The sequence below is a fragment of the Kitasatospora purpeofusca genome, assembly GCF_000718025.1.
Classification (GTDB): domain Bacteria; phylum Actinomycetota; class Actinomycetes; order Streptomycetales; family Streptomycetaceae; genus Kitasatospora; species Kitasatospora purpeofusca.
In genome coordinates this window covers 1-56,818 of the sequence record NZ_JODS01000026.1, presented here as the reverse complement: position 1 = coordinate 56,818, position 56,818 = coordinate 1, and the positions used below count along the sequence as shown (strand labels likewise).

At 73.4% G+C, this 56,818-nt stretch carries 48 protein-coding genes, 5 tRNA genes and 2 pseudogenes (1 of these 55 cut by a window edge); 12 read left to right on the top strand and 43 right to left on the bottom strand.

Annotation, left to right across the window (positions count from 1 at the left end; translation table 11 throughout):
* From IF01_RS0130100 to proS, 4 genes are all read right to left on the bottom strand, one after another.
* Positions 1-5: the start of an RNA-binding protein gene (locus IF01_RS0130100; protein WP_030056773.1), read on the bottom strand. 235 nt of this gene lie to the left of the window's left edge; only the first 5 of its 240 coding nucleotides appear in the window; it begins with the start codon at positions 3-5; its stop codon lies off the left edge, out of view.
* A gap of 2 nt (positions 6-7) precedes the next feature.
* Positions 8-430, bottom strand: coding sequence for a 30S ribosomal protein S16 (rpsP, locus tag IF01_RS0130095; RefSeq protein ID WP_030396738.1), 423 nt, complete (start codon positions 428-430; stop codon positions 8-10).
* 513 nt (positions 431-943) lie between these two features.
* On the bottom strand, positions 944-1,522 hold the full coding sequence (locus tag IF01_RS0130090; RefSeq protein WP_030396737.1) for a hypothetical protein: 579 nt from the start codon (positions 1,520-1,522) through the stop codon (positions 944-946).
* Positions 1,523-2,066: 544 nt separating this feature from the next.
* A complete protein-coding gene (proS, locus tag IF01_RS0130085; protein ID WP_030396736.1) occupies positions 2,067-3,479 on the bottom strand; it encodes a proline--tRNA ligase in 1,413 nt (470 codons plus the stop codon).
* A gap of 220 nt (positions 3,480-3,699) precedes the next feature.
* Here proS and IF01_RS0130080 point away from each other — a divergent pair, with 220 nt between their 5' ends.
* Entirely contained in the window at positions 3,700-4,500 is an 801-nt protein-coding gene (locus IF01_RS0130080) for a class I SAM-dependent methyltransferase (protein ID WP_037781673.1), read from the top strand.
* 125 nt (positions 4,501-4,625) lie between these two features.
* Here the strand turns inward: IF01_RS0130080 and ftsH are convergent, their stop codons facing one another.
* The 7 genes from ftsH to nsdA form a co-directional block, all read right to left on the bottom strand.
* The gene (gene ftsH, locus IF01_RS0130075; RefSeq protein ID WP_030396734.1) at positions 4,626-6,545 is read right to left on the bottom strand and encodes an ATP-dependent zinc metalloprotease FtsH; all 1,920 of its coding nucleotides are present in this window, start codon (positions 6,543-6,545) and stop codon (positions 4,626-4,628) included.
* A gap of 133 nt (positions 6,546-6,678) precedes the next feature.
* Positions 6,679-7,218, bottom strand: coding sequence for a GNAT family N-acetyltransferase (locus IF01_RS0130070; RefSeq protein WP_037781671.1), 540 nt, complete (start codon positions 7,216-7,218; stop codon positions 6,679-6,681).
* A gap of 137 nt (positions 7,219-7,355) precedes the next feature.
* On the bottom strand, positions 7,356-8,921 hold the full coding sequence (gene ffh / locus IF01_RS0130065) for a signal recognition particle protein (RefSeq protein ID WP_030396732.1): 1,566 nt from the start codon (positions 8,919-8,921) through the stop codon (positions 7,356-7,358).
* Between the two features lie 122 nt (positions 8,922-9,043).
* Positions 9,044-11,521 (bottom strand): [protein-PII] uridylyltransferase, encoded by a 2,478-nt coding sequence (locus tag IF01_RS0130060; protein ID WP_030396731.1) that lies wholly within the window; start codon positions 11,519-11,521, stop codon positions 9,044-9,046.
* 149 nt (positions 11,522-11,670) lie between these two features.
* Positions 11,671-12,009 (bottom strand): P-II family nitrogen regulator, encoded by a 339-nt coding sequence (locus tag IF01_RS0130055; protein WP_030396730.1) that lies wholly within the window; start codon positions 12,007-12,009, stop codon positions 11,671-11,673.
* On the bottom strand, positions 12,006-13,370 hold the full coding sequence (locus IF01_RS0130050) for an ammonium transporter (RefSeq protein ID WP_037781668.1): 1,365 nt from the start codon (positions 13,368-13,370) through the stop codon (positions 12,006-12,008). Before IF01_RS0130050 ends, IF01_RS0130055 begins: the two co-directional genes overlap by 4 nt.
* A 396-nt stretch (positions 13,371-13,766) precedes the next feature.
* Positions 13,767-15,221 carry a transcriptional repressor NsdA gene (gene nsdA, locus IF01_RS0130045; protein ID WP_030396728.1) on the bottom strand — a complete coding sequence of 485 codons (1,455 nt, stop codon included), beginning with the start codon at positions 15,219-15,221 and terminating at the stop codon, positions 13,767-13,769.
* A 576-nt stretch (positions 15,222-15,797) separates the two neighbouring features.
* On the opposite strand from nsdA, the gene IF01_RS0130040 reads away from it, so the two are divergent.
* Positions 15,798-16,469, top strand: a complete 672-nt coding sequence (locus IF01_RS0130040) for a bifunctional DNA primase/polymerase (RefSeq protein ID WP_030396727.1) — start codon at positions 15,798-15,800, stop codon at positions 16,467-16,469.
* 160 nt (positions 16,470-16,629) lie between these two features.
* On the opposite strand, the gene ftsY is transcribed toward IF01_RS0130040, so the two are convergent.
* The 5 genes from ftsY to IF01_RS49085 all read right to left on the bottom strand — a co-directional run bounded on the left by ftsY (position 16,630) and on the right by IF01_RS49085 (position 24,151).
* Positions 16,630-17,823 carry a signal recognition particle-docking protein FtsY gene (gene ftsY, locus IF01_RS0130035; RefSeq protein WP_030396726.1) on the bottom strand — a complete coding sequence of 398 codons (1,194 nt, stop codon included), beginning with the start codon at positions 17,821-17,823 and terminating at the stop codon, positions 16,630-16,632.
* A 110-nt stretch (positions 17,824-17,933) separates the two neighbouring features.
* Entirely contained in the window at positions 17,934-21,545 is a 3,612-nt protein-coding gene (gene smc, locus IF01_RS0130030) for a chromosome segregation protein SMC (protein ID WP_051756494.1), read from the bottom strand.
* A 195-nt stretch (positions 21,546-21,740) separates the two neighbouring features.
* Entirely contained in the window at positions 21,741-21,944 is a 204-nt protein-coding gene (locus IF01_RS0130025; protein ID WP_030396724.1) for a hypothetical protein, read from the bottom strand.
* Between the two features lie 413 nt (positions 21,945-22,357).
* Entirely contained in the window at positions 22,358-22,657 is a 300-nt protein-coding gene (locus IF01_RS0130020) for an acylphosphatase (protein ID WP_030396723.1), read from the bottom strand.
* Between the two features lie 123 nt (positions 22,658-22,780).
* Positions 22,781-24,151, bottom strand: a complete 1,371-nt coding sequence (locus IF01_RS49085; RefSeq protein ID WP_030396722.1) for a hypothetical protein — start codon at positions 24,149-24,151, stop codon at positions 22,781-22,783.
* Positions 24,152-24,456: 305 nt separating this feature from the next.
* On the opposite strand from IF01_RS49085, the gene IF01_RS0130010 reads away from it, so the two are divergent.
* Positions 24,457-25,380 carry a DMT family protein gene (locus IF01_RS0130010; RefSeq protein ID WP_030396721.1) on the top strand — a complete coding sequence of 308 codons (924 nt, stop codon included), beginning with the start codon at positions 24,457-24,459 and terminating at the stop codon, positions 25,378-25,380.
* Positions 25,381-25,453: 73 nt separating this feature from the next.
* Here the strand turns inward: IF01_RS0130010 and mutM are convergent, their stop codons facing one another.
* From mutM to fakA, 10 genes are all read right to left on the bottom strand, one after another.
* Entirely contained in the window at positions 25,454-26,332 is an 879-nt protein-coding gene (gene mutM / locus IF01_RS0130005) for a bifunctional DNA-formamidopyrimidine glycosylase/DNA-(apurinic or apyrimidinic site) lyase (protein WP_030396720.1), read from the bottom strand.
* Between the two features lie 57 nt (positions 26,333-26,389).
* Positions 26,390-27,178, bottom strand: coding sequence for a ribonuclease III (gene rnc, locus IF01_RS0130000; RefSeq protein WP_030396719.1), 789 nt, complete (start codon positions 27,176-27,178; stop codon positions 26,390-26,392).
* A 20-nt stretch (positions 27,179-27,198) separates the two neighbouring features.
* Positions 27,199-27,372, bottom strand: a complete 174-nt coding sequence (rpmF, locus tag IF01_RS0129995; protein ID WP_030056747.1) for a 50S ribosomal protein L32 — start codon at positions 27,370-27,372, stop codon at positions 27,199-27,201.
* Between the two features lie 2 nt (positions 27,373-27,374).
* Positions 27,375-28,019, bottom strand: a complete 645-nt coding sequence (locus tag IF01_RS0129990; protein WP_030396718.1) for a YceD family protein — start codon at positions 28,017-28,019, stop codon at positions 27,375-27,377.
* Between the two features lie 171 nt (positions 28,020-28,190).
* Positions 28,191-29,408 (bottom strand): F0F1 ATP synthase subunit B family protein, encoded by a 1,218-nt coding sequence (locus IF01_RS0129985; RefSeq protein WP_030396717.1) that lies wholly within the window; start codon positions 29,406-29,408, stop codon positions 28,191-28,193.
* Between the two features lie 226 nt (positions 29,409-29,634).
* Positions 29,635-30,126 carry a pantetheine-phosphate adenylyltransferase gene (gene coaD, locus IF01_RS0129980; RefSeq protein WP_030396716.1) on the bottom strand — a complete coding sequence of 164 codons (492 nt, stop codon included), beginning with the start codon at positions 30,124-30,126 and terminating at the stop codon, positions 29,635-29,637.
* Positions 30,127-30,178: 52 nt separating this feature from the next.
* Complete coding sequence (gene rsmD, locus IF01_RS0129975) at positions 30,179-30,763, bottom strand: 16S rRNA (guanine(966)-N(2))-methyltransferase RsmD (RefSeq protein ID WP_030396715.1); 585 nt, start codon at positions 30,761-30,763, stop codon at positions 30,179-30,181.
* A 115-nt stretch (positions 30,764-30,878) separates the two neighbouring features.
* Positions 30,879-31,412 (bottom strand): hypothetical protein, encoded by a 534-nt coding sequence (locus IF01_RS0129970; RefSeq protein WP_030396714.1) that lies wholly within the window; start codon positions 31,410-31,412, stop codon positions 30,879-30,881.
* Between the two features lie 163 nt (positions 31,413-31,575).
* Positions 31,576-33,810, bottom strand: coding sequence for an ATP-dependent DNA helicase RecG (recG, locus tag IF01_RS0129965; protein ID WP_030396713.1), 2,235 nt, complete (start codon positions 33,808-33,810; stop codon positions 31,576-31,578).
* Between the two features lie 52 nt (positions 33,811-33,862).
* Positions 33,863-35,494 (bottom strand): fatty acid kinase ATP-binding subunit FakA, encoded by a 1,632-nt coding sequence (gene fakA / locus IF01_RS0129960; protein ID WP_030396712.1) that lies wholly within the window; start codon positions 35,492-35,494, stop codon positions 33,863-33,865.
* A gap of 285 nt (positions 35,495-35,779) precedes the next feature.
* On the opposite strand from fakA, the gene rpmB reads away from it, so the two are divergent.
* A complete protein-coding gene (gene rpmB / locus IF01_RS46030; protein ID WP_073813963.1) occupies positions 35,780-35,965 on the top strand; it encodes a 50S ribosomal protein L28 in 186 nt (61 codons plus the stop codon).
* Positions 35,966-36,137: 172 nt separating this feature from the next.
* On the opposite strand, the gene thiD is transcribed toward rpmB, so the two are convergent.
* The 3 genes from thiD to IF01_RS0129945 form a co-directional block, all read right to left on the bottom strand.
* Positions 36,138-36,935: a bifunctional hydroxymethylpyrimidine kinase/phosphomethylpyrimidine kinase gene (gene thiD / locus IF01_RS0129955; RefSeq protein ID WP_030396711.1), complete on the bottom strand. Its 798-nt coding sequence runs from the start codon at positions 36,933-36,935 to the stop codon at positions 36,138-36,140.
* An 18-nt stretch (positions 36,936-36,953) separates the two neighbouring features.
* Positions 36,954-37,979, bottom strand: coding sequence for an ATP-dependent 6-phosphofructokinase (locus IF01_RS0129950; RefSeq protein WP_030396710.1), 1,026 nt, complete (start codon positions 37,977-37,979; stop codon positions 36,954-36,956).
* A gap of 325 nt (positions 37,980-38,304) precedes the next feature.
* Complete coding sequence (locus IF01_RS0129945; protein WP_030396709.1) at positions 38,305-39,270, bottom strand: thiamine-phosphate kinase; 966 nt, start codon at positions 39,268-39,270, stop codon at positions 38,305-38,307.
* A 215-nt stretch (positions 39,271-39,485) separates the two neighbouring features.
* On the opposite strand from IF01_RS0129945, the gene IF01_RS0129940 reads away from it, so the two are divergent.
* Entirely contained in the window at positions 39,486-39,719 is a 234-nt protein-coding gene (locus tag IF01_RS0129940) for an Lrp/AsnC family transcriptional regulator (RefSeq protein WP_030396708.1), read from the top strand.
* A 20-nt stretch (positions 39,720-39,739) separates the two neighbouring features.
* Entirely contained in the window at positions 39,740-40,252 is a 513-nt protein-coding gene (locus IF01_RS0129935; RefSeq protein WP_157855383.1) for a DUF3515 domain-containing protein, read from the top strand.
* A 101-nt stretch (positions 40,253-40,353) separates the two neighbouring features.
* Here IF01_RS0129935 and IF01_RS0129930 read toward each other — a convergent pair whose 3' ends face one another.
* The 3 genes from IF01_RS0129930 to IF01_RS0129920 all read right to left on the bottom strand — a co-directional run bounded on the left by IF01_RS0129930 (position 40,354) and on the right by IF01_RS0129920 (position 43,408).
* Positions 40,354-41,496, bottom strand: a complete 1,143-nt coding sequence (locus IF01_RS0129930; RefSeq protein WP_030396706.1) for a D-alanine--D-alanine ligase family protein — start codon at positions 41,494-41,496, stop codon at positions 40,354-40,356.
* Positions 41,497-41,585: 89 nt separating this feature from the next.
* On the bottom strand, positions 41,586-42,587 hold the full coding sequence (locus tag IF01_RS0129925; RefSeq protein WP_030396705.1) for an NAD(P)H-dependent glycerol-3-phosphate dehydrogenase: 1,002 nt from the start codon (positions 42,585-42,587) through the stop codon (positions 41,586-41,588).
* On the bottom strand, positions 42,584-43,408 hold the full coding sequence (locus IF01_RS0129920) for a lysophospholipid acyltransferase family protein (RefSeq protein ID WP_030396704.1): 825 nt from the start codon (positions 43,406-43,408) through the stop codon (positions 42,584-42,586). Before IF01_RS0129920 ends, IF01_RS0129925 begins: the two co-directional genes overlap by 4 nt.
* Positions 43,409-43,621: 213 nt before the next feature.
* Here IF01_RS0129920 and cofC point away from each other — a divergent pair, with 213 nt between their 5' ends.
* Positions 43,622-44,341: a 2-phospho-L-lactate guanylyltransferase gene (gene cofC / locus IF01_RS0129915; RefSeq protein WP_051756502.1), complete on the top strand. Its 720-nt coding sequence runs from the start codon at positions 43,622-43,624 to the stop codon at positions 44,339-44,341.
* Positions 44,342-44,499: 158 nt separating this feature from the next.
* On the top strand, positions 44,500-44,721 hold the full coding sequence (locus IF01_RS0129910) for a hypothetical protein (RefSeq protein WP_030396702.1): 222 nt from the start codon (positions 44,500-44,502) through the stop codon (positions 44,719-44,721).
* Positions 44,722-44,864: 143 nt separating this feature from the next.
* On the opposite strand, the gene IF01_RS0129905 is transcribed toward IF01_RS0129910, so the two are convergent.
* From IF01_RS0129905 to leuC, 4 genes are all read right to left on the bottom strand, one after another.
* A complete protein-coding gene (locus tag IF01_RS0129905; RefSeq protein WP_030396701.1) occupies positions 44,865-45,611 on the bottom strand; it encodes an HU family DNA-binding protein in 747 nt (248 codons plus the stop codon).
* A 133-nt stretch (positions 45,612-45,744) separates the two neighbouring features.
* A complete protein-coding gene (locus tag IF01_RS51605; RefSeq protein WP_369826131.1) occupies positions 45,745-46,092 on the bottom strand; it encodes an SCO5555 family protein in 348 nt (115 codons plus the stop codon).
* Between the two features lie 184 nt (positions 46,093-46,276).
* On the bottom strand, positions 46,277-46,873 hold the full coding sequence (gene leuD, locus IF01_RS0129895; RefSeq protein WP_030396699.1) for a 3-isopropylmalate dehydratase small subunit: 597 nt from the start codon (positions 46,871-46,873) through the stop codon (positions 46,277-46,279).
* Positions 46,874-46,878: 5 nt separating this feature from the next.
* Complete coding sequence (gene leuC / locus IF01_RS0129890; RefSeq protein WP_030396698.1) at positions 46,879-48,300, bottom strand: 3-isopropylmalate dehydratase large subunit; 1,422 nt, start codon at positions 48,298-48,300, stop codon at positions 46,879-46,881.
* Between the two features lie 231 nt (positions 48,301-48,531).
* Here leuC and IF01_RS0129885 point away from each other — a divergent pair, with 231 nt between their 5' ends.
* Positions 48,532-49,245, top strand: coding sequence for an IclR family transcriptional regulator (locus tag IF01_RS0129885; RefSeq protein ID WP_030306825.1), 714 nt, complete (start codon positions 48,532-48,534; stop codon positions 49,243-49,245).
* Positions 49,246-49,436: 191 nt separating this feature from the next.
* On the opposite strand, the gene IF01_RS0129880 is transcribed toward IF01_RS0129885, so the two are convergent.
* The 7 genes from IF01_RS0129880 to IF01_RS0129850 form a co-directional block, all read right to left on the bottom strand.
* Positions 49,437-49,511, bottom strand: a tRNA-Gln gene (locus IF01_RS0129880).
* 48 nt (positions 49,512-49,559) lie between these two features.
* Positions 49,560-49,632, bottom strand: a tRNA-Glu gene (locus IF01_RS0129875).
* Positions 49,633-49,658: 26 nt separating this feature from the next.
* Positions 49,659-49,731: transfer RNA gene (locus IF01_RS0129870), tRNA-Glu, on the bottom strand.
* A 27-nt stretch (positions 49,732-49,758) separates the two neighbouring features.
* Positions 49,759-49,831: transfer RNA gene (locus IF01_RS0129865), tRNA-Glu, on the bottom strand.
* Positions 49,832-49,870: 39 nt separating this feature from the next.
* Positions 49,871-49,942 (bottom strand) — tRNA-Gln (locus IF01_RS0129860).
* A gap of 260 nt (positions 49,943-50,202) precedes the next feature.
* The gene (locus tag IF01_RS0129855) at positions 50,203-51,003 is read right to left on the bottom strand and encodes a fumarylacetoacetate hydrolase family protein (protein WP_030396697.1); all 801 of its coding nucleotides are present in this window, start codon (positions 51,001-51,003) and stop codon (positions 50,203-50,205) included.
* A 229-nt stretch (positions 51,004-51,232) separates the two neighbouring features.
* The gene (locus IF01_RS0129850; RefSeq protein ID WP_030396696.1) at positions 51,233-51,451 is read right to left on the bottom strand and encodes a hypothetical protein; all 219 of its coding nucleotides are present in this window, start codon (positions 51,449-51,451) and stop codon (positions 51,233-51,235) included.
* 628 nt (positions 51,452-52,079) lie between these two features.
* On the opposite strand from IF01_RS0129850, the pseudogene IF01_RS51795 reads away from it, so the two are divergent.
* The 3 genes and pseudogenes from IF01_RS51795 to IF01_RS0129840 form a co-directional block, all read left to right on the top strand.
* Positions 52,080-55,916, top strand: a pseudogene (locus IF01_RS51795) (nitrate- and nitrite sensing domain-containing protein); the annotation flags it as partial.
* A pseudogene (locus IF01_RS46025) lies at positions 55,912-56,184 on the top strand (roadblock/LC7 domain-containing protein); the annotation flags it as partial. The pseudogenes IF01_RS51795 and IF01_RS46025, both read left to right, overlap by 5 nt.
* 161 nt (positions 56,185-56,345) lie before the next feature.
* Positions 56,346-56,771, top strand: coding sequence for a DUF742 domain-containing protein (locus tag IF01_RS0129840; protein ID WP_030396694.1), 426 nt, complete (start codon positions 56,346-56,348; stop codon positions 56,769-56,771).
* Positions 56,772-56,818: the final 47 nt, after the last annotated feature.

Sequence of the window (56,818 nt, the reverse complement as noted above, 5' to 3'; positions counted from 1 at the left end):
ATCACGCTCAGGCCTCGGCGTCGGCGTCGGCCTCGGCCTTGTCCGACTTCTTGGCCTTCGGGGTGATGGCGACACCGGTGGTGGCGTCCTCGAAGCCAGCGACGGCCTTGGCGAACAGGTGCGAGAAGTCCTCGACCTTCGGCTCGGCAACCAGCAGCGGCGCCGGGGCCGGCAGGCCCTTGAACTTCTGCCAGTCGCCGGTCAGCTTCAGGATCGCGAGCACGGGCTCGGTCGGCTGGGCGCCGACGGACAGCCAGTACTGGGCGCGGTCGCTGTCGACCTCGATCTTCGAGGGGTTGTAGGTCGGCTGGTAGAGGCCGATCTCCTCGATCGCACGGCCGTCACGCTTGGTGCGGGCGTCGGCGACGATGATGCGGTAGTGCGGGGAGCGAATCTTGCCGAGACGCTTCAGCTTGATCTTGACTGCCACGGGAGTGGATTCTCCTGGTGTTGACGTGGGTGAGCGGCCCTGCCCTCGCGTGGGGTTGCGTGGTGGGCCGTTCAAGGGACACGCCAGCCGTAGGAGAGAGGGGTCCTGCCCGGCTGCCGGGTACTCAGCGGTCCATTCTGCCACAAGGGCGCCCTACCCCCGAAAACAGGTCGACCGGGAGCCCCCGCTCCCGGTCAGCCCAACACGTGCGCCTTCGCGGCGCACCTCCCTGGCGGATCGCGGTGGACCGCCTCCCGGACCACCGGCCGACTGTCGGCCGATCGCCCGCGGACATCCGCAGACCCCCTGCGGATCCCCTTGCGGTCACCGTTCGTCACTGCGGCCGGACCACTGCCCGCACAGTCGCCGGCCGGCTCTCCTGGTTCCCCGGGCCTCAGGTCTCCCCGAGTCCCGGAACTTCCCGAACTGCGCAATCACGTGAACTGCGCGACCCGGATCACTCGACCCGGACTGCGCAACGCGCGTTGCACCGCTCGCGTGACGCGACCCGCGTTACGCGATCTTGAACGGCTGCTGGCACGCGCCGCAGACGATGGACGCCTGGGCGAGCACCGACGGGACGACCCGGACGTTGCGCCCGCAGCCGCAGACCGCCTTCACCCGGACGCCGCCCCCGGAGGAGCCGTGCCGGGCGGCCGGGCCGCGGAAGGCGCGCGAGGCACCCTCGCCGGCCACCGCCTCCTGGTGCGCGCCGAGGGCGCGGTCCAGGCGTTCGATGGTGTCGGCGTACCGCTCGCGGGTCTCCTTGAGCATGGTCACCTGGGAGAAGCCGCTACTGGCGTGCGGTTCGACCGGGTGCGCCAGGCCCAGCTCGGAGGCCAGGAGCAGGAAGCGCCGGTTGTGGTAGCGGCCGGCGCGCGAGGTGTCCCGGATGTCCCGGGCCGCGGCCAGACCGTGGGCAGCCTCGTGGAGCAGCCGCTCGAAACCGAGCCGGGTGCCACAGGCCGAGGAGGACTCGCCGATCAGCGCCTCGGGCGAGGCGAGGTCGGGGAGGTCCTGGTGGTAGGCCTGGATGTCACTCCAGGCGGCGGCCAGTTCGGCCGCGAGAACGAGGGGCTGTGTCGTGCTCACGCTAGACCAACGATGGAGTAGGAGCTGATGTTCCGCGTGTTCCCGTTCCCCGGGATTTCCCAGGAAACTCTCAGGAATGTGCGACCTCGCGCGAAATGCGCGTTCCGGATCTGACGCAAGACCAACCCCCTACAGGTTCGGGCCCCGTCGAGCTCGACGGGCGCCTCGTCAATTCCGCCCGGAGACGGGCTGTCGCCCCCAGGACGTACGGCCCGCGGTCCTGTCGAGTTGACAGGGCCACGGGCCGTACACCGTACCGCTATTCCGTTAATACCGGCAGTTGACCGACCAGTAGGGATGTCGACAGGTGAGACGTCCGTGGAACAACACCGCTCATCGGACGTTCGAATTTCCTGTCGGCAAGGTCGAGAACCGTCAGAACGCGTCGCCGGGCATCGTTTTACGGCAACATCCTTCGCGCACGGGAAGCGCCGCGGACACCACCGGAAGCCACCCCGGACACCGCCCCGGACGCCACCTCGGACGCCACCCCGGACACCGCCCGGAAGCGATCGCGGACGCTGCCGCGGAAGCCACCGAACGGTCAGTAGGCGCGCGCGACGATCGCGATGTTGCCGTCCTGGTCGTCCGTCTGCGGCACCGAGCCGTCGGCGGCCACGATGCAGCGGACCGAAACGCCCTGCTCGGCCAGCTTGGCCTCGCCCTCCGGGCCCAGCTCGGCCCAGGAGATCCGGCCCCAGCCGGTGGCGGCGGCCTCGACGGCCTCGTCCAGGTTGGTCACGTCCACCGTGCGGGCCTCGCGGCGCTCGCGCGACTGACGCAGCAGCAGGGCCTGGTCCTCGTCCAGGATGCCCGGGAGGATCGACACCAGCGAGTCGATCGAGACCGGCTCCTTGCCGCCCGGGATCCGGCGGGCCAGCATGGCCGTGCCGTTCTCCAGGTCGCGCGGGCCGACCTCGATCCGCAGCGGAACGCCCTTGAGCTCCCAGTCGACCGCGCGGCGGCCGAACGGGGTGTCGGTGCGGTCGTCGACGACCACGCGGATGCCGGCGGCCTCCAGAGCGGCACCGATCTCACGGACCTTGGCGATCACCGCGTCGTCGCCCTTGATGGCGAGCACGACGGCCTGGACGGCGGCGAGCCGCGGCGGGACGCGCAGGCCGTTGTCGTCGCCGTGGGACATGATCAGGCCGCCGACCATACGGGTCGAGACGCCCCAGGAGGTCTGCCAGACGTACTCGCGCTCGGCACCCTGGAGCTGGTAGGTGGTGTTGAACGCCTTGGCGAAGTTCTGGCCCAGCTCGTGGCTGGTGCCCATCTGCAGCGCCTTGCCGTCGCCCATCATGCCCTCGAGGGTGAGGGTGTTGATGGCGCCCGCGAAGCGCTCCTTGGCGGTCTTGCGGCCGAGCACGACGTCGATGCCGAGCACGTTGGTCATGAAGTCGCCGTAGACCTGGGTGTGGATCATCGAGGCGTAGTCGCGCGCGTCCTCGTAGGTGGCGTGGGCCGTGTGGCCCTCCTGCCAGAGGAACTCGGTGGTGCGCAGGAAGACGCGCGGACGCAGCTCCCAACGGACCACGTTGGCCCACTGGTTGATCAGCAGGGGCAGGTCGCGGTGACTCTGCACCCACTTCGAGAAGTACTCGTTGATGATGGTCTCGGAGGTCGGCCGGACGACGACCGGCTCGTCCAGCTGCTTGCCACCGCCGTGGGTGACCACCGCGAGCTCGGGGGCGAAGCCCTCGACGTGCTCGGCCTCCTTGGTCAGGTACGACTGCGGGATGAACATCGGGAAGTAGGCGTTCTGGGCACCCGCCTTCTTGATCCGGGCGTCCATCTCCTGCTGCATCCGCTCCCACAGGCCGTAGCCGTACGGTCGGATGACCATGGTGCCGCGCACCGGACCGTTGTCGGCCAGCTCGGCCTTGTTGATGAGGTCCTGGTACCAGCGCGGGAAGTCTTCCGCCTGGGGGGTGAGAACGGGTGCCTTAGCCATGGGCGAATCGTACGGGGAGCGGGCCCCCGACTTCGAATCCGTTCCGGGCCGCCGTCCGGGCCCCGTCCTCGGTGTCCCGCACCGGGGCGCACGCCCCCGACGCGCGCGCACCACCCCGCACCCCTCTGGACGCCGCGCCCGAGCCGCTGTTCGCTGGAGTGGGGCGGGACGTCGAGGGGGGTTCGGAGCAGCACCTCGAAAGACCGGATGGGAGGCCGCGATGGCTTCAGCTGGGGTGATCGGCACGACCGCAGTACCCCGAGGCACCGGGCAGGACAACGCCCGGGCCCGGGACTGGGCGGAGATCCAGGAACGGATGCTGGTACCGCTCTACGAGGCCGTCCACGACCGGCTGGAGGTGGGTCCGGCGACCAGCGTGCTGGGCCTGGGCTGCCGCTCCGGTCTCGCCCTGCTGCTGGCGGCCGGACGGGGCGCCCAGGTGACCGGTCTGGAACGGGACGGCGAGCTGCGCGCACTGGCCGGCGGACGCGGTCTGCGGGTCGGCGCGGGTCACCCGCCGACCGCTGATGTCGCCCGCTCGGCCTATTCGCTGGTCACCGTTTTCGAGCAGCCGCCGCCGGCGGGCGAACCGCGCCGGACGGTCGCGGCGGCGGCCCGGTCGGTACTGCCCGGCGGACACGTGGTGCTGGCCGCCTGGGGACCCAGGGAGCGCTGCGAGAGCGCGGCCGTCCTGGACGTCGCCCGGCGGATGGCCCGGCGCAGCGGCGCGCGCGACCCGTTCGAGCTGAGCCCGCCCGGGGCGCTGGAGGACCTGCTCGCCGGGACCGGCCTGCGCCCGGCGGGCGGCGGGCGGGTCGGCTGCCCCTTCGCCTACCCGGACCTGGACAGTGCCGTGCGCGGGCTGCTCTCCACCGGGCTGTACGACGCGGCGGCGGAGTTCTCCGGGGCGCCGCTGGTCGCGAAGGAGCTGGAGGAGGCGCTGCAGCCCTACCTGCGGGCGGACGGGACGGTGCGGATGGCGAACGTCTTCCGCTACCTGATCGCCGAACGTCCCCGCTGACAGCGGCCCCGCCGAGCCCCCGGCGGCCGCAGTGCGGCAACGACGGAGGGGCGCGCGTCACCTTGATGCACGCCCCTCCGCCCGGGAACCGGGAACCGGGACCGCCCGCGGCCGGGACCCCCGGCTCAGGCCTGGTCGAGCGTCTTCCGGGGCACCCCCGCCGCCCGGTAGGCCGCCTCCTCGTCCAGCGTCTCCGCCTCCAGCAGCGCCGCCGCCAGCGCGTCCAGCCGGGCCCGCTGCTCGGTCAGCAGCCGCACCGCCTCGTCGTAGCACTCCGCGACGATCCGCCGGGCCTCCTCGTCCACCGCGTCCAGCGTGGTCGGCGCGGCGGAGAGCCCGTACGCCCCCTGCGGGTCGGACGGCACCGCGGTGAGCCGGCCGACCCGCTCGCTCATGCCCCACCGGCCGGCCATGCCGCGGGCGATGTTGGTGACCTGCTCCAGGTCGCTCTCCGCCCCGGTGGTGATGACCCCGTAGACCACCTGCTCGGCCGCCATCCCGCCGAGTGCGCCGATGATCCGGCCGCGCAGGTAGGGCTCGGTGTAGGAGTACCGGTCGGTCTCCGGGGTGGACAGGGTGACCCCGAGGGCGCGGCCGCGCGGCACGATGGTGATCTTGCGGACCGGGTCCGCGCCCGGCTGGAGCATGCCGAGCAGGGCGTGGCCGCTCTCGTGGTACGCCGTCCGCTCGCGTTCGGCCTGCGGCATCACCAGCGGTCGGACGGCGCCCAGCTGGACCTTCTCCAGCGCGTCCGAGAGGTCGCGCTCGTTCACCGCGTCCTGGCGGCGCTTGACCGCCAGCAGCGCCGCCTCGTTGACCAGGTTGGCCAGTTCGGCGCCGGTCATGCCGGGGGTCACCTTGGCCAGCTGACCGAGGTCGGCGTCGCCGGCCAGCGGGACGTGCCGGGAGTGGATCCGCAGGATGGCCGCGCGGCCGTCGCGGTCCGGCGGGCTGACGGTGATCCGCCGGTCGAAGCGGCCGGGGCGCAGCAGGGCCGGGTCGAGCACGTCCGCCCGGTTGGTGGCGGCGATGACGATGACGCCCTCGGAGCCGCTGAAGCCGTCCATCTCGGTGAGGATCTGGTTGAGCGTCTGCTCGCGCTCGTCGTGGCCGCCCATCCCGCCGCCGCTGCCGCGCTGCCGGCCGATGGTGTCGATCTCGTCGATGAAGACGATCGCCGGGGCGACCTTGCGGGCCTCGGCGAAGAGTTCGCGCACCCGGCTGGCGCCGACGCCGACGATCATCTCGATGAACTCGGAGGCGGAGGCCGAGAAGAACGGCACGTCCGCCTCGCCCGCGACGGCCCGGGCCAGCAGGGTCTTGCCGGTGCCGGGCGGGCCGCTGAGCAGGACGCCGCGCGGCATCTTGGCGCCGAGCCGGCGGTACTGCTGCGGGTTCTTCAGGAAGTCGACCACCTCGCTGAGTTCGGCCTCGACCTCGTCGATGCCGGCCACGTCGGCGAAGGTGGTGCGCCGGCCGGCCTCGGCGGTGACCGGCTTGGGCGGGGCCTTGCGGCCGAGCGCGCCGCCGCCGAGGCCGCCGGCCATCCGGCGGGCGAGCAGCACCCAGACCAGGATCAGCAGCAGCATCGGGGCCAGTGAGATCAGCAGGTTGGCGAGGAAGCTGCGCTGCTGGACGACCGGCGACGCGGTGACCTCGACGCCCTGCTGCTGGAGGGTGGTCCAGAGGTTGTCCCCGGCGAAGACCGGCCGCTGGGTGTCGAACTCGGTGTAGGTGCCCTTGCCGCCGTCCGGCTTCGGCTCGGCGTTCTTGAGGGTGCCCTCGATCGCGTCGCCCTTGGAGTAGATCTTGGTGATGTTGCCCTTGTTCAGCTGGTTGTTGAACTCGGTGTAGGAGATCGTGGTGGCGCCGCCGGGGCCGAAGAAGGACAGCAGCAGATCGCTGATCAGGAACACCACGAGCGCGGTCAGGACGAGGCCCGTCCAGCCGCCGGGCATCCTGCGGCGCGGGGGTGGCGGGGGCGGGGCCCCTTCTGAACGCCACGGCTGGTCGGGGGTCTGGCGCGGCGGCACGGGATCAGTCACCTGTCGGACAATACGGACATCCGCTCGGCGCCTCCAACCGCAACGCCGCTCCCCGGCCGCTCCCCGACCGCTCCCCGACCGCCCCCGGAGCACTCCTGGGCCGCTCCCCGACGCCCGGCCGACCGCCCCGCCGTCAGCCCCGCTCGTCCACCGCGGCCGACCCGGGCCACTCCTCCGAGGTCAGCGCGAACCGCTCGTGGTCCCGCCAGGCCCCCTGGAGGAACAGCATCCGCGGCGTGAACCCCTCGTGCCGGAAGCCCAGCCGCTTGGCGAGCGCGATCGACCGCCCGTTGTCCGGCTGGACGTTGATCTCCAGCCGGTGCAGCCCGAGACCGCCCTCCGGGTGCCCGGCGAAGCAGGTGTCCAGCACCAGCCGCAGCCCCTCGGTCATCCGCCCGGTGCCGGCGAACGGCAGGAACGAGTCGTAGCCCAGCGAGCCGTTGCAGAAGCGGCCCATCACGATGTTGGCGACATTGACCTTGCCGACCAGTCCGCCGGTCTCCAGGTCGACGATCAGGAAGGTCCGCAGACCCGGCCCCTGGCGTTCCAGCAGGTCCGGCAGCGCGTCCGGCTCGACCGGGTTCCACCGGCCGATGTGCTCGGCGGACCGCCGGACCGCCTCGGCGTACGCCACCTCGTCCCCGGCCCGCGGGGCCCTGATCGATACTCGCATCGGACCATCATCTCGGATGACCATCGGGCATGCGAACGGCCCTCCACCCCGGGCAGACCGGGACGGAGGGCCGTTCGCCCCGGGACCCGCGGGCGGCGGGAAACCGGGTCGGAGGACCGTGGCAGGACCGGGCCGGACTACAGCAGGTCCTTGAACTCCTTGGGCAGCTCGAAGTCGGCCGGGCCCTTGCCCGCGCCGAGGCCGAACGCGCCGCCCTGGGCGGGGGCCTGGTCGGCACCGGGGCCGAGCGCGCGGCGCTCGGCGGCCGCGGCCTCCTCCTGCGCCCGCTTCAGCGGGTTGCCGCTCTTGCGCTTGCCCTTGGCGGCCGGGGCCTTCTTGGTGCTCTTCTTGCCGCCGCCGCCCATGCCGGGGATGCCCGGCATACCGGGGACGCCCTTGCCCGAGGCCATCGCCGACATCATCTTGCGGGCGTCGAAGAACCGCTCGACCAGGTTCTTCACCTCGCCGACCTGGACGCCCGAACCCTTGGCGATACGGGCCCGGCGCGAGCCGTTGATCAGCTCGGGCTCGGCCCGCTCGGCCGGGGTCATCGACTTGATGATGGCGCCGACGCGGTTGACGTCCTTGTCGTCGATGTTGTTGATCTGGTCGCGGATCTGACCCATCCCGGGCAGCATCCCCAGCAGCTTGGAGATCGAGCCCATCTTCTGGACCTGCTCCAGCTGCGACAGGAAGTCGTCCAGCGTGAAGGCCTTCGGGCCGCCGCGCAGCTTGGCGGCGATCTTCTCGGCCTCGGCCTGCGAGAAGGTCTGCTCGGCCTTCTCGATCAGCGAGAGGACGTCACCCATGCCCAGGATGCGCGAGGCCATCCGGTCCGGGTGGAAGGCGTCGAAGTCGTCGACCTTCTCGCCGTTGGAGGCGAACATGATCTGGCGGCCGGTGACGTGCGCGACCGAGAGCGCGGCACCGCCGCGGGCGTCGCCGTCGAGCTTGGAGAGCACCACGCCGGTGAAGTCGACACCGTCGAGGAAGGCCTGCGCGGTGGTGACCGCGTCCTGGCCGATCATCGCGTCGACGACGAACAGGACCTCGTCCGGGTTCACCGCGGCCCGGATGTCGGCGGCCTGCTGCATCAGCTCGGCGTCGATGCCGAGGCGGCCGGCGGTGTCGACGATGACGACGTCGTACTGCTTCTGCTTGGCGTACTCGATCGAGTCCCGGGCCACCTGGACCGGGTCGCCGACGCCGTTGCCCGGCTGCGGTCCGTAGAACGCGACGTCGGCGCGCTCGGCGACGACCTGCAGCTGGTTGACGGCGTTGGGGCGCTGGAGGTCGCAGGCGACCAGCAGCGGGGTGTGCTTCTGCTTCTTCAGCCAGTGGCCGAGCTTGCCCGCGAGGGTGGTCTTGCCGGCACCCTGGAGGCCCGCGAGCATGATCACCGTCGGGCCGCTCTTGGCGAACCGCACCCGGCGGGTCTCGCCGCCGAGAATGGCGACGAGCTCCTCGTTGACGATCTTGATGATCTGCTGCGCCGGGTTCAGCGCACCGGAGACCTCGGAGCCGAGCGCGCGCTCCTTCACCCGCTTGATGAAGGCCCGGACGACCGGCAGCGCGACATCCGCCTCCAGCAGCGCGATGCGGATCTCGCGGGTGGTGGCGTCGATGTCCGCCTCGCTCAGGCGGCCCTTGCCCCGGAGGTTCTTGAACGTCGCTGCGAGGCGATCGGAAAGGGTGTCGAACACGTCGTCGCGGGTCCTCTACGGCATCGGTCTGAGTACGGTCGTCGCCCCCAAGGGTATCCGGCCGGTCCGCGGACGGTCTCCACCCGGGTTCGGGGGAACTCCGGCGGCCCCGGAGGAGCCGCTCAGCCCAGGGCCTCGCGCACCGCCGCCGCCACCTCCCCGGCCCGCTCGGCGGAGAGCGGACGGCCCGCCGCGTCGGTCAGGTAGAAGGCGTCGACGACGTCCGCGCCCAGGGTGGAGACGTGCGCCGTCCGCACCCGTACCCCCGCGCCGTCCAGAGCCCGGCCGATCCGGTGCAGCAGCCCGGGGGCGTCGTGGGCGCGCACCTCCAGCACCGTGGCGGTGGCCGAGGCGACCGGGGGCGCCACCGCCACCACCGGCGGCGGGGTCGGGATCCCCCGCCGGCGCGGGGCCGCCGCGTCCCGCTCGGCCAGCCGGCGCGCGACGTCCAGCGAGCCGTCCAGCGCCCGGCGCAGGTCGGCCCGCAGCCGCGCCGCCTCCGGCAGCTCGCCGAACTCCGCCGCCACCGTCCAGGACAGCAGCAGCACCGGCCCCGCCCCGATCGGGTCCAGCTCCCGCAGCCCCGCCGAGCGGACCGCCAGCCGGTGCAGGGCCAGCACCCCGGCGACGGTGCCGAGCAGCCCCGGCCGGTCCGGGACGGCCAGCAGCAGCCGCACGCCCATCGGCTCGGTACCGGCCGTGTCCGCCTCGGCCTGGGCCAGCAGGGAGAGCGCCGGTTCGCCGGTCCTGGCCGCCTCCACCGCCAGCCGCTCCTGCTCGGCGGTCGGCGCGGCGGCCGGCTCCGGGCCCGAGGCGGCGTCCCCGGCCAGCCGGGCGGCTGCCCGCGCCGCCAGGCCGTCCACCAGCGAGGCCCGCCAGCCGCTCCACGCGGCCGGGCCGGTGGCCAGCGCGTCCGCCTCGGTCAGCGCCCGCAGCAGTTCCAGCCGGGGCAGCGTGGTGACCACCTTGGTGACCGCCTCGACGGTGGCCGGGTCGTCCGGGTCGCGCCGGGTCGCGGTGTCCACCAGGGTCAGGTGGTGGCGGACCAGCACCGCCAGGGTCTCCACCGACTCCGGGTCGAAGCCCATCCGGGCGGCCACGTCGCGGACGATCACCTCGCCCGCCTCGCTGTGGTCGCCGGGCCAGCCCTTGCCGAGGTCGTGCAGCAGCGCGGCGACCAGCAGCAGGTCCGGCCGCGCCACCCGGCGGGTCATCGCGGCGGCCCGCACCGCGGTCTCCACCAGGTGCCGGTCCACCGTCCAGCGGTGCACCGCGTTGCGCTGCGGCCGGCAGCGGACCCGCTCCCAGTCCGGCAGCAGCCGGGTGATCAGCCCCTCCGCCTCCAGCGCCTCCCAGACCGGCAGACAGGCCTCGCCGGCGCCGAGCAGGGTGACCAGTTGCTCGCGCGCCTCGTCCGGCCAGGGCACCGGCAGCGGACGGCACTCGGCGGCCAGCCGGCGCACGGTCGCGTGGGAGACGGTGAGCCCGTTCTGCGCGGCCGCCGCCGCGGCGCGCAGCGGCAGCACCGGGTCCGCCGCCGGGCGGGCGCCCTGGGCGAGCACCGCCTCGCCGTCCATCTCGACGACGCCCTCGGCGAGCGGCCGGCGCTCCACCGCGCCCCGGGCCACCGCGCCCGCGCCGCGTCCGGCCGCACCGGACGCGCCGCCGAACGGACCGGCGAACGGGAAGCCGCGGCGGAGCGGACGCCGGCCCCGGCCCGAACGGGCGGCCAGCACCCGGTCCACCGCCCGCCAGGTGACGTCCGCGGCATAGGCGACCGTCCTGGCCGCCTCGTAGACCTGCCGCAGCAGGGTGTCCGCGTCCAGCACCCCGAGCCGCTCGGCGACCTGGTCCTGGTCCTGCAGGGCGAGCCGTTCGGTGGCCCGGCCGGTGACCAGGTGGAGCGCGTCGCGGACGTCGGCCAGCCGGAGCGCGGCCGCGTCCAGTCCCTCCCTTGGCGCGTCGGCCAGCCAGCTCGCGGCGATCGCGTCCAGCGCGACCACGTCCCGCAGACCGCCCCTGGCCTCCTTGAGGTCGGGCTCCAGCAGGAACGACAGCTCGCCGTGCCGATCGGCCCGCTCCCGGCCCAGCTCGCGCAGCTCCGGCAGCCGCCGCACCGCGCCCTCCCGCCAGTCGGCGAGCACGGTGGAGCGCAGCGCGGCGGTCAGCGCCGGGTCGCCCGCCACGTGCCGGGCGTCCAGCAGACCGAGCTGCGCCTTGAGGTCGGCGGCCGCCACCGCCCGAGCCTCGGCCGGGGTGCGGACGGAGTGGTCCAGGGCGGCGCCGGAGTCCCAGACCGGGTACCAGAGCCGCTCGGGCAGGGCCTGGTCCAGCCGGCCCTCGTGCAGCAGCAGCACGTCGAGGTCGCTGCGCGGGGAGAGCTCGCCGCGCCCGTAGCCGCCGACCGCGACCACGGCGACCCCGGCGGGGGCGCCGGCCGAGGCGAACAGGGCGGCCAGCCAGTCGTCGGTGCGCGCGGACAGCTCGGCGCGCCGGGCCCGGCCGCCGGGCCCGGGGGCGGTGAGCAGCCGGGCCCTGGCGGCGGCGGGATCGGCCGGTCCGGCCGGGCCCGGGCGGGAGTCGTCGGTGTGGGAAGTCATGTGAAGTCCCCGTCCGTGGTCGTGCGGGTCGTGCGGGTCGGTCGTTCCGGCGCCGGAACGCCGTCGGCGGACCTGCGACCGTGGGGGGTCGCAGGCCCGCGGGAGGGACTGCCGAGTGGGGCGCCGGAGGGCCTGGAGGGCCTGGGGGCCTAGAGGGCGTCGGGGCCGCGTTCGCCGGTGCGGACCCGGACGGCGGTGTCGACCGGGACGGTCCACACCTTGCCGTCGCCGATCTTCCCGGTCCTGGCCGCCTCGACCAGGACGTCGATCAGCTGGTCGGCGTCCTCGTCCTCGGCCAGGACCTCGACTCTGACCTTGGGCACCAGGTCCACGGTGTACTCCGCACCGCGGTAGACCTCGGTGTGGCCGCGCTGGCGGCCGTAGCCGCTCGCCTCGGAGACGGTCAGGCCGTGCACGCCGAAGGACTGCAGGGCGGCCTTCACCTCGTCCAGGCGGTGGGGCTTGATGACGGCGGTGATGAGCTTCATCGGGCGTCCACCTCGGTCTTCTCGGTGCTCTTCGCCACGGCGGCGACGGCGGTGGCGGCGGGTGCGGCGGTCGCGGGCGCCGGGGCGGCCGAGGACCGGCCCAGGCCCGAGCCGAGGGCGCTGAAGTCGTACGCGGACTCGGCGTGCTCGGCCTGGTCGATACCGGCCACCTCGACCTCCTCGGCGACCCGGAACCCGATCGTCCGGTCGATCGCCTTGGCCAGCAGCCAGGAGAGCACGAAGGAGTAGACGGCGACGACCGCCACGCCCATCGCCTGCTTGCCCAACTGCTCGAACCCGCCGCCGTAGAAGAGCCCCTTGGCGGTCTGGCCGACCGTCCCGGTGGCGAACAGGCCGACCAGCAGCGAGCCGATCGCCCCGCCGACCGCGTGCACGCCGACCACGTCGAGCGAGTCGTCGAAGCCGAAGCGGTACTTGAGACTGATCGCGGCCGCGCAGGCGGCTCCGGCGACCAGGCCGATCGCCACCGCGCCGAGCGGGGAGACCGAGCCGCAGGCCGGGGTGATGGCCACCAGGCCGGCCACCGCGCCGGAGGCGGCGCCCAGGGTGGTGAAGGCGCCGTGCCGCAGCTTCTCGTAGATCAGCCAGCCGATCAGCGCGGCGCCGGTGGCGACCTGGGTGTTGATCAGGGCCATCGCCGCGACGCCGTTGGCGGCCAGCGCCGAGCCGGCGTTGAAGCCGAACCAGCCGAACCACAGCAGCCCGGAGCCGAGCATCACCAGTGGCAGCGAGTGCGGGCGCATCGGGTCCTTGCGGAAGCCGATCCGTCGGCCGAGCACCAGGCACAGCGCCAGGCCCGCGACACCGGCGTTGATGTGGACGGCCGTCCCGCCGGCGAAGTCGATCACGCCGTTGCGGTCGCCGAGCCAGCCGCCGTTGCCGCCGTCGAAGAAGAACACCCAGTGCGCGACCGGGAAGTAGACCACGGTGACCCAGAGCGCCACGAACAGGCCCCAGGCGGTGAACTTGGCGCGGTCCGCGATCGCCCCGCTGATCAGGGCCGGGGTGATGATGGCGAACATCAGCTGGAAGGCGGAGAAGGCCGTCACCGGGATCGTCCCGGCGAGGTCGTTGAGGCCGATTCCCTGCATCCCCAGGAAGTCCAGGTTCCCGATCAGACCGGCGCCGGCGTCGGGCCCGAAGCTGAGCGAGTAGCCGTAGAGGACCCACAGCACACTGACGATGCCCAGCGAGAGGAAGCTCATCGCCAGCATGTTCAGTGTGCTCTTGGCCCGGACCATCCCCCCGTAGAAGAAGGCCAGCCCCGGGGTCATCACCATGACCAGGGCCGCACTGACGAGTACGAAGGCGGTGTCACCCGCGCTGAAGCCGTCCGGCATCGGCGTACCTCCTGACTGGAAGCCGATCCGCACCCGGGTTCCTGTCCCGTGCACCGGGGCGTCGGCGATGAGGAGGAGCGTGCCGAAGGCCGGTTTCGGCCGATGCTGCCGGTTGTTTCACCGCCGTGACGAGGGCGACGGCGGGGTTACACGCGCGTGAACCCCGGCCGTGTCACGGGGCCGGAGGGGTTACCGTACGGCCGCTCCGCACGGGGTGTGCCCGGGGCGCCACGGAACGGGACGGCGCCGAGCGGCACGGGCCGACACCGAACGGCACCGAACGACACCGACCGTGCCGTCGGCGGACGGCACGGTCGGCGGGTCGTGGCCGGATCGGAGCGGGGTCAGGCCCGGATCGGGGCAGAGGTCGGTATCGAGGTCGGGATCGGGGCCGGCTCAGACCACCGAGACGTACTCCGGGATGTCCTGCACCACCCGCTCCTTGAGCCGGCTGACCGCGTCCACGCCCCGGTAGCGGGACGAGGCGGCCTCGGTGGTCTTGCGCACCCGGGAGTTGAGCCGCTCGGAGCGGACCTTGGTGGCGATGTCCACCGCCTGCTCGGCGAAGACCGCCGCCTGCTCCGGCTCGTTCTGGAGCAGGTGCACGCTGGCCATGCCGACCAGGTTGAAGGCGTACGAGCGGACGTGGTCGCCGTCCTGCCGGAACAGGTCGACCGCGCGCTCCATCACCGGCGCGGACATCGAGGCGTAGAGCGCCCCGTTGTCGGAGTGGTAGGCGAGGTCGCGGAAGGAGTGCGCGTTCTCGGCGTTCAGCTCGGCCGGCGAGAAGAACTTCAGCCAGTCCGGGTCGGCGTCGCCCTCGCGGATGTCGGTGAAGGTGTCCTCGGCCAACCGGACCGCCCGGGCGCACCGGTTCACCTCGCCGATGGTGGCGTAGGCGCGCGCCTCCATCGCGTACAGCAGGGACTGCTGGCGCGGGGTCGCGGTGTCCCGGCTGCCGTACTGGGCGAGGTGGATCAGCTCCAGCGCGTCCTCGCCCCGGTTGAGGTGGATCATCTGCCGGCTCATGTCGGTGAGGATCAGGGCGCCGAAGGGGCGGTCCCCGGCCTCCTTGGCGGCGTGCAGCGCCAGCACGTAGTACTTCTGCGCGCTCGGGTGCATGCCGACGTCGTAGGACATCCAGCCCGCCAGGTGGGCGAGCTCGGCGGTGAGCCGGAACAGCCGCCGGGTGGTCTGCTCCGGGTAGGTCTCCTGGAGCAGGTCGGTGACCTCGTGGAGCTGGCCGACCACGGCCTTGCGGCGCAGCCCGCCGCCGTTCTGCGCGTCCCACTGGCGGAACATGACTGTGGTCTGCTCCAGCAGTTCCAGCTCGGGCTCGGACAGCCGGCCGGTGAACGGCTCGCCGCCGTTGGCCGCGGCCAGGATCGGCGTGGGGGCGCCGTTCGGACCGGGGGCCAGCCAGCGCTGCATCGGCTCGATCAGGGCGGCGCCGGCGGTCAGGGCGAGCGAGGTGCCCAGGAAGCCGCGCCGGTTGAGCATGAGGTCGCTGCGGGAGTAGTCACTGATCAACTGGACGGTCTGCGGGGCGCTCCACGGCAGGTCGACGCCGCCGCCCACGGTGGAGACCGGAACGGCGGCGCGCAGGCCGAGGTCCTCGATCGAGACCACCGAGCCGAACCGCTCGGAGAACAACTCCGACATGATCTTGGGGATGGGTTCCCTCGGCTGCTCGCCGTCCAGCCAGCGGCGCACCCGCGAGGTGTCGGTGGAGACGTGGTGGGCACCGATCTGCCTGGCCCGGCGGTTGACCTGGCGGGCCAACTCCCCCTTGGACCAGCCGCTGCGGGCGAACCACGTGGTCAGCTTCTCGTTGGGTTGCTTCTCTGCCATGGGTCCCCATCCCGCCCGGCCCCCGCGGGGCCCCGATCGTGACCGCCCGACGGTTGCGGGCTCTTGCCAGCCGTGCCGTTGCCGAACTGCGGCGCTGCCGTCGCAGACGAACCGTCAGTTCCCCAACTCCCGGCTCCCCAGGGCCCGGAGCGGTCCCCTGACGAGGTCCGTGTGCTGAACGTAACGCCCCGCGTACTGCCCCGGGGAGCGGCCCTGGCGAAACGCCACCTTTCGCCACCCCCAGGAGTGAACCGAAGGCTGTCGACAGACGGTTCACTAGGAGGTCCCGACGGTCCGGCATATGCGGGCCGCCAAGTCCCCACAAATATCCGGCCCTTCGGGCGAACCGCCGCCGCCGCAGGGGATTTCGCCACCCGCACCGATCACCGGCAGCCCCGCGCACAAGACGATCCGGCATCCGTACCGCCCGCCACAAGGCGGCGCCCGAGGCACATCACCGCAACTGGCGCACACCGGGCGCTGCGCGCCGTCACCGCACAACGCACCACGCAACGGACAATCAACACAAAGTCACCGTCCCGTAACCATCGGCAACCAGAACCTGTTGGGGGAGGCATGGACAACCTGTTCGGCGAACTTCGACTGGGGAGCCTGCGGCTGGCACCGCTGGGCGCGCGCCGTCGCACCCGCGTCACCACGAGCCAGGCGGCCGCGGAGTACACCGGCCGGTGGGGCTGGGCCGTCGTCGTCGGCGAGCCGGCCCGCGCCGCCGGCACCCCGGAGCGCTGCCACTGCGGCACCCCGCGCTGCGCCGCCCCCGGTCTGCACCCCGTCCCCGGAGCCGGCCCGGACGCCGGCCCCGGCCCGGACGCCTCGGTGCTGTTCCCCACCGGCCGCGCCTTCGACGTCCTGGACGTCCCCGAGCAGGCCGGCCTCCAGGCGCTGGTCCGGCTGGAGCGGATGGGCACCCAGGTCGGGCCGGTGCTCGCCGCGCCCACCGGGCGGCTGCAGTTCCTGGTCGCGGCCGGTACCGCGCGGCGGCTGCCGGACCTGCTCTACCGGATGGGCTGGGACGACGCCGCGCTCGACCTCGCCTGCCACGGCGAGGGCAGCTTCGTCGCCGCGCCGCCCACCGTGCTGGCCGGCCTCGGCCCGGTCCGCTGGCTGCGCCGGCCGACCCGGGACAACGCGGGCTGCCCGCCCGAGGCCCGGCTGCTGCTGGGCACCCTCGCCTACGCCTGCCACCGCGGCCGGGAGCGCACCCCGGAACCGGCCTGGATCGCCTAGCTGTCTTTTCGCCCGCTCGCCTCCGAGCCGAAGGGGCGGGAGTCGCCCCCGGCCCGACCGGGTCCGCTCCCGTAAGGGGCGGGCCCACCGCCCCGGTCCGGGAACGCCGAAGGGCCCGCCCCTTCCGGGAGCGGACCCTTCATCGGTGGACCGGCGGTCCTCAGTCCCCGATCAGCGCGTCCACGAACGCACCCGGCTCGAACGGCGCCAGGTCGTCGGCACCCTCGCCCAGACCGATCAGCTTGACCGGCACGCCCAGCTCCCGCTGGACCGCGATCACGATGCCGCCCTTGGCGGTGCCGTCCAGCTTGGTCAGCACGATGCCGGTGATGTCGACCACCTCGGCGAAGACCCGGGCCTGGACCAGCCCGTTCTGACCGGTGGTGGCGTCCAGCACCAGCAGCACCTCGTCGACCGGGCCGTGCTTCTCGACGACCCGCTTGACCTTGCCCAGCTCGTCCATCAGGCCGGTCTTGGTGTGCAGTCGCCCGGCGGTGTCCACCAGCACGGTGTCCACGCCCTCGGCGATGCCCTCCTTGACCGCGTCGAAGGCGACCGAGGCCGGGTCGCCGCCCTCGGGGCCGCGCACCGTGCGGGCGCCGACGCGCTCGCCCCAGGTCTGCAGCTGGTCGGCGGCGGCGGCACGGAAGGTGTCGGCCGCGCCGAGCACCACGCTGCGGCCGTCGGCGACCAGCACCCGGGCCAGCTTGCCGGTGGTGGTGGTCTTGCCGACGCCGTTGACGCCGACCACGAGGACGACCGCGGGGCCCTCCTCGTGCTTGGTGGAGCGGACGACGCGGTCGGCGTCCTTGCCGATCAGCTCGACCAGTTCCTCCCGCAGCAGGGCGCGCAGCTCGTCCGGGGTGCGGGTGCCGAGCACCTTGACCCGGGTGCGCAGCCGCTCGACCAGCTCCTGGGTGGGGGCCACGCCGACGTCGGCGGTCAGCAGGGTGTCCTCGATCTCCTCCCAGGTGTCCTCGTCGAGGTGCTCGCGGGAGAGCAGCGAGAGCAGCCCCTTGCCCAGCGAGTTCTGCGAACGGGAGAGCCGCGAGCGCAGCCGGACCAGGCGGCCGGCGGTGGGCTCGGGGATCTCGACGGAGGGGGCTTCCTCGACGGCCTCGGGAACGACCTCGGCCTCGGGGAGCTGCACCTCCTCGACGGTGCGGCGCGGTTCCTCGGTGGGCGGCGCGGCCTCCTCGCCGACGGCGGGCTCGCGCGGGGTCGGGGGCGCCGTGATGACCGGCGCCTGCGACTTCGGGGGCAGCTGCTGGCGTCGTCTGCCGGAAACGACGAGTCCGGCGATCGCGCCGACGGCGACCACCGCGATGACTACGGCAAGAATCACGTATTCCATAACTCCACCAGTATCCGTGACGCCGGTCCGCGCGGACCGCAGGCGGAGGACCGGATCGGAAACGGATCGGGAACGGACCGCGGTCGGGCCGCCGCCCGGTCACCGCCGGCTCAGGACGGGACGGCCGCCGGCTCCGCCGCCGGAGCGGGCGCGGGCCGGGTCCGCCGCTCCTTCCGCTCCTCCCGCAGCCGCTGGCTGATCACCTGCGAGATGCCGTCGCCCTTCATGGTCACCCCGTACAGCGCGTCGGCGGACTCCATGGTCAGCTTCTGGTGGGTGATCACGATGAGCTGGGAACTCTCCCGCAGCTCCTCCATGATCCCGATCAGCCGGCGCAGGTTGGTCTCGTCCAGCGCCGCCTCGACCTCGTCCATCACGTAGAACGGGCTGGGCCTGGCCTTGAAGATCGAGACCAGCAGCGCCACCGCGGTGAGCGAGCGCTCCCCGCCGGAGAGCAGCGAGAGCCGCTTGACCTTCTTCCCGGGCGGGCGGGCCTCCACCTCGACCCCGGTGGTGAGCATGGAGTCGGGGTCGGTCAGCACCAGCCGTCCCTCGCCGCCCGGGAACAGCCGGGAGAACACGCCCTCGAACTGCGCGGCGGTGTCGTGGAAGGCGGCGGTGAACAGCTGCTCGACCCGCTGGTCGACGTCCTTGACGATGTCGAGCAGGTCGCGCCGACCGCGCTTGAGATCGTCGAGCTGCTCGCCGAGGAACCGGTGGCGCTCCTCCAGGGCGGAGAACTCCTCCAGTGCCAGCGGGTTGACCTTGCCCAGCTGCTGGTACGCCCGCTCGGCCGCGCGCAGCCGCTTCTCCTGCTCGGCCCGGACGTACGGACGGGGCTCGCCCGGCTCCTGCCCCTCCTCCGGGGTGGAGGGCGGGACCGGTCGGTCGGGCCCATAGGAGTCCAGCAGTTCGCCGCCCTCGATGCCGAACTCCTCCAGCGCGCGGCTCTCCAACTGCTCGATCCGCAGCCGCTTCTCCGCCCGCAGCACCTCGTCGCGGTGCCCGGCGTCGACCAACTTGTCCAGCTCGTCCTTGAGTTCGCGGCCGTGCTCGCGGTGCTCCCGGAGCTCCGCCTCGCGCGCCGCCCTGGCCTGCTCGATCGCGGCCCGTTCGGCGTCCGCCCGGGCCAGCGACACCTCCAGGCAGGCGAGCAGCTGCCGGGCGCCCTCGGCGACCGCGACGGCCACGGCGGCGTCCTGCTCGGCCCGTCGGCGGCGTTCGGCGGCCCGGGCGCGTGCCTCGCGCTCGGCGCGGGCGGCCCGGTCCAGCTGATCGGCCCGCCCGGCCAGGGCGCGGACCCGCTCCTCGTGGGTACGCACCGCGAGCCGGGCCTCGAGTTCGGTCGCCCGGGCCGAGGTGGCGGCCCCGGCCAGCCGCTGCTGCTCGGCGGCGTCCGGCTCGTCCTCCCCGTCGGCGGCCGTCTCCTCGGCCACCGCCAGTCGTTCGGCCAGCTCCTCGGCGGTGATGAGCAGCCGGTCCAGGCCCTCCTCGGCGCGGTCGGCCGCGGCGGTCAGCCGTTCGGCCTCGCCTGCGGCGGCCCTGGACTGTCCGCCGAGCCGGCCGAGGGTGCCCGCCACTTCGGCCCGCCGGCGTTCCAGCTGCCGCCGCCGGACGGCGAGTTGCTCCACGGCGGCGGCCGACTCCCGTCGCCGTTCGGTGAGTTCGGCCAGCCGTTCGGCCGACTCGGCGCAGCGGACGTCGAGTTCGGCGATGCTCCGGGCGGCCTCGTCCACCGCCGCCCGGGTCTCCAGCAGACTGGGCGCGGCGCCGGATCCACCGTGGGCGAAGGCGGCGCCGAGCCGGTCGCCCTCGGCGGTGACGGCGCTCAGCCCGGGGTGCTCGGCGACCAGCCGGAGCGCCCGGTCGAGCGTGTCCACCACGACGGTCCCGGCCAGCAGGAGGCCGACGGCGGGCAGCAGTTCGGGCGGCCCGTCGACCAGGTCCACGGCCCAGCGGGCGCCCGGCGGCAGCTCCCCCGCCGGGGCCTCGGGCCGCGGGGCGCCGGCGACCAGCAGCGCGGCCCGGCCGGCGTCCTGCTCGCGCAGCAGCCGCAGCGCCCCGGCGGCAGCGCCGGGCGAGTCGACGGCCACCGCGTCGGCGGCGGCGCCGAGCGCGGCCGCGACGGCGGTCTCGTGGCCGGGGGTGATCCTCAGCAGTCCGGCGGCCGACCCGAGCAGTCCGCCGAGCCGGTCCCCGGCGGCGAGCAGCGCGCCGCTGCCGTCCTTGCGGCGCAGGCCGAGCGCCAGCGCGTCGTGCCGGGCGGTCAGCGCGGCCCGCTCGCGCTCGGCGACGGCGGCCGCCTCGCGGGCCGCGGCGAGCTCCCGCTCGACGGCGGCGAGCAGTTCCCCGGCGTCCTCGTGCGCGGTGTCGGCCCGTTCGCCGTCCTCGGTCTCGGCGTCGACCCTGGCCTTCAGTTCCTCGTACTCCTCGCGGGCGGCCCCGGCACGTTGCAGCGCCTCGTCCCGGGCCTCGGCGAGCCGGCCGATCTCGGCCTCGGCGGCGGCGGCCTTGGACCGGGCGGCGGCGGCCTGGCCCTGGAGCCGGGCCAGGCCCTCGCGGCGGTCGGCGATGGCCCGGGCGGCGTCCTTGAGCCGGCGTTCCTCGGCGACGAGGGCGCGTTCCAGCTCGGCCTTGGTGTCGACCGCCTCGTCCAGCGCCTCCTGGGCCTGTTCCAGGGCCTCGGCCAGCGCGGCCTCCTCCTCCCTGACCCGTTCGGCCTCGCGCTCCAGCTCCTCCGGGTCCCGGCCGCGCCGCTCCTCGGACTGCCCGTCGGCGGCCGCGTGCCGGGCCTTCGCCCCGGCCAGTCCGACGGTGCCGCGGGTGCGTTCGGCGAGGGCGGAGAGCCGGTACCAGGTCTGCCGGGCCGCCTCCAGGCCGGGGCCGAGCTGCTGGACCTGTGCCTCCAGCACGGCCTCGCGCTGGATCGCCCGGCCGAGTTCCTGCTCGACGGTGGAGCGGCGCAGCCGCAGGGCCAGTTCGTCGGCGATCTCCGCCTCGACGGCCCGGCGCAGGCCGAGCAGGTCGTCGGCGAGCAGTCGCAGCCGGGCGTCGCGCAGGTCGGCCTGGATCCCGGCGGCCCGGCGGGCGATCCGGGCCTGTCGGCCGAGCGGGCCGAGCTGGCGCCGGAGTTCGGCCACCAGGTCCTGGACCCGGTTGAGGTTGACCTGCATGGCGTCGAGCTTCCGCAGCGCCTTCTCCTTGCGCTTGCGGTGCTTGAGGACGCCGGCCGCCTCCTCGATGAAGGCGCGCCGGCCCATCGGGTCGGCCTGGAGGACGGAGTCGAGCCGGCCCTGCCCGACGATGACGTGCATCTCGCGGCCGATGCCGGAGTCGGAGAGCAGTTCCTGGATGTCCAGCAGCCGGCAGGTGTCGCCGTTGAGCGCGTACTCGCTGCCGCCGTTGCGGAACATCGTCCGGGTGATGGTCACTTCGGCGTACTCGATCGGCAGGGCGCCGTCGGTGTTGTCGATGGTGAGGCTGACCTCGGCCCGGCCGAGCGGGGCGCGCCCGCTGGTGCCGGCGAAGATGACGTCCTCCATCTTGCCGCCGCGCAGCGACTTGGCGCCCTGCTCGCCCATCACCCAGGAGAGCGCGTCGACGACGTTGGACTTGCCGGAGCCGTTCGGCCCGACCACGCAGGTGATGCCGGGCTCGAAGCGCAGGGTGGTGGCGGAGGCGAAGGACTTGAACCCGCGCAGCGTCAGACTCTTCAGGTGCACGCGCCGCTCTCCTCGCCCCTCGCTCGCGGACCCTGGCCGGGGCCCTGCGGCGACTGTATCCGCCTCCCCCACCGGGACCTGCGGCGATCGCGGCCGGACACGACGAAGGGACGCCACACGGGGCGTCCCTTGCAAGCTGCGTCCCTTTCGGGGCGGCTCGGTGCACAGCGGCGTCGATCGGGGATCGGGCGGAACTCAGGTGAGAGCCGGCTCCCGCTGATCCAGATCGATGCTGTTGAGCAACGAGTGCTCGTCGGCGACAGCGGTGAGTGCGTCGTTCACAGCCTGCATCCTGATGAGCTCGGCTTCGAGATCCTGGACGCGCTGCTGCAGCCGTCGCATCTCGGAGAGCATTCGCGGGTCGGGGCCGCCGACGTACCCGAGAAGCGCCTTTGCCATGATGAATGGTCCTCCACGCTGAGTGACCGAACCGGAACGGTACAGGTCTAGGGGGAAGGGGGACGCACGCGCGGCGTGCACCGGCAGTGCTGGCTGGGCACTACGGCACAACCACCGTGAGCTGGGCCCACGGGGGCATGCACCTACCGGAATAACGCGGTCGTGTGCGCGGGTTTCCAGCGTCTCACCAAAGACGGTACGGGTCAACACGATCACCGCACGCTACCGCGCCCCTGTCACCTGCCTGGCGGTGTCGTCACGCCCGGCGGCTCCGAAGGGGGGTCCACCACATGCTCGTGGATCATCGTTCGATGCGGAGTCAACCACGAGTCTGCCCGGATGGCAACCGTACGACACCGCCGGTTGACGATCGTTTTCGATCGACCGGCCCGGGCCCCGTCCGAGGCGGGTTCTCAGCGGATCTCGAAGGTCCCGTACCCGGGTCCGACGGCGGTCCAGATCTCGGTCACCCCGCTGACCCGGCCCGGTGTGTCCGGGCCCCTGAGCAGCGCGAGCAGCTGCTCGCAGTCCGGGGCGAGGCCCTCCGCCACCACCTGCACCCGGCCGTCGCCGAGGTTGCTCGCGTAGCCGGTCAGGCCGATCTCCAGCGCCCGCGCCCTGGTCCACCAGCGGAAGCCGACCTGCTGCACCTTGCCGCGTACCCAGGCGGTGACGCGGACCGGCTCGTCACTGTGGGCGTCGCGACCGTGCATGCCCCCGACCCTATCCGCCGCGGCGGCGGCCCGCGTCACGGCGGAGCCGGTACGACGACGCCGCCCCCGGCCGGTCGTGGGACCGGCCGGGGGCGGCGGGATCGGGCGGGCGGGACGGCCGGGTCAGAAGCCCCCGCCGAAGTCGCCGCCGCCACCGAAGTCGCCACCGCCACCGCCGAAGTCCCCGCCACCGCCGTCGAAGCCGCCGCCGAAGTCGGAGGAGTCGAAGTCGGCACCGGACTGGTCCCCGCCCTCGTAGCCGGAGCCGGCGTCCGCCGGGCCGTACGCGTAGGCCGGGGTGGCCATCATCGAGCCGAGCATGGTGCCGACCAGCAGGCCCGGCAGCAGACCGCCGCCGCCGAAGCCCCCGAAGTAGCCGCCGGCCCAGGGGCCGTACGCCGGGCCCGCGTTCCAGTACGGCTGCGGGCCGTGCTCGGTCGGCACGGTCCGGATGTCCGGGTCCTGCCCGGCCGCCAGCCGGTCCGCGTCCGCCCGGCAGACCGGGACGGCGCGGGCGGCGCCGCCCGCCGGGGCCCAGTCGGCGTCCTTGACCGACGGGCCGTGCCGGGGGTCGAAGAAGCACGGGGGACGCCGCTCGGGCAGCGGGTGCCCGTCCCGCCGGGCGGCCAGGGTGGCCAGCGCGAACCGGCCGTCCTCCAGCGCCTCGGCGACCGGCTTGACGTCCTCCGGTCCCTTGGCCTGGTCCATCAGCAGTTTGGCCCGCTCGTAGGAGTCCAGGGCGTGGGTGTAGTCGCCGCGCTGCACCTCGTCGGCGTCCGGCGCGGACGGCACGAAGTCCAGCCGGTCCAGCTCCTCGCCGTAGGCGGTGATGTCCTCGTCCACCACCCGGCGGACCTGGGCGAGCTCGGCCCGGCGCTGCTCCTCCTTGCGCCGCTTGGAGCGGCGGAACAGCAGGAAGACCCCGGTGCCGGCCAGCGCCAGCAGGGCCAGCGGGACGGCGATCGCGGCGGCCGAGACCCCGCCCGCCGTGCTGTTCACACCGTGCCCCTTGACCTGCGGGGCCGCGGTGTCCACGAAGTCGTTGAGGGTGGCGTCGATGTCGCCGGGGTGCGCGCGGAAGGACGCGCCGGCGATCCGCTGGGCGCTCGCAGTGGGCAGCGCCTCCTTGTCCGAGCGGGCCTGGAACTGGTCGCCGCGCCAGATCGCGTAGGTGCCGGTGATGCCGACCTTGGTACGCAGGTCGTCGAAGACGGTCGAGGCGCCGTACGGGTCGGCCGCGGGGACCACCGCCACGAAGATCGGCTTGTCGGCCTTACGGATCTTCTCGGTCAGCGCGTCGGCCTGGCCCTGGCCGAACCGGCCCGCCATCGCCGGGTCGACGTACACCCGGCCCTGCTTGAGCGCGGCGGCCGCGTCGTCGAGACCGCCCGCCGCCGAGGCGGCCGGCGCCAGCAGGAGCAGCAGCCCGAGCAGCGCCGCCACCAGGGCCAGCGGCCCGGCGCCCCGGGAACGTCGTCGAGCAAGGGTTCTCATGCCACCGACGCTACCGCGACCGGTCCCCCGGCAGGGCATACCGGCCGGGTACGGAGCGGACCGCGACCCCCACCGTCCGCCGGGGTCGGTCCCCTTCCACGGGATGATCTTTCCTCCGGCCGCCCGGAACCGCGGTCCGGGCGGGAACCCGGCCACCGGCCCGGTCGTACCTCCCGGCGTGTCCCGGCGGGCGCGGAGCCCGTCCCCGGGCGTCCCGGCCGTACCGCGCGACCAGGCATAGTGGTGGCCGAACGGTCACCCGTGCCCCCGACCGTCCTGTCCCGTCCCTCCTGATCGGAGCACGTGTGATCATCGGCCTCGTCACCGCTGTGGCGGCCTCCGCCTGCTACGGCACCGGTTCGGTCCTGCAGGCCGTGGGATCCCGGCGCTCCGCCCGCGAGGAGGCCGCCAAGGGCGGCGACTCCGCCGGCACCACCGCGCACGGCGGGCCCAGCCTGTCCTCCACCGCCAAGGCCGCCGTGACCTGGGAGTTCATCCTCGGCACGGTGCTGGACTTCATCGGCTTCGGACTCGGCGCGCTGGCCGCCCGGCTGCTGCCGCTGTTCCTCTCCCAGACCATCATCAGCGCCAACCTGGTGATCACCGCGGTGCTGTCGATCAAGCTGCTCGGGATCCGGCTCAAGCAGCTGGAGTGGGCCTCGATCGGCGTGCTCTGCTCGGCGCTCGTCCTGCTCGCCGTCTCGGCCGGCCCGGAGGGCGGGCACCACGCCGAGATGTCCTTCCACTGGTGGCTGCTGGTCATCACCACCGTGCTGCTGGTGGGCGGCGGACTGCTGGTGCGCCGGATGGGAGCCAACGGCGCGATCGTGGCCGGTCTGCTCTCCGGCCTCGGCTTCGGCGCGCTCGGCGTCGGTGTGCGGATCCTGAACGGCGTCCAGCCCTTCGACCTCGGCAGCCTGCTCTCCGACCCGGCGCTGTACGCGATCCTGGTCGGCGGCATCGGCGGCATGTACGTGCACACCGTGGCCCTGCAGATCGGCTCGGTGAACGGCGCCACGGCCGCCCTGGTGGTCGGTGAGACGGTGCTGCCGGGCGCGGTGGGCGTGCTGTGGCTCGGCGACTCCACCAAGGCCGGGCTGGGCTGGCTCGGCGTGGCCGGCTTCGTGCTGGCGGTGGTCTCGGCGGTCGGTGTCGCCTACTTCGGCCAGGACACCCACGGCGGCCTGCCCGACGGCGAAGCGGCCCACCCCGAACTCGCCGACCGCTGACGCCGGGGCCTGAACGGGCGCCGGGGGCGGCGGTGCCTCGCCCCGCCGCCCCTTCCGGCCCCTTCAGGCCCGCTCAGCCCCCGTCGCGCACCCGCGGAACCCGCTGGCAGCGGGGGCAGAAGTAGCTGGACCGGTTCATCCAGGCGGCCCGCCGGATCGCGGTGCCGCAGCGGCGGCAGGGCTCGTCCTCCCGGCCGTAGGCGTCCAGGTCCCGGGAGAAGTAGCCGCTCTCGCCGTTCACATTGACGTACAGGCTGTCGAAGCTGGTGCCGCCGACCGCCAGCGCCGCCGTCATCACCTCACGGGCGTTCGCCAGCAGCAGCGCCGCCTGCGGCCGGGTGAGCGTCGCGGACGGCCGGTCGTAGTGCAGCCGGGAGCGCCACAGCGCCTCGTCCGCGTAGATGTTGCCGACCCCGCTGATCAGCGTCTGGTCCAGCAGCGCCCGCTTGACCGTGGTGCGCCGGGCACGCAGCGCCGCGACGAAGACGGCGTCGTCGAACCGGGCGTCGAGCGGGTCGCGGGCGATGTGCGCGATGGAGACCGGGGTGCCCTCGGGATCGCCGTCCTCGGCCTCCTCGACCGCCAGCCCGCCGAAGGTCCGCTGGTCGACGAAGCGCAGCTCGCGCCCGCCGTCGGTGAACCGCAGCCGGACCCGCAGATGCTTCTCGTCCGGCACGGCCGGGTCCTGGACGAGCAGTTGGCCGCTCATGCCGAGGTGGCCGATCATCGAGAAGCCCTGGCCCCGCCCGGCCAGCGGCACCCAGAGGTACTTGCCGCGGCGCTGCGCGGCGCCGAACGTCGTGCCGGTGAGCCGGGCCGCGAAGTCCGCCGCACCCGCCGACTGGCGGCGGACCGCGCGCGGGTGCAGGACGTCGACGCCGGCGACCGTCCGCCCGGCGACCCAGTTCGCCAGACCTCGGCGGACGACCTCGACCTCGGGAAGTTCGGGCACGGGAACACGCCTCCTGCGGAACGGACTGGGCTCTGCAGGAGGAAGGCTACTGCGTGCTCAGGCGCCGCTCGGCAGCCGGTCGGCGTGCTTCTCCTTGATCGCGCGCCAGGCGCTCTCGGCGGCCTTCTGCTCGGCTTCCTTCTTCGAGCGGCCGACGCCGCTGCCGAAGTCCTCGCCGGCCACCCGGGCCGCCGCGGTGAAAGTCTTCTCGTGGTCCGGACCGGACTCCTCGACCACGTACTCGGGCACTCCGATGCCCACCGAGGCGGTGAGCTCCTGGAGGCTGGTCTTCCAGTCCAGGCCCGCGCCCAGCTGAGAGGATTCCTCGATCAGCGGGTCGAACAGGCGGTGGACGAACTCGGTGGCGGCGTCCAGACCCTGGTCCAGGTAGACCGCGCCGATGACCGCCTCGACCGTGTCGGCGAGGATCGACGACTTGTCGCGGCCGCCGGTGCCCTCCTCGCCCTTGCCGAGCCGGATGAACACACCGAGGTCCAGACCCCGGCCGACATCGGCGAGCGCGCGCGAGTTGACCACCGCGGCGCGCAGCTTGGCGAGCGTGCCCTCGGGAACGTCCGGGTGGACGCGGTAGAGGGTGTCGGTCACCACCAGGCCCAGCACCGAGTCGCCGAGGAACTCCAGGCGCTCGTTGGTGGGCAGGCCACCGTTCTCGTACGCGTACGAGCGGTGGGTCAGGGCACGCACCAGAAGGGCGCGCTCGAGCGTGTACCCGAGGCGCCCTTCCAGGACGTCGTATTCGGTCGAAGCCGGCCCGCCGGCCTTACCACCGCCCGAAGGGGCCTTCGGTGCGCTGGTCGCCTTGCGGGAAGAGTTACTGTCCGACATCGATCCGTACACCCCGCCGATCAGACCGAGAGGACCTGGCGACGGTTGTACGTGCCGCAGCTGGGGCACGCGATGTGGCCCAGCTTCGGCTCGTGGCAGCGGTCGCACGCCACGAGGGCCGGGACAACGGCCTTCCAGTTGGAACGGCGGTGGCGCGTGTTGCTGCGCGACATCTTCCGCTTCGGAACAGCCACGGCTACTTCTCCTGGTTCTCGGCGAGACCCTCACGGGTACCGCTGTTCTTGGTTCCGTCACCCTCGTCGCCGGGGGCGGCGGAGAGTCCCTGCAGAGCCGCCCACCGGGGGTCGGCGGCATCGTGGTGGTGCGCCGGGTCGTCGCTCAGGCGCGCCCCGCATTCGGAGCACAGGCCCAGGCAGTCTTCCTGGCACACCGGCTGCAGCGGCAGTGCGAGCACCACCGCGTCACGCAGCACCGGCTGGAGGTCGAAGAAATCGCCCTCCAGGCGGTAAGTCTCGTCTTCCGAGTCCTCGTCGAGGTCCTCGGCCCCGGAGGTCCGGGCGCGGTGGCGCTCGTCGGACTCCGGGTAGTAGTACAGCTCCTGGAAGTCCACGTCGAGGTCGAACTCGACGGGCTCCAGGCACCGGACGCACTCGCCCTCGACCACGGTCCCGGCGGTGCCGGTGACCAGCACGCCCTCGACCACGGACTCCAGGCGGAGCTCCAGCTCGATCTCGCTCTTCTCCGGAACACCGATCACATCGATGATCCCCAGGCCCTCGGGGGCCTCCAGGGTGCGGGACACCTTGCGCAGCGCACCCGGACGACGGCCCAGCTCGTGCGTGTCGAACACGAGGGGGTCGCGGTGGTCGAGGCGGTTCAAGATGTCCTGACTTCCTGAGGGGGATCTGGTGCGCGGCGCTGCTCTTCGGGCGGTTCGCGGGCAGACCTGCGGCCCGACACGGAGAGGCCGGAGTGGTCAGACTACCCGAGTCTCCCGCCAGGCCCAACTTCGCTCCCGGCCGCGGGGCCGGGAGCGGGGAGCGCGCCCGTCCTACCGGCCGCCGAGCTCCCGCAGCCGGGTCATGTCGATCATGCTGGTGTCGAAGAAGCTGGTCTCGTCCAGTCCGGCCTGGTTCTGCTGCGGCACCGGCGCCGGCGGGTTGGCCGGCTGCTGCGGGTAGTCGTAGCCGCCCCCGCCGTACTGCTGCTGCTGCTGCTGCTGCTGTTGCTGCTGCTCGTAGCCCTGCTGCTGCGCCGGGTAGCCGTAGCCGGCCTGCTGGCCGTCGGAGTAGCCCTGCTGCTGCTGCTGGTACCCGCCGGTCTCCGGGCCCTGGTGGCCCCACTGGCCGCCGTAGGGGTCCGCTCCCTGGCCGGCGGCCGGGTCGAAGCCGCCGCCGTACACCTCGGCGTACTGGGCGCCGCCCTGCTGGGCCACCGCGTACTGGTCCGCGCCGGGCGCCTGCCAGCCGGCCGCGGCCGGGGTCTGCTCCGGCCAGGTCTGCTGCTGCGGCACCTCCTCGCGGTACCAGGCCAGCTCGCTGCCGTCCGAGTCCGCGGCGAAGCCGGCCGCGACCGCCTCGGCGCGCTCCTTGGCCTGCTGCGCCTCGTCGGCGGCGGCCAGGTAGGCGCCCAGCTCGTCGATCGGGCGCTTGCCGAGCAGCTTGTCGCGGCCCTTGCCGACCGCCTCCAGGGTCGCGCTGAGCACGTTCTCCAGGGTGGCGAGCTTCACATCGACGTACTCGTCGACCTCGGGGCTGGGGCTGATCCGCTGCGGCCGGAACTCCTCGCCGTCGGTCTCGGCCTCGTACTCGACCTCGAAGACGCTGCCGTCGCCGCGCAGCTTGGTGCGGCCGCGGCCGACCGCGCCGAGCGTCTTGGTGAGCACGACCTCGAAGTTGGCCAGCTTGCTGTCCACGTAGTCGTCGGCCTCGGTGCGCTTGGTGTCGACCTCGGCGCGGGCCTCGGCGAGGATCCGGTCCGCCTCGGCCTGGGCGCGCCGGACCACCTCGGTGTCGGAGATCAGCGAACCGCGCTCGGCGTGCGCGCCCTGGATGATCCGGTCGGCCTCGGCGTGGGCGCCGGCGACCATCGAGTCGTGGTCGGCCACCACCGAACGGGCCTGGGCCAGCTCGGCCGGCAGGGCCGACCTGAGGTCCTGGAGCAGGCTGATCAGCTCGGCACGGTTCACCACGCAGGAGGCCGACATGGGCATCGAGCGGGCGTTCTCGACGGCCGCCACGATCTCGTCGACCTTGTTCTGCACGTCCACGGGGATTCGTCTTTCCGTGTGCCGCCGAGGTCCGGCGGAGGCAGCGCCCGGCGCGGTGGACGTCACCGCAGGGCAGGAATACAGACTGTACGGCCAGCGCCGGGCGAGCTCACAACGCCCGGACCGGGCCGCTCCGCCAGCTGCCCGGCATACCGTGACGAACCGGCAGAAACGGACGGGCGGTCACCGTGGACCGGCCGCCGCCCGCCCTCCTCCGGACCGCTCCCTACTGCTGGGCCCGCCGCTCGGCGATCCGCTCGACCAGCCGGCGGTGCACCGTCTCCGGCAGCAGGTGCGAGACGTCGCCGCCGTAGGAGGCGACCTCCTTCACCAGGGTCGAGGAGAGGAAGCTGTACGTCGGCGAGGTCGGCACGAAGAGCGTCTCGACACCGGTCAGGCCGTGGTTCATCTGCGCCATCTGCAGCTCGTAGTCGAAGTCGCTGACCGCGCGCAGGCCCTTGACGATGGCCGGGATGTCCCGCTCCCGGCAGAAGTCCACCAGCAGGCCGAGGTGCGACTCGACCACGATGTTCCCGTACTGGGCGGTGGTCTCCTCGATCAGCGCGATGCGCTCCTCGATGGTGAACATGCCCTGCTTGTTCCGGTTGATCGCGACCGCGACGTGCACCACGTCGTACAGCTTCGAGGCCCGCTCGATGATGTCGAGGTGACCGTTGGTGATCGGGTCGAAGGACCCGGGGCAGACGGCGCGGCGCATGGCGTGTGTGCTCCCTCGTGGGGTGACGTGATTGCTGCGGGCCCCGGGCCCGTTAGGGGTGGTCGCGGGGCTCGTCGGCGGCGCGACCGTACCAGAGCGTGCCCTCGCCGTAGCGACGGGAGCGCAGCTCCTCGAAGCCCTCCGGCCAGCCGAACGCACCACCGCGGGTGCTGCGCTCCACGGTGACGAGTACGTCCTCCGCGAGCCAGCCCCCGGCCGACAGTGTGATCAGCATCTCCCGGACCTCGTCGTCGGTCACCACGTACGGCGGGTCGAGGAAGACCAGGTCGTAGGGCTCCTCCGGGGCCGGCCCGGCGACGACCTTCTCGGCCCTGGCCGCCTGCACCAGCGCACCCGGCAGGCCGACCGTCCGGACGTTCTCCCGGATCACCCGGGCCGCCTGGGCGTCCGCCTCGACCAGCAGTACGTGTGCCGCCCCGCGCGAGAGCGCCTCCAGGCCGACCGCGCCCGATCCGCCGAACAGGTCCAGCATCCGGGCGCCGTGCAGGGTGCCGCGCAGCGCCTCCAGAGTGGAGAACATCGCCTCGCGGGCCTTGTCGGAGGTCGGTCGGGTGCCCCGACCGGGCGGTACGGCCAGTCGGCGGCCGCCGGCCGCCCCGGCGATCACGCGGGTCATGGTGGTGGAGGGTCCTTTCGTCGCTGCCCGACCACGCTATCCCGATCACCGCCCTCCGCTCACGCCGAAGGGGCGCCCGCACGGGACGCCCCTCCGGTGCCACCCCCCGGTCGGGTCAGCTCGCCTCGGAGCCCGCCGCCCGGTCCGGGGCCGCCGCGCCGAGCAGCGAGGGCGAGGCGTAGCGGGACCAGGACAGGCAGCCGTCGGGCGGGCAGTACTCGGGACGGCGCGGGTCGTGGCCGAGCTCGCGGAGCTTGGTGCGGACGGAGTCGGGCGTGCGGCCGAAGCGGGCGGCGATCCGGGCGACCGTCTCGCTCTCGTGGAAGCGCCGGACCAGCTCCTCCTCGTGCTGCGGCACCCAGGGGGCGCCGTGGCCGGGGTAGAGCTCGCGCAGCACGTCGCGGTCGGGGATCGGCTCGGAGACGTCGGCGACGATCGCCAGGGCCCGGAGCGCGCGGTTGAGGGCGATCCGCAGCGAGGCGACGTCCTCGACCGGGAGCCGCAGCTTGCCGGAGGCGAGCGGGGTGGCGGCGGCCCCCTCGCGCCAGCCGGCCAGGGTGAGGGTGACCTCGCGGTCGTCGTCGCTGGCGAGTTCGATCCGGAAGACCTTGTCGCCCAGCGGGAGCTCGTTGAGATGACGGAATGCCATTGGCTAAACCCCCAAGTGTCGTGCCGGGAACGCACCTTGGGGGTGCGTCCCGAACACCTTCATTCTCTCCCGGGGGTCTGACAATCGGGCCCGGCCGAGGGCCCGGCGGGCAGGTCCGGCGGGCAGGTCCGGCGGATGGCCCGGCCGGCCCTGCCCGTGCCCGTCAGCCCTTCTCCATGTAGGCCGCGCGGTCCTCGTCCAGCAGGCTGGCCAGGGCCGTGCGCAGGTCCGGATGCTCGGTGAGTTCCGGGTCCTCGGCGACCAGCCGGGTGGCCTCGGCCCGGGCGGTCACGATGACCTCCTCGTCCTCCAGCACCGAGAGCACCTTGAGCGAGGACTTCACCCCGGACTGCGCCTGGCCCAGCACATCGCCCTCGCGGCGCTGCTCGAGGTCGATCCGGGACAACCGGAAGCCGTCCAGGGTCTCCGCCACCGCGTCCAGCCGGGCCCGGGCGGGACTGGCCGCCGGCATGTCGGTGACCAGCAGGCAGAGCCCGGGGGCGGAGCCCCGCCCGACCCGGCCGCGCAGCTGGTGCAGCTGGGAGACGCCGAACCGGTCCGCGTCCATGATCACCATCGCGGTGGAGTTCGGCACGTTCACCCCGACCTCGATCACCGTGGTGGCGACCAGGACGTCCACCTCGCCGGCGGCGAACCGGCGCATCACCTCGTCCTTGGCCTCCGGCGCCAGGCGGCCGTGCAGGATCTCCACCCGCAGCCCGGCCAGCGGGCCCGCCACCAGCTTCGCGGTGGTCTCCACCACGGACAGCGGGGGCCGCCGGTCGCCGTCGGCCGCCGCGCCCTCGTCCGGCGCGTCGTCGAGCAGTTCCTCCAAGTCCTCCGCCGGACGCCGCCTGCGCTTCGCGCCCTTGGCCGGCTCCGGCTCCTCGTCGCCGATCCGCGGGCAGACCACGTACGCCTGGTGGCCCTTGGCCACCTCCTCGCGCACCCGCTCCCAGGCCCGGGTCAGGAAGTTGGGCTTCTCCACGGCCGGCACCACATGGGTGGAGATGGGCGAGCGCCCGGCCGGCAGCTGGTCCAGGACCGAGGTCTCCAAGTCCCCGAAGACGGTCATCGCGACCGTGCGCGGGATCGGGGTGGCCGTCATCACCAGCAGGTGCGGCGGCTGCTCGCCCTTGGCCCGCAGCGCGTCCCGCTGCTCGACGCCGAACCGGTGCTGCTCGTCGACCACGACCAGGCCGAGGTCCTGGAACTGCACCTTGTCCTCGATCAGGGCATGGGTGCCGATCGCGATGCCGGCGTCCCCGCAGGCCATGTCGAGCAGCGCCTGCCGCCGGGCCGGCACGCCCATCGACCCGGTGAGCAGCGCCACCCGGGTGCCCAGGTCGGAGCCGCCGAGCAGACCGCCCTCGGCGAGGTCGCCCATCATCTCGACGATCGACCGGTGGTGCTGCTGGGCCAGCACCTCGGTGGGCGCGAGCAGCACCGCCTGCCCGCCCGCGTCGACCACGGCCAGCATGGCCCGCAGCGCCACGAGGGTCTTCCCGGAGCCGACCTCGCCCTGGAGCAGGCGGTGCATGGGGTGCTCGGTCGCCAGGTCGGCGGCGATCTCGGCGGAGACCTTCTGCTGGCCCTCGGTGAGGGTGAACGGCAGCCGGGCGTCGAAGGCGTCCAGCAGGCCGCCGGGGCGGGCCGCGCGGGGCTTGGCGGGCAGGGCGGAGTCGGCGGCCCGGCGCCGGGCGAGGGCGACCTGGAGGACGAAGGCCTCGTCCCAGCGGAGCCGGTCCTGGGCGCGCTCGCGGTCGGCCTGGCTGCGCGGGCGGTGGATCAGTTCGAGCGCCTCGGGCAGCGCGATCAGGCCGTGCCGGTCGCGGAGTTCGGCGGGCAGCGGCTCGCCGACGTCGGACACGTGCTTGGTGAGCGCCGTCTCCACGCAGAGCGCGAGCTTCCAGCTGGGCATCTGGGCGCTGGCCGGGTAGACCGGGATCAGCCGGCCGGCGAACCGGGCGGCGGCGCCGTCGCCGTCCGTCTCGTCGAGCAGCTGGTAGTCCGGGGAGGCCAGCTGGCGGGCCCGGTTGAACACCCCGACCTTGCCCGCGAACAGGCCCTGGGTGCCCGGCCGCAGCTCCTTCTGCCGCCAGCCCTGGTTGAAGAAGACCAGGGTGAGGCGGCTGCGGCCGTCGGTGACCACCACCTCCAGCCGGTCGCCCTTGCGGCCGCGGAACGGGATCAGGGTGACCTTGTCGATCCGCGCCAGCACGGTGACGTGCTCGTCGACCTCCAGCTCGTCCAGGCTGGTGAGCTGGCCCCGCTCGACGTAGCGGCGCGGATAGTGGTGCAGCAGGTCCCCGACCGTGCGCAGCTTGAGACTGTCGGCGAGCACCTTGGCGGTCCGGTCGCCGACGAGCTTGGTCAGTGGTTCATCGAGAGCGCCCATCAGGCCCCTGTCTACACCACCGGACCGACAGTGCGGCCCGCACACCGCCCGGTCACTCGACGCCGATGAGCAGCGGCGCCGACTCCTGGCCGCCGTGGAAGACCACCGCGTCCACCTCCGGGCGGCTGTGCCGGGCGTGGGCGGCCAGCTGTTCGGCGAGGCGCTCGGGGGCGCCCTCGCCGAGGATCAGGGTGACCAGTTCGCCGCCGCCGCCGAGCATCCGGTCCAGCACGCTCGCCCCGACCTCGGCCAGCCCGGTGCCGATCACCGCGACGTCCCCGTCGATCAGCCCCAGCACGTCGCCGGCCTGGCAGACCCCGGCCATGGTCCAGGACTCGCCCTCGGCGACGGCCAGTTCGGCGTACCGGGTGGCGCCGGCCGCCGAGGTCATCGCGACCACGTCCTCGTCGAAGCGCCGGCCGGTCTCGTGCACCGCGAGCGCGGCCAGCCCCTGGACCGGCGAACGGGTGGGCAGCACGGCGATCCGCACCCCCTCCTCGCGCAGCTGGTCGGCGGCGGCCCCGGCGGCGGCCCGCAGCTCGGGGTCGTTGAGCAGCAGCACCACCTCGCGGGCGGCGGCCCGGCGCACGGCGGCGGTGAGCTCGGCGCTGGCCGGCGGGCGGCCGGGCTCGGCGTGCAGCACGACCGCGCCGGCCTGTTCGCAGAGTTCGGCGAGGCCCGCGCCGGAGACCACCGAGAGCACCGCGCGGGCCCGCCACTCGGGCTCGCCCCGGCCGGCGGCGGCGCCGGAGCGGGCGGCGGCCTCGGCGAAATGGGTGATCCGGATCTGGTGCGGGCGCCCGGCCCCGAGCCCGGCCTCGACGGCGGCGCCCGCGTCGTCGACGTGGACGTGCACGTTCCACAGGCCGTCGCCGCCGCCGACCACCAGCGAGTCCCCCAGCCCGGCGAGGCGTTCGCGCAGCGCGGGCAGCGCCTCGTCGGGCGCGTCCAGCAGGTAGATCACCTCGAAGGCGGGGTGGCCGGGCCCGGGCGGGCGCACATGGAGCCGGCAGCTCTCCACCGGCCGGAGGTCGTCGCGCAGCGCGACCGGGCCCATCGGCTGGTGGCCGGCGACCGCGTCGGCGAGCGCCCCGAGGACGGCGACCAGGCCCCGGCCGCCGGCGTCCACCACGCCGTTCTCGGCCAGCACGGGGAGCTGCTCGGGGGTGTGCCGCAGGGCCTCCCTGGCGGCCCGGTGGGCGGCCTCGGCGACCTGGCCGAGGCCGCCGCCGGCCCGTGCGGCCTCCCCGGCGGCGATCCGGGCGACGGTCAGCAGGGTGCCCTCGACCGGTTCGGCGACCGCCTGGTAGGCGGAGTCGGCGGCCCGCTGGAGGGCGGCCCGCAGCCGGTCGGCGTCGCCGCCCCCGGCGAGGGTCTCGGCGGCGCCGCGCAGCCACTGGGCGAGGATCACCCCGGAGTTGCCGCGGGCTCCGACGAGCGCGCCTCGGGCCATCGCCCGGACGGTCTCGGCCAGGCCGGGCGCCGGACCGGGGCCCGGGTCGGCGAAGCGGCTCTCGACGGCCGCGGCGGCCGACTCCACGGTCAGGTACAGATTGGTGCCGGTGTCGCCGTCCGGGACGGGGTAGACGTTGAGTGCGTCGATCTCCTCGCGGGCCTGGCCGAGCGCCCGCAGCGCCAGTTGGCACCAGCTGCGCACGGCCGGGGCGTCGAGCGTGTGCAGCACCAGGTCTCCTCCGGAGTGGGACGCCGTGATGGCCTGAGGGTGAACGGCGAGGGGTGGTACGGGCAGGTTATCGGGGCCCGGACGGCGGCGGCGGACACGGCGGCCGGAGCGATCACCCCGCTGGTCATGGTAGTTTCGTCGAACGGAAGCAAGCGTTGTATGCTCTTCCGGTTGCCTGGAACAGTTCCAGGCTCTCCCCTTGGCCCGGTTCGGTTCACGTGAGTGCTCCGCTGGTCCGGCGGGGTTGTCTCACGTAAATGATTCTGAAGTCTTGGAGTGACTCCTGTGGCTGCCAACTGCGACGTCTGCGGCAAGGGGCCGGGCTTCGGCAACAGCATCTCCCACTCGCACCGCCGTACCCCCCGTCGCTGGAACCCCAACATCCAGACGGTGCGCGCTGTGGTTGGGCGGACGCCGAAGCGGCTCAACGTCTGCACCTCGTGCATCAAGGCCGGTAAGGTCTCGCGCTGACGCGCAGACCGGTATGCCGGTCCTCCAGTGAGTCGGTTCATCCTCGGGTGAACCGGCTTTCTGTTGTTCCGGTATCCGACCGACCTGATGTGGGCGGGCCTTCGGGCCCGCCCACAGGCATGTCCGGGGACGGGCTCCGTCCGCCCCGCGGGCGCGGGTTCGAGGACGGGACCTAGCGCCACTGCCAGGCGTGGTCCACCGGGCCGATGCCGGCGCCGAGCGCGAAGCCGCCGGCGATCGCGCCGGTGATGTACTCCTTGGCCGAGGCCACCGCCGCCGGCAGCTCCTCGCCCTTGGCCAGGCCCGAGGCGATCGCGCTGGCCAGGGTGCAGCCGGTGCCGTGGGTGTGCCGGTTGTCGTAGCGCGGCGCCCGGTACCAGTACTCCTCGCCCGCACCCCCGTACAGCAGGTCGGCCGCCTCGCCGTCCAGGTGCCCGCCCTTGACCAGCACCCAGCGCGGTCCGAGGTCGAGCAGCGCCTTGGCGGCGTCCAGCATCTCGCCCTCGCGCTCGACCGTCCGGCCGGTGAGCTGCGTCACCTCGTGCAGGTTGGGCGTGGCCAGGGTGGCGACCGGCAGCAGCCGCTCCCGGACGGTGGCCACGGCCTCGGCGGCGAGCAGCGCGTCGCCGTGCTTGGAGACGCCCACCGGGTCCACCACGACCGGGGCGCCGACGCCGGCCAGCAGTTCGGAGACGGTCTCGACCAGCTCGATCGAGGCGAGCATGCCGGTCTTCACGGCCTGGACGCCGATGTCGTCGACCACACTGCGGAACTGGGCCCGGACGGCCTCGGCCGGCAGCTCCCAGTAGCCCTGGACGCCGAGCGAGTTCTGCGCGGTGACGGCGGTGACGACGCTCATGCCGTGGACGCCGAGGGCGAGCATCGCCTTGAGGTCGGCCTGGATGCCGGCGCCGCCGCCGGAGTCGGAGCCGGCGACGGTGAGCACGCGAGGGGGTGCGGTGGAGGACATGGCCCCCAACCTACGCGGTCAGAGCACGGCCTCCGACTCCGCCCAGCGCTCCTCGGGGACGGTCTTGAGCCGGGTCACCGCGTCGGCGATCGGCACCAGCCGGATGTCGCCCCGGCGCAGCGCGGTGAAGTGGCCGAACGCGCCCCGGTGGACGGCCTCCACGGCGTGCCAGCCGAAGCGGGTGGCGAGGACCCGGTCGCGGGCGGTCGGGGTGCCGCCGCGCTGGACGTGGCCGAGGATGACCGGGCGGGCCTCCTTGCCGAGCAGGTTCTCCAGTTCGTGGGCGAGGCGGTTGCCGATCCCGCCGAAGGTGCGGTGCCCGAACCGGTCGAGTTCGCCGTGGTCGAAGCGCATGGTGCCGGGCATCGGGGAGGCGCCCTCGGCGACCGCGATGATGGCGAACTTCTTGCCCCGGGCGAAGCGGTCCTCGACCATCCGGGCCACGCCCTCGATGTCGAACGGCTTCTCGGGGATCAGGATTCCGTGCGCACCTCCCGCCATGCCGGCGGTGAGGGTGATCCAGCCGGTGTGGCGTCCCATCAGCTCGACGACCATCACCCGCTGGTGCGATTCGGCGGTGGTCTTGAGCCGGTCGATCGCCTCGGTCGCGACGTGCACGGCGGTGTCGAAGCCGAAGGTGACGTCGGTGGCGTCGATGTCGTTGTCGATGGTCTTCGGGACGCCAACCACCGGCAGTCCGGCCTCGCTGAACAGCCGGGCGGCGGTGAGGGTGCCCTCGCCGCCGATCGCGATCAGCGCGTCGATGCCGATGTCCCGGGCGAGGGTCTTGGCGTTCTCCACCGCCCAGGCGATCCGCTCGCGCTGCACCCGGGCCGAGCCGAGCACGGTGCCGCCGAGGGTGAGCAGACCGGTGACGTCGTCGTGCGAGACCTGGCGGGTGCGGCCCTCGATCAGCCCGAGGAAGCCGTCCTCGATGCCGACGATCTCGTCGCCGTGCACATCGGTGCCGCGGTGCACCACGGAGCGGATCACCGCGTTCAGGCCGGGGCAGTCGCCGCCGCTGGTCAGGACTCCGATGCGCATGCCGGTGGCTCTCCCGCTCCAAGTGGTTCAGACCACAGTGGTCCAGACCACTCCTGTCGAGGACGGGTGGCCGGGCTGTGGGCCAAGCCTATGCGCACACCCCGCCGGGGACCGGTTCGTACGAGCGCCCGGGAGCGTCGCACGCCCCCGTCGCACGCCCCCGTCGTACGCCCCCGTCGTACGCCCCCGTCGTACGCCCCCGCCGCGCACCTCGCCCGGCCCGCACCGCACCGCCACCGCCCCGCCACCGCCCCGCCACCGCCCCGGCCGGGCGTCAACCACCGTCCCCCGCCGCACCGTTGCCGCTCCCCCGGCACCGGGCCGGTCACTCCGAGAAGTGGTCCCAGCCGCCGACCCGGTCCCAGGCCTCGCCGTCCACCGTCACCCGGCCGCCCCTGGCCGCCCGCGAGCGGCCGACGACCTCGCCCACCACCCGCCAGCGGGCGGGCAGTTGGACCCCGCGCGGGAAGGTCGCCACGATCGCGTGGTCCTCTCCCCCGGACAGCACCCACACCATCGGGTCGACCCCGACCGCCTGGCCGATGTCCGCCATCTGCGCGGGCACGTCGAAGTCGGCCGCCCGCAGGTCGATGTCCACCCCGCTCGCCAGCGCCACGTGCCCGAGGTCGGCGACCAGTCCGTCGCTCACGTCGATCATCGCGGTGGCGCCGAGCTCCGCGCCGGACGGCCCCGCGTGGTACGGCGGCTCGGGGCGGCGGTGGGCCTCGACGAACGCCCGCGGCGAGCGGAAGCCCCGCTGCAGCACCGTCAGACCCGCCGCCGACCAGCCGAGCCAGCCGGTGACCGCGACCACGTCGCCCACCTGGGCACCGGCGCGCGTCACCGGCGCGCGCCCCTGAAGGTCCCCGAGCGCCGTGATGGCCAGCGTGATGGTGTCCCCGCGCACCACGTCGCCGCCGACCACCGTCGCGCCGGCCACCTGGCACTCGTCGCGCAGCCCGTCCATCAGCTCGGTGGCCCAGGTGGTCGGCAGGTCCGCCGGCGCGACCAGGCCGAGCAGGATCGCGGTCGGCACCGCGCCCATCGCGGCGACGTCGGCGAGGTTCTGCGCGGCCGCCTTGCGGCCCACGTCGTACGCGGTGGACCAGTCCCGGCGGAAGTGCCGGTTCTCGATCAGCACATCGGTGGTCGCCACCACCCGGCCGTCCGGGGCCTTCACCACGGCGGCGTCGTCGCCCGGGCCGAGGTCGACCGCGTCGGTGAGCGGCACCCGGGCGGTCAGCTCCCTGATGAGTCCGAACTCGCCGAGCTCGCCCACGGTCCCCTGCATCTGCCGTCCTCCCGGTCGCGCCCGGTCGGGCGCCTACGTCCTGCGGTCACGCCGCCTCGCGCGCAGCGTACGCCCTCCGAAGGCGCAGAGGTCTCCCCTCCCCGGCCCACCGGGGGGTAGCGTGGTGATCAGTCTGCCGTGAGCCCGGTCGCCACCCGACACCCGACCGGGCCCGCACGGCCGCGATCCCCGTACCCAGCCGCCCGGAGGTCCCCGTGGTACAGGCCTACATCCTGATTCAGACCGAGGTCGGCAAGGCCAGCGCCGTCGCCGAGTCCATCGCCAAGATCCCCGGCGTCCTCCAGGCCGAGGACGTCACCGGACCGTACGACGTGATCGTCCGGGCCGAGGCCGACACCGTGGACGACCTCGGCCGTCTCGTCGTCGCCAAGGTCCAGCAGGTCGAGGGCATCACCCGCACCCTGACCTGTCCTGTGGTCCACCTGTAGGACCCGCATACCATCGGCGGGTGACCCGAGAACTCCGCGCCCCCCGCTTCCTGGCGGCACTGCCGGCCCCCGTTCGGTGGCTGGCGGTGCCGACCGCGCTCGCCTGCACCGTCGTGGTGCTGGTCGGCAGCTGGAGCGAGCCCGAGAAGATCGAGACACCGGACCCGGCCCCGAAGGCCGCCGGCTACTGCCGGGCCCTCGCCGCGGCGCTCCCCCAGGAGCTGTTCGGCCACCCGCGCAAGGACCCGACCCCCGCCTCGCCGTTCGTGGCCGCCTGGGCCAGCTCGCCGAAGGCGGTGCTGCGCTGCGGCGTGGACCGGCCGGAAGCCCTGAACGGCCCGGCCGCCCTGGACGTCTCGCCGATGATCGACGACGTGACCTGGTGGCCGCAGGAGCTGGGGGACGGCGGCTACCGCTACACCACCACGATGCGCAAGGCCTACGTGGAGCTCACGGTGCCCAAGGGCTCGTTCGCCAACCCGATGGACGTGGTGGCCGCGCTCTCCCCCGTGGTCGCCGCCAACATCCCCTGACCGAACCGGACCGCGCGGACCGGCGCGGAGCAGGACCGGACCGGCACGCACGGGGGCGGCCCCGGAAGCCCGGGACCGCCCCTCCGCAGCGTCCGCGCGGATTACCGCAGGCCGGTCGAGCGGCGCAGCGCCGCCTGCAGCAGCCGGTCCACCAGCTCCGGGTACGACATCCCGCTGGCCTCCCACATCTTCGGGTAGGCCGAGATCGGGGTGAAGCCGGGCATGGTGTTGACCTCGTTGACCATCCAGCTGCCGTCGTCCAGCAGGAAGAAGTCCACCCGGGCCAGGCCCTCGCAGCCGAGCGCCTCGAAGGCCTCGATCGCCTGGCGGCGGATCTCGGCGGTCTCCCCTTCGGTGAGCTCGGCCGGGATCCGGACCTCGGAGGAGTCGATGTACTTGGCCTCGAAGTCGTAGAACTCGTAGCCGCCGCCGACCAGGACCTCGGCCGGGACGCTCGCCCGCGGGCCGTCCTCGAACTCCAGCACCGCGCACTCCAGCTCACGGCCGGAGACACCCGCCTCGATGATCAGCTTGGGGTCGTGGCGGCGCGCCTCCTCGATCGCGGCGTCGAGGTCGGAGAGGTCCTTGACCTTGCTGATGCCGATGCTGGAGCCGGCCCGGCAGGGCTTCACGAACAGCGGCAGGCCGAGGCCGGCGACCCGCTCGCGGACCGCGGCCCGGCCCTCCTCGGTCTCCCACTCGCGCGGCCGGACCACGGTGTAGCGCCCGACGCCGATGCCGTGCGAGGCCAGCAGGCGCTTGGTGAACTCCTTGTCCATGCCCGCTGCGCTGGCCAGCACGCCGTTGCCGACGTACGGCACCCCGGAGAGCTCCAGCAGGCCCTGCAGCGTGCCGTCCTCGCCCCACGGGCCGTGCAGCAGCGGGAAGACCACGTCCACCTCGCCGAGCGCCTTGGGGGCGGCACCGGGCTCGCTCCAGACCACCTCGCGGCTGCCCGGGTCGACCGGCAGCGCGACCCGGCCCTCGGTGGACTCGGCGACGTGCTCGACGTCCGGCAGCCGGCCGTCGGTGATCGCCATCCGGGCCGGCTCGTCGCTGACCAGCGCCCAGCGGCCCTCGTGGGTGATGCCGATCGGCAGCACCTCGTACTTGTCGCGGTCGATCGCCCTCAGCACGCTGCCCGCGGTGGAGACCGAGATGGCGTGCTCGGAGCTGCGGCCGCCGAACACGACGGCGACCCGCGGCTTCGCGGACGGGTTCTGGGAGGTCTGTTCGATGCTCATATCGCGACAGAGGGTACCCCGAGGCGGGTTTCGGCACAGTGACCGACCCGACCGGGCCCGGGCCGGAGCCCGACCCCGGCACCGGGGCGTCAGCGCCGTTCGGGCTTGGCCGAGCGGGACATCAGCGCCCGCAGCGCCTCCTGGGTGGGCCGCCCGTTGTGCACGACGTCCACCACCGCCTCGACGATCGGCATGTCGACGCCGTTGCGCCGGGCCAGGTCGAGCACCGACTCGCAGGACTTGACGCCCTCCGCGGTCTGCCGGGTGGCCGCGATGGTCTCCTCCAGCGACATCCCCCGGCCCAGGTTGGTGCCGAAGGTGTTGTTGCGGGACAGCGGCGAGGAGCAGGTCGCCACCAGGTCGCCCATCCCGGCGAGCCCGGCGAAGGTGTGCGCGTCCGCGCCGAGCGCCAGCCCCAGCCGGGTGGTCTCGGCCAGCCCGCGGGTGATCAGCGTCGCCTTGGTGTTGTCGCCGAGCCCCATGCCGTTGGCCATGCCGACCGCCAGGCCGATCACGTTCTTCACCGCGCCGCCCAGCTCGCAGCCGATCACGTCGGTGTTTGTGTACGGACGGAAGTACGGCGTGTGGCAGGCCGACTGGAGCCGCTTGGCGACCGCCTCGTCGGTGCAGGCGACCACACTGGCGGCGGGCTGCCGGTTGGCGATCTCCCGGGCCAGGTTGGGCCCGCTGACCACGGCCACGCGCTCCTGTCCGACACCGGCGACCTCGCCGATGACCTCGCTCATCCGCTTCGCGGTGCCGAGCTCGATGCCCTTCATCAGGCTCACCAGCACGGTCTGCGGCTCGATCAGCGGCGCCCAGGCGGCCAGGTTCTCGCGGAGCGTCTGCGAGGGCACCGCGAGCACGGCGAAGTCGGCCCCGGCCAGTGCCACCGAGGGGTCCGTGGTGGCCCGGACCGACGGGGGCAGCGGGACGTCCGGCAGGTAGTCGGGGTTGACGTGGGTGCCGTGGATCGCGTCCACCAGCTCCTGCCGGCGGCCCCAGAGGGTCACCTCGCAGCCGGCGTCGGCGAGCACCATCGCGAACGCGGTGCCCCAGGAACCGGTGCCGAACACGGCGCAGCGGGTCACTTGGCTTCCTCCCCTGCCTCGTCGGTGCCACGGCCGCGGCCCTCGCGGCGGGCCGCGGCGGCGGCCCGCAGCCGGGCCGCTTCCCGCATGTCGTACCGCTCCGCGGGCGGTTCCTCGCCCCGGATGTCGGCCAGCACGGCGGTGATCGCCGTCATGATGTCCTCGGTCGCGTCCCTGAGCACCTGGGCGGTCAGCTCCTGGCCCTGGTACTTGCTCAGGTCGACGGCCGGTCCGGCCGCCACGACCACCCGGTGGCGCGGGAACAGGTTGAACCTGCTCTTCCCCCCGCCGCCCCGGCCGTACGGCGGGATGATCTCGTGCGCGCCCCAGTGGGCCACCGGGATGACCGGCGCGCCGGTCATCAGCGCCACCCGGGCGACGCCGCTCTTGCCGGTCATCGGCCACAGGTCCGGGTCCCGGGTGAGCGTTCCCTCCGGGTAGAACTGCACGCACTGGCCGCTGTTGACCGCGTCGATGGCGGCCCGGAAGGCCTGCGCCGCGTCGGTCGACTCGCGGAACACCGGGATCTGGCCGGTCTTGCGGAGCATGAACCCGATGAACGGGATCGAGAACAGCGAGGACTTGCCGAGGATCCGGGGCGGCCGCCCGCTGTTGTACTGCCAGTGCGCGTACACGACCGGGTCGATGATCGAGTTGTGGTTGACCGCGGCGATGAAGCCGCCCCGCTCGGGCAGGTGCTCCCAGCCCCGCCAGTCGGGCTTGACCAGCGCGGTGTTCACCGGCTTCACCAGCACGGCCGCAAAGCGGTACCAGAAGCCGTAGTCGGCGTTGCCGAAGCTGGCGTACGAGCGGCGGGCCACCCCAGGTCCTCCTCATTCGTGCGGCACGTGGGGTGCCGCGGTCGATCTCGCTTCCGCCGCCCTCTCGGGGCGCGGGCGCGGAACAGTGTCGCCCGACCGCTCACCGGCTGTCGAGCAACCCCGCCCGGACGTCCGGCGGGCGTGATCAAACGCACGTCCGCACAGTTCGGACGGCCTGGCGAGGGCTCCGGGACCGGCGTCACAATGACGCCGATGACCCAGGACACCGTACGCCCCGGCAGGCCCGTCGCGCCCGCCGCACCCGCCGCCGACTGGTCGCTGGTAGTGCCGCTCAAGCGGCTCGCCGGGGCCAAGACCCGGCTGGCCCCGTTCGCCGGCCCGCACCGCCCCGACCTCGCACTCTCGTTCGCCCTGGACACCGTCGCGGCCGCCCTGGCCGCACCGGGGACCGGCCGGGTGCTGGTGGTCACCCGTGACGCCGGGGCCGGGGCGCGGCTGGCCGCGCTCGGCGCCCTGGTGGTCGACGACGAGCCCGGCGGCGGCCTCAACGAGGCACTGGCGCACGGCGCGGCGGCCGCGCTGGCCCTCGCGCCCCACGCGCCGCTGGCCGCCCTCTCGGCGGACCTGCCGGCCCTGCGCCCGGCCGAACTGGGCCGGGTGCTGGCCGCCGTCCCTGCGACCGGCCGGGCCTTCCTGCCGGACGCGCCGGGGCTGGGCACCACCTTGCTGGCCTGCGCCCCGGGCAGTGCGCTCGACCCCGCGTTCGGGGACGGCTCACGGGCCCGGCACACGGCCGGCGGGGCCCGCGAACTGCGGCTGTCCGGCGTGGAGTCGGTCCGCCGGGACGTCGACACCGGCGAGGACCTGGCCGAGGCACTGGCGCTCGGCGTCGGGCCGCACACCCTGGCCCTGGCCACCCGGCTCGGCTACCTGCCCCGGCAGAACCGCTCCGGCGCACCGCTGCCCGGTTAGGGCGCGTCCTTCGGACCACGCCGCCCCGCGGGCAGGGGTTCGAGGACGGGCCCCGGCGCGCGTCCTCCGGGTCCGGGCGGCCGCCCGCCCGGCACGATCCGGGAGACCCGCCCCGGACTCCACCGGGGACTGTCGGTGCCCCTCGCTATGCTGCTGGCATGCAGGCCACCGCGTTCACCTACGACCCCGCCACCCGGGCCGGCTCCGTGCTGCTCGACGACGGGACCCCGGTGCCGTTCGACGCGGCCGCCTTCGACGCCGGCGGGCTGCGGCTGCTGCGCCCGGGCCAGCGGGTGCGGATCCGCACCGAGGGCGCCGGTGACGCCCGGCGGGTGGTCTTCCTGACGCTGCAGACCTTCCCGGACCCGGCCGCGGACTGAGCGGGGCGGCGGCGCCCTCAGGAGCCGCGGGCTCGGGGAGAAATCCCGGAAAAGCGATAAGCCGTGGCACCACCCCGCCGGGAATTCCCGGAGGAGGGCGGCGCCACGGCTCGCGAAGGCCGTCCGACGACGACGCGCACCGACTACTTGGCGGTGGTCTTGCGCGCGGTGGTCTTGCGGGTGGTGGTCTTCTTCGCCGGCGCCGTCTTCTTGGCCGTGGCGGTCGCCTTCTTGGCGGTCGCGGTGGTCTTCTTCGCGGCGGCGGTGGTGGTCGCCTTCTTGGCGGCGGCGGCCGTCTTCTTGGTCGCGGTCGCGGTGGTCTTCTTCGCGGCGGCGGTGGTGGTGGCCTTCTTGACGGCGGCCGTCTTCTTGGTGGCGGCCGTCTTGGTGGCGGCGGCCTTGGTCGCGGTCGCCTTGGTGGCGGTCGCCTTGGTGGCCGTCTTCTTGGCGGCGGCCTTCTTCGCCGGGGTGGCGGCAGCGGCGGCGGCAGCGGCCGTGGCGGCGCGCTTGGTGGCGGCACGCTTGGCGGCCGGGGTGGCGGCGACACCGCTCTTGCCCGGGGTGAGGGAGCCCTTGGGCGCCTTCTTCACCGAGGGGCCTTCCTTCGGCAGCTTCTTGGCGCCGCTGACCAGGTCCTTGAAGCCCTGGCCCGGGCGGAAGCGGGGCACCGAGGTCTTCTTGACCTTGACCTTCTCGCCGGTCTGCGGGTTGCGGGCGAAGCGCGCGGAGCGCTCCACCTTCTCGAAGGTGCCGAAACCGGTGACCGAAACACGGTCGCCGGCCACGACGGCGCGCACCATGGTGTCGAGCACTGCGTCGACGGCCTCTGCGGCAGCCTTGCGACCGCCCAGCTGCTCGGCCACCGCTTCGACAAGCTGAGCCTTGTTCACGTCTTCCCCTTCAGAAACGGGCGCCGGATGATTCCATCCGTTCATTTCGCACGTTAGGTATGTATCTGCGGACTTTCAATTACCAAACGCGCGAATCACCCTAGTGTCGCAATGGATTTGCGCGTCGGCGACCTCAGACGACGGGCGGGCGCCCCTCGTCGAGGTCCTGCACAAAGCGACTCAACCGCCGCGCCGCCTCCGGAAGATCGCGCTTGGCGGCCTCGGTGACGATGAGCAGTTGACGGGTGAGAGCGGTCTTTGCATCGGCAGACACGTTCAGCGCATGCACGCGGTCGTGAGCTTGCTTCAACCGCTCGGCCACAAGCGCGAAGAGCGCTGCGACTTCCGGGTCGTCCGGCTCCTCAGCAGCTGAGGTGGCGGCGTCCGGCCGATCGTCAATTCGGCGTTCGGATCCCCGGCCCGTGGACTCCGGTGACGCGGGTTCGCCGCCCGCGTACGGAGGTTCATGGTGCCGGTGCATGCACTGATTGTGCCATCTACGCGCAGTTGTGCATGCGCGGGGCCCTCCGCCGCAAAACCGAATCGTCAATCCGGGGCCCGCGGACGGGCACAACTCCCGCCCCGGAACGGCGGATGGCCCGCCCCCCCGAGGGGGGAGGCGGGCCATCCGGCGGTTCGTCAGAATGCTTGTTCAGAACGGGCGATCAGGCCGCCGGGAGGGTGCGCGGCTTGAACGCGGGACGGCTCGCCTCGAAGGCCGCGATGTCGGCCTCGTTCCGCAGCGTGATGCTGATGTCGTCCAGTCCGTTGAGCAGCCGCCAACGGAGGTTGTCGTCCAGTTCGAACGGCGCGGTGATGCCCTCGGCCCGCACCTCGCGGGCCTCCAGGTCGACCGTGACGGGGGCGGTCGGGTCCGCCTCGGTCAGCGCCCAGATCCGTTCCACGGTCTCCTGCGGGAGCACCACGGTGAGCAGGCCGTTCTTCAGCGAGTTGCCGCGGAAGATGTCGGCGAAGCGCGAGGAGATCACGGCGTGGAAGCCGTAGTTCTGCAGGGCCCAGACGGCGTGCTCGCGGGAGGAGCCGGTACCGAACTCGGGGCCGGCCACCAGGACGGTGGCGCCCTGCCGCTCGGGCCGGTTGAGGATGAACGACTCGTCCCGGCGCCAGGCCTCGAAAAGGCCGTCCTCGAAACCGGAACGGGTGACTTTCTTCAGCCAATGGGCGGGGATGATCTGGTCCGTGTCGACGTTGCTGCGGCGCAGCGGCACGGCCCGCCCGGTGTGGGTGGTGAACTTCTCCATGCTGCTCAGACCTCCACGGCGGCGCTGGACGCCAGATCGGCGGGGGCCGCCAGGCGGCCCAGGACGGCGGTCGCGGCGGCGACCTGGGGCGAGACCAGGTGGGTGCGGCCGCCCTTGCCCTGGCGGCCCTCGAAGTTGCGGTTCGAGGTCGAGGCGCAGCGCTCGCCGGGGGCGAGCTGGTCCGGGTTCATCCCCAGGCACATCGAGCAGCCCGCGTGCCGCCATTCGGCGCCGGCGGCGGTGAACACCTTGTCCAGGCCCTCCTCGACGGCCTGGAGGGCGACCCGGACGGAGCCCGGGACGACCAGCATCCGCACGCCGTCGGCGATCCGGCGGCCGCGCAGCAGGTCGGCGGCGGCGCGCAGGTCCTCGATCCGGCCGTTGGTGCAGGAGCCGACGAAGACCGCGTCGACCGCGACCTCGCGCAGCGGGGTGCCGGCCTCCAGCCCCATGTAGGCGAGGGCGTTCTCGGCGGCGATCCGCTCCTGCGGGTCGGCGAAGGAGGCCGGGTCCGGCACCGAGGCGCCGAGCGGGGCGCCCTGGCCGGGGTTGGTGCCCCAGGTGACGAAGGGGGTCAGCTCGGCGGCGTCGATGAAGATCTCGTGGTCGAAGACCGCGTCCTCGTCGGTGCCCAGGGTCCGCCAGTACTCGACGGCGGCGTCCCAGTCCTCGCCCTGCGGGGCGTGCGGGCGGCCCTTCAGGTAGGCGAAGGTGGTCTCGTCCGGGGCGATCATGCCGGCCCGGGCGCCCGCCTCGATGGACATGTTGCAGATGGTCATCCGGGCCTCCATGGAGAGGCCGCGGATCGCCGAACCGCGGTACTCCAGGACGTAGCCCTGGCCGCCGCCGGTGCCGATCCGGGTGATGATCGCCAGGATGAGGTCCTTGGCGGTGACGCCCTCGGGCAGTTCGCCCTCGACGGTGATCGCCATGGTCCGGAACGGGGCCAGCGGCAGCGTCTGGGTGGCGAGCACGTGCTCGACCTGGCTGGTGCCGATGCCGAACGCCAGGGCGCCGAACGCGCCGTGGGTGGAGGTGTGGGAATCGCCACAGACCACGGTCGTGCCGGGCTGGGTGAGGCCCAGCTGGGGGCCGACGACGTGCACGACGCCCTGCTCGATGTCGCCGAGGGAGTGGATCCGGACGCCGAACTCGGCCGCGTTCTTGCGCAGGGTCTCCAGCTGGACCCTGGAGACCGGGTCGGCGATCGGCTTGTCGATGTCCAGGGTCGGGGTGTTGTGGTCCTCGGTGGCGATCGTGAGATCGGTGCGGCGGACCGTGCGTCCGGCCAGCCGGAGGCCGTCGAAGGCCTGCGGGCTGGTCACCTCGTGGAGCAGGTGCAGGTCGATGAAGAGCAGGTCGGGCTCGCCCTCCGCGCGCCGCACGACGTGGTCGTCCCAGACCTTCTCTGCGAGTGTCCGTCCCATCGGATTCCCTCCAGCCGGCCGCGTTGCCGGCCTTCTCGTGTCGTCGAGGTCAAAGCTGTCGCGGCCCGGTGCGGCACGCGACGAGCGACCTGCACACCGGATCGGTGTCCACGATGCGGACACCTCGGCGGGGTCGCATCCTGGATGTCTCCCGGGCTGCTGCATCCAGAGTGGCGCTTTTCGCAGAAGATTGAACTTGCGTCTCGCGGAATGAGACTGCAGTCTTAGCGCATGGACAACTCTAGCGGCGTCGGCGTGCTCGACAAGGCCGCTCTGGTGCTGAGCGCACTGGAGTCGGGCCCCGCCACGTTGGCGGGGCTGGTCGCCGCCACCGGTCTGGCGCGCCCCACGGCCCACAGACTCGCCGTCGCACTCGAACACCACCGTCTGGTCACCAGGGACATGCAGGGCCGGTTCATCCTCGGCCCGCGCCTGTCCGAACTCTCCGCCGCGGCGGGCGAGGACCGGCTGCTCGCCACCGCGGGCCCGGTCCTGACCCACCTGCGCGACGTCACCGGCGAGAGCGCACAGCTCTACCGCCGGCAGGGCGAGATGCGGATCTGTGTCGCGGCCGCCGAGCGGCTCTCCGGTCTGCGGGACACCGTCCCGGTCGGCAGCACCCTGCCGATGAAGGCCGGCTCGGCCGCCCAGGTCCTGCTGGCCTGGGAGGAGCCCGAGCGGCTGCACCGCGGCCTCCAGGGCGCCCGGTTCACCGCCACCGCGCTGAGCGGCGTCCGGCGGCGCGGCTGGGCCCAGTCGATCGGCGAGCGGGAGCCGGGCGTCGCCTCCGTCTCCGCGCCGGTCCGCGGCCCCTCCAACCGCGTCGTGGCCGCCGTTTCGGTCTCCGGGCCGATCGAGCGCCTGACCCGTCACCCCGGGCGGCTGCACGCCCAGGCCATCATCGAGGCCGCCAACCGGCTCACCGAGGCCCTGCGCCGCAGCTGACCCGCCCGTCCCCCACCCACCCCCACGCCTTCCCCGGACTCCCCCGCACTCTCCCCCCACCGAAAAACCGTGAAGGGCCCCGCTCGCTGTCGAGCGGGGCCCTTCGGACGGGGTTCCGACGGATTCCCGGTGGATTCCCGGCGCGGCCCGGGAAATCAAAAAAGACCCCGGGGACCGGGGCCTTTCTTTTCTGGCTGGGGTACCAGGACTCGAACCTAGACTAAATGAACCAGAATCACTCGTGCTGCCAATTACACCATACCCCAACACAAAGCAATCAGCCGATGAGCAACCCCATCGGCTTCCTGCTTCAGTACCCCCGACCGGATTCGAACCGGCGCTACTGCCGTGAGAGGGCAGCGTGCTAGGCCGCTACACAACGGGGGCATCCTGGCGATTCCTTGCGGAATCAGTACCCCCGACCGGATTCGAACCGGCGCTACTGCCGTGAGAGGGCAGCGTGCTAGGCCGCTACACAACGGGGGCTTTCCAGGCAGTCCCTTGCGGGACCAGTACCCCCGACCGGATTCGAACCGGCGCTACTGCCGTGAGAGGGCAGCGTGCTAGGCCGCTACACAACGGGGGCTTGTCTTCACTTGTCGCGGTGTGGACCGCGGGTACTGCGCTGGGGTACCAGGACTCGAACCTAGACTAAATGAACCAGAATCACTCGTGCTGCCAATTACACCATACCCCACCAGAGTTGAACCCCTGTCGGGGACCATCTCGGGCTTGCGCCTCCCGCTCGGCTCCGTCGGGGGCTTTGACTCCCTCGTCGTTGCCCTCCCGGGCGGCGCAGAAAGAACATTACCCGACGTCCGCCCCGGCTCCAAAATCGATAACCCCAGGCAGCGGGAAGGGGGCCGTCCGGTGACCTCCGGGGGCGCCGCGGGCCCGGCGCCGAGGCCGGGCCCGCGGGGGTGCCGCCGGCGTCCGGCGACCGGTCCGACGGGCTCGCTAGCCGCGCTTGACCACCTTGTTGGCGAGGGTGCCGATGCCCTCGACGGTGACCGCGACCTCGTCGCCGACCTGGATCGGGCCCACCCCGGCCGGGGTGCCGGTGAGGACGACGTCGCCGGGCAGCAGCGTCATGGCCTCGGAGATGTGGACGATCAGCTCGGCGACCGAGCGGACCATCAGGGAGGTGCGGCCGGTCTGCCGGAGCTCCCCGTTGACCGTGCAGGTGACGGCGAGGTCGGAGGGGTCGAGGTCGGTCTCGATCCACGGGCCGAGCGGGCAGGCGGTGTCGAAGCCCTTGGCGCGGGCCCACTGGCCCTCGCGCTGCTGGACGTCGCGGGCGGTGACGTCGTTGGCGCAGGTGTAGCCGAGGATCACCTCGGGGACCCGCTCCAGCGGCACCTCGCGGCACATCCGGCCGATCACCACGGCCAGTTCCGCCTCGTGCTGGACGTCCGAGGAGAACGGCGGGTAGGCGATGCTCTCGGTCGGCCCGATCACCGAGGTGGAGGGCTTGAAGAAGGTGAGCGGGACGTCCGGGACGGCGTTGCCCAGCTCGGCGGCGTGCGCGGCGTAGTTGCGGCCGACCGCCACGATCTTGTTGGGCAGGATCGGGCTCAGCAGCCGGACGTCCTGGAACCGGTAGCTCTCACCGGTCGGCCGGGGCTGGCCGAACGGGTGGCCCGCCAGCCCGTGGACCACCAGGGACTCGGGCCGCGCCGGGTCCCCCTCGACCACACCGAAGGAGACGCTGCCGGCGGCAGGACTCCCTTCCCGGACGGAAAACCTGGCAATGCGCACGGCTCGGGCACCCCTCGCGTCGTCGGCCGCCCGGGGCGCGCCCGGGCGCTGGTGGAGGCCGGTCCCACTTCGGACCCGGCCCCGCTCAATCGCCGCCCAGGCTATCGCGCGGGCCCCGGACCGGCCGCTCCACCGGCCCGGGGTGTCCGGACGCCGGCGGGGGTGCCCGGGTACGCGAAGGGCCCCGCCACCGGGGTGGCGGGGCCCTTCAGGGCGTATGCGGAACGCTTCAGTCCTGCGGGACGTTCACCACCGGAGCGACCATCAGCCGGGTGCGGCGCGGGTTGGCGGTGGAGGTCGGCAGGTCGGTCGGGTAGGCCACGGCCTCCGGCCGGCGGGCGCCGGGGATCTGGCCGAAGTCCTCGACCGAGGCCAGCGTCGTCCGGCGCGGGTTCGCGGTGGAATTGGCGGACAGCGTGGACTCGGCGGCCTTCTTCGCCTGGGACATCTCGTCAGCACCTCAAGGTCGTGGCCGGGCGACCGACCGCGATCGGCCCCGGCCTGAGTGATTCGGGAGGATTCTGGGCAGGCTGATCGGGGCCGTGCTCCGGATACCGCAAGGTTACGGATCTCTTTCCACAGGCACCGTGACCAAAGCTACACATTCATCTGTGATTTTCGTCACAAATCATGGAACATAACTCCGATATCCGACATGTCGCTGCATCAGTTTTTACCGGCATATCGGATATATCGGTCATACCCGAAGCGCCGTGCATCAGGTTGATCTCGGCTCAGCTTGGCATGTATCTGACGAGTGTCCGAAAAAGGCGGTATTCAGGTCCGGTTGCCGTACAGACCGTGAGATTCCGCGCGCGTTCGGTAGTGCCGCCCGATGTGCCCCGCTCGCCCTTGTTGGGATTCCCCGGCTGTGCTGGAATGCCACGGACCGTGGGTAGGGAGTACTCCACCCCGGTGACCCGCTCTCCCGGACCGGCCGGGGTGCGGATGGAAACTCCACACCGTCCAGGCTGCGGCGACGCGGCGGGACGCCCGGTCCAGAGGTTGCGACGCCAGTGCAGGGACGTTTCAAAAGGGGTAGCGGCGGCGCGGGTGACCCTGAGTCGCGTGAGCCGGTGGCAGCCCCCCAGCAGGCGGCGGCCCCCGGCGGTCCGGCCGAACCGACGCCCGACGTGATCGGGCGGCCCGAGGACGAGGGCGCGGAGCGGAAGTCGGCCCGGGGCAAGCTCCGGTCCTCCCTGACCCGCCGCCGGGCCAAGGGCATGAGCCGGCTCGCCATGCGCAACTGGCGCATCCGCAGCAAGCTGATCGCGCTGCTCGCGCTCCCGGTCATGGTCGCGCTGGTCCTCGGTGGCCTGCGCATCCAGACCTCGCTCGAGACCTCGCAGCAGCTGGCCCAGATGGCCAACCTCTCCGACCTGGCCAAGAAGGCGACCGACCTCGCCAACGCCCTGCAGAACGAGCGGGACGTCAGCGCGGGGCCGATGACCAACAAGCCCAACGCGCCGCTGGACGACGACATCGTCGCCGCCCGCAAGGTCACCGACGACCTCAGCCGCACCTTCACCGCGTCCGCGGACAAGTTCGAGAACCTCGAACTCTCCGGCGGAAAGGCCCTGCTGTTCCAGATCCGCAAGGACCTGAACTCGGTCTCCGACGCGCGTGGCAACCCGTACCAGAACAACCAGAACATCCAGGCCACGATCACCGCCTACGACGTGATCATCCGCGACCTGCTGTCGATCACCCAGGACATCGCGCTCGCGTCCAACAACCGCGAGCTGGTCCGCGCGACCCGTGCCCTGCAGCAGTTCTCGCTCGCCAAGAACTCCACCTCGCAGCAGCGCGCGCTGATCAGCGCCGCGCTCGCCAACCCGGGCGGCCCGGACCTCAGCCTGAGCGACGAGTCCTTCGGTATCCGGTTGAAGTCGTCCTACGACAACGCGCTGACCGGCTTCAACAACATCTACACCTCGCACGACCTGGACAACCTGCGCGGCCAGCTGAGCTACAACTCGGTCGTCGCCGCGGCCGACCGCTACGCGCGCTCGATCCTGCAGCAGAGCGGTATCCACCAGAGCGAGGTCGTCAGCTACAAGGACTGGTACGAGCAGTCCACCGCCAAGATCGCCGCCGAGCGCCGGATCGAGTCCAAGCTCATCGAGGACCTCGACGGAAAGGCCCAGGAGCTCCAGTCCCAGGCCGACACCGAGGCCCTGATCATCGGTGCCGCCGTCGCGCTGGTGCTGCTCGTCGCCCTCGGTGGCGCCGGTCTGATCGCCCGCTCGATGGTGCGCTCGCTGACCCGGCTCCAGTCCGCGGCCGAGGACGTCGCCGAGCGGCGACTGCCCGAACTGGTCAAGACGCTCTCCGAGACCGACCCGCACGACGTCGACGTCGCCGTCGAACCCGTCGGCGTCGACTCCGCGGACGAGATCGGCCACGTGGCCCACGCCTTCGACATGGTGCACAGCGAGGCCGTCCGCCTCGCCGCCGAGCAGGCCCTCCTCCGCGGCAACATCAACGCGATGTTCACCAACCTCTCGCGCCGCAGCCAGGGCCTCATCCAGCGCCAGCTGTCGCTCATCTCCGAGCTGGAGAGCCGCGAGGCGGACCCGGACCAGCTGGCCAACCTCTTCAAGCTGGACCACCTCGCGACCCGTATGCGCCGCAACGGCGAAAACCTCCTCGTCCTCGCCGGCGAGGACCCGGGCCGCCGTTGGACCCGCCCCGTCCCGCTGGTCGACGTGCTCCGCGCCGCCGCCTCCGAGGTGGAGCAGTACGAGCGCATCGAACTCGCCGCCGTGCCGTCGGCCGAGGTCGCCGGCCGCGTCGTCAACGACCTCGTCCACCTGCTCGCCGAGCTGCTGGAGAACGCCACCTCGTTCTCCAGCCCGCAGACCCGCGTCCGGGTCACCGGCCACGCCCTGCCGGACGGCCGGGTGCTGGTCGAGATCCACGACACCGGTATCGGTCTCAGCCCCGACGACCTCGCCGAGATCAACGAGCGCCTCGCCAACCCGCCGACGGTGGACGTCTCCGTCTCCCGCCGAATGGGCCTCTTCGTGGTCGGCCGCCTGTCCCTGCGACACGGCATCCGCATCCAGCTCCGCCCCAGCGACTCCGGTGGCACCACCGCGCTGGTCATGCTCCCGGTGGACGTCACCAACTCCGCCGACCGTCGCGGCGCCGGTCGCCCCGGCGGCGGCCAGCAGCCCAAGCAGCAGCGCGGGGTCGCCCCGACGCCGCGCCAGCAGCGCCAGATGCCGGCCGGCCAGGGCGGCCGCGCAGGCGACCGGGCCGCGCTCGGCCAGGCTCCGGCGGGCGGTGCCCCGCAGGGCCGGCCGCAGCTCGGCCAGGGCGGCCCCGGCCCGTCCGGCGGCCAGGGTGCCCAGGGCGCCCCCGCCGGTGGTCTGCCGACCCGCCAGATCGGCCAGTCGCTGCGGGAGAACGCGCCGCAGGCCGGTCGCCCGGGCACGCCCAACCAGCAGGGTCCGGGCCAGCAGGCCCCCAACCAGCAGGGCCCCGGCCAGCAGGGCCCCGGCCAGCAGGCGCCGAACCAGCAGGGCGGCCAGGGCCGACCGGCTCCCGGCCGTCAGGCCCCGCCGCAGCAGGGCGCCCCGAACCAGCAGGGCGGCCTCCCGCAGCGCTCCCCCGGTCGCCAGGGCCCGCCGCAGGGCGCCCCCGGTGGTCTGCCCCGGCGCGACCGCCAGCCCGGCGGCCCCCAGGGTCCGCAGGGTCAGCAGGGTCAGCAGCAGAACGGTCCGCAGCAGAGCGGTCCGGGGGCACGCCGCCCCGGCCAGGAGCGTCCGCAGGGCGCCGGTGCCCCCGCCGCCCGCGGCGCCGAGCAGCCGCAGCACGGCTGGGCCGACCAGCCGGGCCGCCCCGGCGCGCCGGCACCGCAGGGTGCCCGCCCCGGCGAGCGTCCGCAGGACGGGCTGCCGCAGCGCCAGCGCCCCGGCCAGGGCCGTCCCGGTCCGCAGGGCCGTCCGGCGCAGGGTCCGCAGGGCCCGCAGCAGGGTCAGGGCGGCCGTCCGCAGCAGCCCGCCCAGGGCAACCGCCCGCAGCCGGGCCAGCAGCAGCCGCTGCCGCAGGCCCCGCAGCCCCAGCCGCTGCCGGCCGCCGACGCCTCCTCGATGGAGAGCACCCAGCAGATGGCCCGGCCGCGGTTCGAGGCCAGTGACATCGACCCGCGCGACCCGCTGGGCCTCGGCCTGGTGGAGCCGGTGCTGCCGAGCGTGCCGAACCCGGGCCGCCCGGAGCGCAACGTCCAGCAGCCGCAGGCGCCTCAGCAGCAGGTGCAGCCCCAGCAGCCGCCCGTGCGGCAGGAGCCGATGGCGCTGCCGTCCGGCCCGTCCGAGGGCGGGGCGCCGGCCGAGCAGGGCTGGTACCGCGAGGAGGGCCGCCCGGGCGAGCAGGCGTACCAGCCGCGCCGTCCCGGCACCACGGCCCCGGGCTTCCCGGCGCAGGAGGGTCAGCGACAGGCCCCCCAGGGCCGGCCGCAGCGACCGCAGGGCCCGCAGCAGCAGGCACCGCAGCAGCGGCAGCCGCAGCAGGCCCAGGCACCGCAGGCCCAGCAGCCGCACCAGCAGCAGGCACCGCAGGCCCAGGCTCCGCAGTCGCGGCCCGAGCAGCAGGCCCAGCAGCCGCACGGCCAGCAGCCGCAGGCCCCGCAGCAGGTCCCGGGCCAGCCGCAGCCGGGCGAGGCACCGTGGCGCCCGTCCGCCAACGACGAGCGCTGGCGCCGGGCCGAGCAGGTCCGCGAGCCCTCGACCAGCGGGGTCACCATGTCGGGCCTCCCCCGGCGCACCCCGCAGGCCAACCTGGTCTCCGGGACCGCCGAGTCGTCCCCGCTGACGGGTCCGCAGGTGTCCCGCGCGCCCGAGGAGGTGCGCGGCCGCCTGACCAACCTGCGCCGCGGCATCCAGCAGGGCCGCCGGGCCGGCCCAGCTCGCCGCCGTCGCCTCCGGCCTCACCTCCCTCACGACCGGCGCCAGCCGGATCTTCGAGGGCGGCGAGGTCAACCAGACCGTGGTCGAGATGGAGCGGGGCTTCCTCTTCCTGATGGCCGTCAGCGACGGCTCCGCCCTCGCCGTCCTGGCCGCCCCCGACTCCGACATCGGGCTGGTCGGCTACGAGATGGCCCTCCTCGTCGACCGCGCCGGCGCGGTCCTCACCCCCGCACTCCGCGCAGAACTCCAGGGCAGTCTCCTGCACTGAGTCGCCCTGAGCGGTACTTCAACCGTCCCACCTCCCCGCCGGGTCCGACCCGACCGGACCCGGCGTTCCGCCCTCAGCTACCCTCAGGCAGCTGATTTCGCCTCAGCTGGCATCGCCCCAGCTGGAACCGGCTGCCCCAGGCTGCAGCACAAGGAGGACCCATGACCCCGCCTTCGAATCCCGCCGGCTCGTACGGCAACGGGTACGGCAGCGGCTACGGCGGGCAGCAGTCCGACGGCTACGAGCAGCAGCCGCTGGTCCGCCCGTACGCGATGACCGGTGGCCGCACCCGGCCGCGGTACCAGCTCGCGATCGAGGCCCTGATCTCGACCACCGGCTCCGCCGAGCGGACCGGTGGCCTGCTGCCCGAGCACGCCCGGATCGTCAACCTCTGCCGAGAGGTCAAGTCCATCGCGGAGATCTCCGCGCTCGCCGGTGTCCCGCTCGGTGTCGCCCGGATCCTCGTGGCCGACCTGGCCGAGGCCGGTCTCGTCGCCATCCACCAGCCCGCCGCCGCGGGCGAGTCGGGCGGAACGCCCGACGTCACGCTGCTCGAAAGGGTCCTCAGTGGACTTCGCAAGCTCTAACGCGGCCGCCCCCACCCGCGCCACCACCTCCGCGAAGATCGTCGTCG

Excerpts from the sequence above, each read along its gene's own strand:
- recG (WP_030396713.1), bottom strand. The coding sequence starts at position 33,810 with ATGGGCGCTCTCGATGAACCACTGACCAAGCTCGTCGGCGACCGGACC.
- IF01_RS0130040 (WP_030396727.1), top strand. The coding sequence starts at position 15,798 with ATGGACAACCTGTTCGGCGAACTTCGACTGGGGAGCCTGCGGCTGGCA.
- nsdA (WP_030396728.1), bottom strand. The coding sequence starts at position 15,221 with ATGGCAGAGAAGCAACCCAACGAGAAGCTGACCACGTGGTTCGCCCGC.
- ftsY (WP_030396726.1), bottom strand. The coding sequence starts at position 17,823 with ATGGAATACGTGATTCTTGCCGTAGTCATCGCGGTGGTCGCCGTCGGC.
- IF01_RS0129970 (WP_030396714.1), bottom strand. The coding sequence starts at position 31,412 with ATGGCATTCCGTCATCTCAACGAGCTCCCGCTGGGCGACAAGGTCTTC.
- IF01_RS0129910 (WP_030396702.1), top strand. The coding sequence starts at position 44,500 with ATGCAGGCCACCGCGTTCACCTACGACCCCGCCACCCGGGCCGGCTCC.
- leuD (WP_030396699.1), bottom strand. The coding sequence starts at position 46,873 with ATGGAGAAGTTCACCACCCACACCGGGCGGGCCGTGCCGCTGCGCCGC.
- thiD (WP_030396711.1), bottom strand. The coding sequence starts at position 36,935 with ATGTCCTCCACCGCACCCCCTCGCGTGCTCACCGTCGCCGGCTCCGAC.
- IF01_RS0130060 (WP_030396731.1), bottom strand. The coding sequence starts at position 11,521 with ATGACTTCCCACACCGACGACTCCCGCCCGGGCCCGGCCGGACCGGCC.
- IF01_RS51605 (WP_369826131.1), bottom strand. The coding sequence starts at position 46,092 with ATGCACCGGCACCATGAACCTCCGTACGCGGGCGGCGAACCCGCGTCA.
- IF01_RS0130070 (WP_037781671.1), bottom strand. The coding sequence starts at position 7,218 with ATGCGAGTATCGATCAGGGCCCCGCGGGCCGGGGACGAGGTGGCGTAC.
- IF01_RS0130050 (WP_037781668.1), bottom strand. The coding sequence starts at position 13,370 with ATGCCGGACGGCTTCAGCGCGGGTGACACCGCCTTCGTACTCGTCAGT.
- proS (WP_030396736.1), bottom strand. The coding sequence starts at position 3,479 with ATGGCTAAGGCACCCGTTCTCACCCCCCAGGCGGAAGACTTCCCGCGC.
- IF01_RS0129885 (WP_030306825.1), top strand. The coding sequence starts at position 48,532 with ATGGACAACTCTAGCGGCGTCGGCGTGCTCGACAAGGCCGCTCTGGTG.
- IF01_RS0130080 (WP_037781673.1), top strand. The coding sequence starts at position 3,700 with ATGGCTTCAGCTGGGGTGATCGGCACGACCGCAGTACCCCGAGGCACC.
- IF01_RS0129840 (WP_030396694.1), top strand. The coding sequence starts at position 56,346 with ATGACCCCGCCTTCGAATCCCGCCGGCTCGTACGGCAACGGGTACGGC.
- IF01_RS0130020 (WP_030396723.1), bottom strand. The coding sequence starts at position 22,657 with ATGCACGGTCGCGACGCCCACAGTGACGAGCCGGTCCGCGTCACCGCC.
- IF01_RS0129950 (WP_030396710.1), bottom strand. The coding sequence starts at position 37,979 with ATGCGCATCGGAGTCCTGACCAGCGGCGGCGACTGCCCCGGCCTGAAC.
- IF01_RS0130055 (WP_030396730.1), bottom strand. The coding sequence starts at position 12,009 with ATGAAGCTCATCACCGCCGTCATCAAGCCCCACCGCCTGGACGAGGTG.
- IF01_RS0130025 (WP_030396724.1), bottom strand. The coding sequence starts at position 21,944 with ATGGCAAAGGCGCTTCTCGGGTACGTCGGCGGCCCCGACCCGCGAATG.
- leuC (WP_030396698.1), bottom strand. The coding sequence starts at position 48,300 with ATGGGACGGACACTCGCAGAGAAGGTCTGGGACGACCACGTCGTGCGG.
- rnc (WP_030396719.1), bottom strand. The coding sequence starts at position 27,178 with ATGTCGGACAGTAACTCTTCCCGCAAGGCGACCAGCGCACCGAAGGCC.
- IF01_RS49085 (WP_030396722.1), bottom strand. The coding sequence starts at position 24,151 with ATGAGAACCCTTGCTCGACGACGTTCCCGGGGCGCCGGGCCGCTGGCC.
- cofC (WP_051756502.1), top strand. The coding sequence starts at position 43,622 with ATGACCCAGGACACCGTACGCCCCGGCAGGCCCGTCGCGCCCGCCGCA.
- IF01_RS0129850 (WP_030396696.1), bottom strand. The coding sequence starts at position 51,451 with ATGTCCCAGGCGAAGAAGGCCGCCGAGTCCACGCTGTCCGCCAATTCC.
- rsmD (WP_030396715.1), bottom strand. The coding sequence starts at position 30,763 with ATGACCCGCGTGATCGCCGGGGCGGCCGGCGGCCGCCGACTGGCCGTA.
- coaD (WP_030396716.1), bottom strand. The coding sequence starts at position 30,126 with ATGCGCCGCGCCGTCTGCCCCGGGTCCTTCGACCCGATCACCAACGGT.
- IF01_RS0129945 (WP_030396709.1), bottom strand. The coding sequence starts at position 39,270 with ATGCAGGGGACCGTGGGCGAGCTCGGCGAGTTCGGACTCATCAGGGAG.
- IF01_RS0129930 (WP_030396706.1), bottom strand. The coding sequence starts at position 41,496 with ATGAGCATCGAACAGACCTCCCAGAACCCGTCCGCGAAGCCGCGGGTC.